The organism is Pseudomonas viridiflava (assembly GCF_003702045.1).
Taxonomy (GTDB): Bacteria; Pseudomonadota; Gammaproteobacteria; order Pseudomonadales; family Pseudomonadaceae; genus Aquipseudomonas; species Aquipseudomonas viridiflava_C.
The window spans coordinates 344,258-401,928 of sequence record NZ_RBTP01000076.1 but is presented as its reverse complement, the minus strand read 5'-3'; the positions used below and the strand labels follow the sequence as shown (position 1 = coordinate 401,928).

43 protein-coding genes and 3 pseudogenes (2 of these 46 running past the window's edge) are annotated in these 57,671 nt (G+C 59.8%); 23 read left to right on the top strand and 23 right to left on the bottom strand.

From position 1 onward, the window contains the following. The 3 genes and pseudogenes from ALP40_RS24670 to ALP40_RS24660 all read left to right on the top strand — a co-directional run. Nucleotides 1-533: the 3' portion of a sigma 54-interacting transcriptional regulator gene (locus ALP40_RS24670; RefSeq protein ID WP_122210735.1), read on the top strand. 418 nt of this gene lie to the left of the window's left edge; the window shows 533 of its 951 coding nt (coding positions 419-951); the start codon falls outside the window, past its left edge; the stop codon is at nt 531-533. A 198-nt stretch (nt 534-731) separates the two neighbouring features. Next, a complete protein-coding gene (locus ALP40_RS24665) occupies nt 732-1,514 on the top strand; it encodes a MetQ/NlpA family ABC transporter substrate-binding protein (protein ID WP_122210734.1) in 783 nt (260 codons plus the stop codon). 165 nt (nt 1,515-1,679) lie between these two features. Next, nucleotides 1,680-2,240 (top strand): annotated as a pseudogene (locus tag ALP40_RS24660) (REP-associated tyrosine transposase). A 320-nt stretch (nt 2,241-2,560) separates the two neighbouring features. Here the strand turns inward: ALP40_RS24660 and ALP40_RS24655 are convergent. Then, on the bottom strand, nt 2,561-5,629 hold the full coding sequence (locus ALP40_RS24655) for an autotransporter domain-containing protein (protein WP_409077541.1): 3,069 nt from the start codon (nt 5,627-5,629) through the stop codon (nt 2,561-2,563). Nucleotides 5,630-6,008: 379 nt separating this feature from the next. On the opposite strand from ALP40_RS24655, the gene ALP40_RS24650 reads away from it, so the two are divergent. The 9 genes and pseudogenes from ALP40_RS24650 (at nt 6,009) to ALP40_RS24610 (ending at nt 17,179) form a co-directional block, all read left to right on the top strand. Further along, nucleotides 6,009-6,905, top strand: a complete 897-nt coding sequence (locus ALP40_RS24650; RefSeq protein ID WP_122210732.1) for a TauD/TfdA family dioxygenase — start codon at nt 6,009-6,011, stop codon at nt 6,903-6,905. 13 nt (nt 6,906-6,918) lie between these two features. Further along, nucleotides 6,919-7,800, top strand: coding sequence for an ABC transporter ATP-binding protein (locus tag ALP40_RS24645; protein WP_122210731.1), 882 nt, complete (start codon nt 6,919-6,921; stop codon nt 7,798-7,800). A gap of 97 nt (nt 7,801-7,897) precedes the next feature. Continuing rightward, nucleotides 7,898-8,764 (top strand): ABC transporter permease, encoded by an 867-nt coding sequence (locus ALP40_RS24640; RefSeq protein ID WP_122210730.1) that lies wholly within the window; start codon nt 7,898-7,900, stop codon nt 8,762-8,764. A 45-nt stretch (nt 8,765-8,809) separates the two neighbouring features. Then, nucleotides 8,810-9,829 carry an ABC transporter substrate-binding protein gene (locus ALP40_RS24635; protein ID WP_122210729.1) on the top strand — a complete coding sequence of 340 codons (1,020 nt, stop codon included), beginning with the start codon at nt 8,810-8,812 and terminating at the stop codon, nt 9,827-9,829. Between the two features lie 561 nt (nt 9,830-10,390). Beyond that, nucleotides 10,391-10,608: pseudogene (locus tag ALP40_RS25915) on the top strand (DUF6124 family protein). A 109-nt stretch (nt 10,609-10,717) separates the two neighbouring features. After that, the gene (locus tag ALP40_RS24625) at nt 10,718-11,704 is read left to right on the top strand and encodes an RHS repeat-associated core domain-containing protein (protein ID WP_122210728.1); all 987 of its coding nucleotides are present in this window, start codon (nt 10,718-10,720) and stop codon (nt 11,702-11,704) included. A 185-nt stretch (nt 11,705-11,889) separates the two neighbouring features. After that, on the top strand, nt 11,890-13,008 hold the full coding sequence (locus ALP40_RS24620) for an efflux RND transporter periplasmic adaptor subunit (RefSeq protein ID WP_122210727.1): 1,119 nt from the start codon (nt 11,890-11,892) through the stop codon (nt 13,006-13,008). Further along, nucleotides 13,005-14,075 carry an efflux RND transporter periplasmic adaptor subunit gene (locus ALP40_RS24615; RefSeq protein ID WP_122210726.1) on the top strand — a complete coding sequence of 357 codons (1,071 nt, stop codon included), beginning with the start codon at nt 13,005-13,007 and terminating at the stop codon, nt 14,073-14,075. The genes ALP40_RS24620 and ALP40_RS24615 overlap by 4 nt, the downstream gene beginning before the upstream one ends. Continuing rightward, complete coding sequence (locus ALP40_RS24610) at nt 14,072-17,179, top strand: efflux RND transporter permease subunit (protein ID WP_122210725.1); 3,108 nt, start codon at nt 14,072-14,074, stop codon at nt 17,177-17,179. The genes ALP40_RS24615 and ALP40_RS24610 overlap by 4 nt, the downstream gene beginning before the upstream one ends. Before the next feature lie 128 nt (nt 17,180-17,307). Here the strand turns inward: ALP40_RS24610 and ALP40_RS24605 are convergent, their stop codons facing one another. The 12 genes from ALP40_RS24605 to ALP40_RS24550 form a co-directional block, all read right to left on the bottom strand. After that, on the bottom strand, nt 17,308-17,934 hold the full coding sequence (locus ALP40_RS24605; protein WP_122210724.1) for a bifunctional 2-polyprenyl-6-hydroxyphenol methylase/3-demethylubiquinol 3-O-methyltransferase UbiG: 627 nt from the start codon (nt 17,932-17,934) through the stop codon (nt 17,308-17,310). 45 nt (nt 17,935-17,979) lie between these two features. After that, nucleotides 17,980-18,624, bottom strand: coding sequence for a methionine ABC transporter permease (locus ALP40_RS24600; protein WP_122210723.1), 645 nt, complete (start codon nt 18,622-18,624; stop codon nt 17,980-17,982). Continuing rightward, complete coding sequence (locus tag ALP40_RS24595) at nt 18,614-19,744, bottom strand: methionine ABC transporter ATP-binding protein (RefSeq protein ID WP_122210722.1); 1,131 nt, start codon at nt 19,742-19,744, stop codon at nt 18,614-18,616. The genes ALP40_RS24600 and ALP40_RS24595 overlap by 11 nt, the downstream gene beginning before the upstream one ends. Beyond that, nucleotides 19,741-20,529, bottom strand: a complete 789-nt coding sequence (locus tag ALP40_RS24590; RefSeq protein ID WP_122210721.1) for a MetQ/NlpA family ABC transporter substrate-binding protein — start codon at nt 20,527-20,529, stop codon at nt 19,741-19,743. Before ALP40_RS24590 ends, ALP40_RS24595 begins: the two co-directional genes overlap by 4 nt. 99 nt (nt 20,530-20,628) lie before the next feature. Then, nucleotides 20,629-21,990, bottom strand: coding sequence for an LLM class flavin-dependent oxidoreductase (locus ALP40_RS24585; RefSeq protein ID WP_122210720.1), 1,362 nt, complete (start codon nt 21,988-21,990; stop codon nt 20,629-20,631). After that, nucleotides 21,990-23,195 (bottom strand): SfnB family sulfur acquisition oxidoreductase, encoded by a 1,206-nt coding sequence (locus ALP40_RS24580; protein WP_122210719.1) that lies wholly within the window; start codon nt 23,193-23,195, stop codon nt 21,990-21,992. The genes ALP40_RS24585 and ALP40_RS24580 overlap by 1 nt, the downstream gene beginning before the upstream one ends. Before the next feature lie 25 nt (nt 23,196-23,220). After that, entirely contained in the window at nt 23,221-24,393 is a 1,173-nt protein-coding gene (locus ALP40_RS24575) for an SfnB family sulfur acquisition oxidoreductase (protein ID WP_409077540.1), read from the bottom strand. 468 nt (nt 24,394-24,861) lie between these two features. Continuing rightward, nucleotides 24,862-25,587 carry a hypothetical protein gene (locus ALP40_RS24570; protein ID WP_122210718.1) on the bottom strand — a complete coding sequence of 242 codons (726 nt, stop codon included), beginning with the start codon at nt 25,585-25,587 and terminating at the stop codon, nt 24,862-24,864. A 575-nt stretch (nt 25,588-26,162) separates the two neighbouring features. Beyond that, entirely contained in the window at nt 26,163-26,906 is a 744-nt protein-coding gene (tcyN, locus tag ALP40_RS24565) for an L-cystine ABC transporter ATP-binding protein TcyN (RefSeq protein WP_122210717.1), read from the bottom strand. Between the two features lie 3 nt (nt 26,907-26,909). Next, nucleotides 26,910-27,578: a cystine ABC transporter permease gene (gene tcyL / locus ALP40_RS24560; protein WP_122210716.1), complete on the bottom strand. Its 669-nt coding sequence runs from the start codon at nt 27,576-27,578 to the stop codon at nt 26,910-26,912. Continuing rightward, nucleotides 27,575-28,375 (bottom strand): cystine ABC transporter substrate-binding protein, encoded by an 801-nt coding sequence (gene tcyJ / locus ALP40_RS24555; RefSeq protein WP_122210715.1) that lies wholly within the window; start codon nt 28,373-28,375, stop codon nt 27,575-27,577. Before tcyJ ends, tcyL begins: the two co-directional genes overlap by 4 nt. 204 nt (nt 28,376-28,579) lie before the next feature. Further along, nucleotides 28,580-29,578: a D-cysteine desulfhydrase gene (locus tag ALP40_RS24550; protein WP_122210714.1), complete on the bottom strand. Its 999-nt coding sequence runs from the start codon at nt 29,576-29,578 to the stop codon at nt 28,580-28,582. A 198-nt stretch (nt 29,579-29,776) separates the two neighbouring features. On the opposite strand from ALP40_RS24550, the gene epsC reads away from it, so the two are divergent. Together epsC and betT are read left to right on the top strand one after the other, a co-directional pair. Further along, nucleotides 29,777-30,727 (top strand): serine O-acetyltransferase EpsC, encoded by a 951-nt coding sequence (gene epsC, locus ALP40_RS24545; RefSeq protein ID WP_122210713.1) that lies wholly within the window; start codon nt 29,777-29,779, stop codon nt 30,725-30,727. A 464-nt stretch (nt 30,728-31,191) separates the two neighbouring features. Further along, a complete protein-coding gene (betT, locus tag ALP40_RS24540; RefSeq protein WP_183136087.1) occupies nt 31,192-33,147 on the top strand; it encodes a choline transporter BetT in 1,956 nt (651 codons plus the stop codon). A 123-nt stretch (nt 33,148-33,270) separates the two neighbouring features. Here betT and ALP40_RS24535 read toward each other — a convergent pair whose 3' ends face one another. Further along, nucleotides 33,271-34,317, bottom strand: coding sequence for a LacI family DNA-binding transcriptional regulator (locus ALP40_RS24535; protein ID WP_122210711.1), 1,047 nt, complete (start codon nt 34,315-34,317; stop codon nt 33,271-33,273). Between the two features lie 217 nt (nt 34,318-34,534). Between ALP40_RS24535 and ALP40_RS24530 the strand changes: the two genes are divergently transcribed. The 4 genes from ALP40_RS24530 to mgrA all read left to right on the top strand — a co-directional run bounded on the left by ALP40_RS24530 (nt 34,535) and on the right by mgrA (nt 40,270). Continuing rightward, on the top strand, nt 34,535-36,802 hold the full coding sequence (locus tag ALP40_RS24530; RefSeq protein WP_122210768.1) for a TonB-dependent receptor: 2,268 nt from the start codon (nt 34,535-34,537) through the stop codon (nt 36,800-36,802). Nucleotides 36,803-36,830: 28 nt separating this feature from the next. Further along, the gene (locus ALP40_RS24525) at nt 36,831-38,156 is read left to right on the top strand and encodes an LLM class flavin-dependent oxidoreductase (RefSeq protein ID WP_122210710.1); all 1,326 of its coding nucleotides are present in this window, start codon (nt 36,831-36,833) and stop codon (nt 38,154-38,156) included. Between the two features lie 114 nt (nt 38,157-38,270). Beyond that, a complete protein-coding gene (locus tag ALP40_RS24520) occupies nt 38,271-39,206 on the top strand; it encodes a sulfonate ABC transporter substrate-binding protein (RefSeq protein ID WP_122210709.1) in 936 nt (311 codons plus the stop codon). A 26-nt stretch (nt 39,207-39,232) separates the two neighbouring features. Next, entirely contained in the window at nt 39,233-40,270 is a 1,038-nt protein-coding gene (mgrA, locus tag ALP40_RS24515) for an L-glyceraldehyde 3-phosphate reductase (RefSeq protein ID WP_122210708.1), read from the top strand. A gap of 142 nt (nt 40,271-40,412) precedes the next feature. Here the strand turns inward: mgrA and ntrC are convergent, their stop codons facing one another. From ntrC to glnA, 6 genes are all read right to left on the bottom strand, one after another. Next, nucleotides 40,413-41,849 (bottom strand): nitrogen regulation protein NR(I), encoded by a 1,437-nt coding sequence (gene ntrC / locus ALP40_RS24505; protein ID WP_024686097.1) that lies wholly within the window; start codon nt 41,847-41,849, stop codon nt 40,413-40,415. Next, a complete protein-coding gene (gene glnL / locus ALP40_RS24500) occupies nt 41,846-42,931 on the bottom strand; it encodes a nitrogen regulation protein NR(II) (protein ID WP_004882729.1) in 1,086 nt (361 codons plus the stop codon). Before glnL ends, ntrC begins: the two co-directional genes overlap by 4 nt. A 592-nt stretch (nt 42,932-43,523) precedes the next feature. After that, the gene (locus ALP40_RS24495) at nt 43,524-44,147 is read right to left on the bottom strand and encodes a DUF4124 domain-containing protein (RefSeq protein ID WP_122210707.1); all 624 of its coding nucleotides are present in this window, start codon (nt 44,145-44,147) and stop codon (nt 43,524-43,526) included. Nucleotides 44,148-44,149: 2 nt separating this feature from the next. Then, nucleotides 44,150-44,683, bottom strand: coding sequence for a DUF4124 domain-containing protein (locus tag ALP40_RS24490; protein WP_122210706.1), 534 nt, complete (start codon nt 44,681-44,683; stop codon nt 44,150-44,152). Nucleotides 44,684-44,751: 68 nt separating this feature from the next. Beyond that, nucleotides 44,752-45,309: a chorismate mutase gene (locus ALP40_RS24485; protein ID WP_122210705.1), complete on the bottom strand. Its 558-nt coding sequence runs from the start codon at nt 45,307-45,309 to the stop codon at nt 44,752-44,754. A gap of 186 nt (nt 45,310-45,495) precedes the next feature. Then, nucleotides 45,496-46,902, bottom strand: a complete 1,407-nt coding sequence (glnA, locus tag ALP40_RS24480; RefSeq protein WP_122210704.1) for a glutamate--ammonia ligase — start codon at nt 46,900-46,902, stop codon at nt 45,496-45,498. Between the two features lie 334 nt (nt 46,903-47,236). Between glnA and thiI the strand changes: the two genes are divergently transcribed. Continuing rightward, on the top strand, nt 47,237-48,691 hold the full coding sequence (thiI, locus tag ALP40_RS24470) for a tRNA uracil 4-sulfurtransferase ThiI (RefSeq protein WP_122210703.1): 1,455 nt from the start codon (nt 47,237-47,239) through the stop codon (nt 48,689-48,691). A gap of 142 nt (nt 48,692-48,833) precedes the next feature. Beyond that, nucleotides 48,834-50,654, top strand: a complete 1,821-nt coding sequence (gene typA / locus ALP40_RS24465; RefSeq protein ID WP_122210702.1) for a translational GTPase TypA — start codon at nt 48,834-48,836, stop codon at nt 50,652-50,654. A 106-nt stretch (nt 50,655-50,760) separates the two neighbouring features. On the opposite strand, the gene ALP40_RS24460 is transcribed toward typA, so the two are convergent. Both ALP40_RS24460 and ALP40_RS24455 read right to left on the bottom strand, forming a co-directional pair. Next, complete coding sequence (locus ALP40_RS24460) at nt 50,761-52,149, bottom strand: GTPase/DUF3482 domain-containing protein (RefSeq protein WP_122210701.1); 1,389 nt, start codon at nt 52,147-52,149, stop codon at nt 50,761-50,763. Then, nucleotides 52,142-53,521, bottom strand: a complete 1,380-nt coding sequence (locus ALP40_RS24455; RefSeq protein ID WP_122210700.1) for a DUF2868 domain-containing protein — start codon at nt 53,519-53,521, stop codon at nt 52,142-52,144. Before ALP40_RS24455 ends, ALP40_RS24460 begins: the two co-directional genes overlap by 8 nt. A 109-nt stretch (nt 53,522-53,630) precedes the next feature. Here ALP40_RS24455 and ALP40_RS24450 point away from each other — a divergent pair, with 109 nt between their 5' ends. Then, on the top strand, nt 53,631-54,143 hold the full coding sequence (locus ALP40_RS24450) for a dihydrofolate reductase (RefSeq protein WP_122210699.1): 513 nt from the start codon (nt 53,631-53,633) through the stop codon (nt 54,141-54,143). A 181-nt stretch (nt 54,144-54,324) separates the two neighbouring features. Then, nucleotides 54,325-55,383, top strand: a complete 1,059-nt coding sequence (locus ALP40_RS24445; RefSeq protein ID WP_122210698.1) for a haloacid dehalogenase-like hydrolase — start codon at nt 54,325-54,327, stop codon at nt 55,381-55,383. 158 nt (nt 55,384-55,541) lie between these two features. On the opposite strand, the gene ilvD is transcribed toward ALP40_RS24445, so the two are convergent. Beyond that, nucleotides 55,542-57,389 carry a dihydroxy-acid dehydratase gene (gene ilvD, locus ALP40_RS24440; RefSeq protein WP_122210697.1) on the bottom strand — a complete coding sequence of 616 codons (1,848 nt, stop codon included), beginning with the start codon at nt 57,387-57,389 and terminating at the stop codon, nt 55,542-55,544. A 276-nt stretch (nt 57,390-57,665) separates the two neighbouring features. On the opposite strand from ilvD, the pseudogene ALP40_RS24435 reads away from it, so the two are divergent. After that, a pseudogene (locus ALP40_RS24435) lies at nt 57,666-57,671 on the top strand (REP-associated tyrosine transposase); it runs 452 nt beyond the window's last position.

Here is a 57,671-nt window from a genome sequence, read left to right as displayed (position 1 = left end):
TGCTGGCGGCGCTGGAGAATCACGAAGTCACGCGAGTAGGGGCGCAACAGCCCAGCCCGGTCGATGTGCGCCTGGTGGCCGCGACCAGCATTGATCTTGCCTTGGCAGTGGCAGCCGGCAAGTTCAACGAGCGGCTCTACCACTATCTGAGCGAAGGCAAGCTCGATCTGCCTGCACTGCGCGAGCAACCGGGCAATATTCTGCCTTTGGCCGAGTACTTCGTCGGCATCTACAGCCAGCGTTTGAACCTGCCCGTTCAATTGGTGAGCGAGGCCGCGCAAAAAACACTCGAGGCCCACAGCTGGCCGGGGAACACCCGTGAGCTGGAGAACGTGATTCATTTTGCGTTGCTGGTCAGCCGGGGTGATGAGATTCAAGCTGAAGACATTCACCTGCCGGAATTGGGCAGCCCTCTGGCGCAGATTGAGCATCAAGCCCAGCGGCTGTTGGCTGAAGAGGATCCGAAGCCGCTCGCAGCTCTCAAGCAGCTACTGGAAGCAGTCACTGAAAAGCTGAAGCGAACCACGGCGTAACCCTTGCGCTAGAGCCCCGCCAGAATCGCGCAGCCGGATAACGAGGAAAAAAGCATAAGCATTTACTTAAAAAGTATTTTCTCGGAATAAAAAATCTCGGTAATGTCCACATGATGTCGCAGCACGGGACAGCGCTGCGGCAAACCACTGAAAAGACGTCATTTTTTGTGACGCTCACGGATTCGCTAAGGACATTGCATGAAAAAGACGTTGTTGATGACCGCTCTGGCGGCTGTTTTCTCGATTGGCCTGGCGCATGCCGGTGAAAAACTGGTCGTGGGTGCCACGCCAGTGCCGCACGCGGAAATCCTGGAGCTGATCAAGCCGACCCTGGCCAAAGAAGGCGTGGACCTGGAAATCAAAGTCTTCACCGACTACGTTCAGCCGAACGTACAGTTGAGCGAGAAACGTCTGGACGCCAACTACTTCCAGACCAAGCCTTATCTGGACGGCTTCAACAAAGGCAAGGGCACCAACCTGGTGACCGGCGTTGGTGTACACGTCGAGCCGTTCGGCGGCTACTCGAAAAAGTACAAGAACATTGCCGATCTGCCTGAAGGCGCAACCGTCGCCATCCCTAACGAGGGCAGCAACGCCGGTCGCGCACTGCTTCTGTTGCAGAAGAACGGTCTGATCACCCTGAAAGACCCAACCAACGCCTTGGCGACGCCGAAAGACATCGCCACCAACCCAAAGAAACTGAAATTCCGCGAACTGGAATCGGCCGTACTGCCGCGTGCACTGGGTCAGGTTGACCTGGCGTTGATCAACACCAACTACGCGCTGGAAGCCAAGCTGAACCCGCAGAAAGACGCGCTTATCATCGAAGGTGCAGACTCGCCGTACGTGAACTTCCTGGTCACCCGCGAAGACAACGCCAACAGCGACGCCATCCAGAAACTGTCCAAGGCCCTGACCAGTCAGCAAGTCAAAGACTTCATCAACAAGAAGTACGAAGGCGCGGTACTGCCCGCGTTCTGATTGTTGATCGTGGGAACGATCAGTGTGCTTGAAACCCCTGATCGTTCCTCACGCTCCGCGTGGGAATGCCTCTCAGGACGCTCCGCGTCCCGGCGTAGCTCGAAGCTGAACAAAACCTCGGAACACCTTGCTCGTTCCCCTCTCGTGGAAATGGACGTTAGCCTTGTGTCGTCAGACTCCCCGTCTGCTTACTCAAGGACGAATCGATGGCCCGAAGCCGCTACGCCTGACAAACCTCATTTCCCTGACGTGCACGATTGTGGAGTGGCTGCCTTTATTCACTCGGCCTGAAATGGTGGCGATTGTGTTGGATGCATGGCGCTATCAGCAGAATGAACAGGAATGCAGCTTTTCGGGTATGTGGTTCTGGAGAACCATCTGCATTATGTGGCTCAAGCCCATGATCTGGGCGGATGCGTTCGCAGCTTCAAATCCTTCACCGCGAGACGGATCGTCGATCACTTCGATAGGAGCAACGCAGAGCGTGTGCTTGAGCGATTACGCTTTACGAAGCGTGCGTATAAGACAGACAGGGTTTATCAGGTCTGGCAGGAAGGCACCCACGCAGAGGTCATCTGGAGTGAGGACGTGATGCGGCAGAAACTCGACTACATCCACCACAACCCGGTCAAGCGGGGGTATGTAGATGTCGGTGAGCACTGGCGATACTCAAGTGCCCGGGATTATCAGGGGCAGGTTGGTTTGATTGACGTCCAGCGCTGGTAATAGACGCTATTCAAATTGTGCTCATGCTTGCATACATCCCGCAGAGGTTCTGCGGTGCCTCACGGCCGGACGCGGAGCGTCCTGGGAGGCGTTACCACGCAGAGCGTAGGAACGATCAGGGATCTCAAGTGAGCTGATCGTGCCCATGCTCCGCGTGGGTATGCAGCCCGGGACGCGCTGCGTCCTATTCTGGAACGGACGCAGAGCGCCTTGAGCGGCGTCCACGATGGAGCGTGGGAACGATCACACAGTCACAGACACGCCAACTGGAAAAACGCATCGCCGGCAGCCGCCTGCCACGGAATTGTGTTTAGCCTGACTCAAAACGCCAACGTCACCCGCGCATTCAGCGCCTGATCGGTCGTGTCGCTGCCGATCTGTCCGTTATAGCTAACGCCCACGCTCAGTCGCTCGCTCAACCCCAGATCCACGCCCGCTCCCAATACGGCTGCGTTGCGTGCAATCGGTGCGCCGGAGAGGGCGAAAGTGTCGCCGCCGCTGAAGGCTGCGCGGCTTTCGGGTGTCACGTCGCCGAACGCACGGCGCCAGCCGACGGTGGCGTTGGGTTTGACGTCGACGCTGCCCATGTTCAGGTGCGTCGCAGCCCTTAGTCCCAAGGTGCTGAACGTGACGTGGTTTTCCTCTGACTTGTTTCGCAGGCTGATGGCGTTGCTGTTTTCGTCGAAGCCATCGGTGTCCAGCCTGACATGCGCAAGGTTGGCGAAGGGTTCGAGTTGTGCGTTGCCCAGTTCGATGGCATAGCCGAGTTCACCGAATACCTGATTGGTGGCCGCCTGGTAATCCTGCTTGAAGCGCTCGGAAGAGCCTGGCAGTTCCAGCGTGCGCTTGGATGTCAGGTCGTGCCAGGTCCGCACGGCACCCAGACGCAGGCCCAGTTGGCCCCATTTCGCGCCGCCATAGACACCCAGGTGGTAGTTGTCACTGTCGCTTGAACCCGATGCATGGCGCAGGTCGAAACTGCTGCGGCTGAAGCCTGCGAGTGCGCCGACGCGCCATGTGTCGTTGACAGGAACGTCGGCACCGAACAGCAGGCCGCTGGTGTGGCTGTCCAGACCGGAAGCATCCGCTGAGCTGTCCGTCTTGCCGGTCGCGCCAATGGCTTGGGTCCAGACCAGGCCGCGTGACGCATCGCCTGCCAGGGTTTGCGAAGCACCGCCGGACGCCTGAGCAGACTGCGATTGCTGCAGGCGGTCAGTGATGGCGTTGCGCACCAGGCGGCTGTCTTCGATCAAGGCCGATTGAGTCGAGGCATGCAGTTCGTTCGACAGCGCATTGAAGGTGGCTTGTGCCGTTGCCGCATCGGCTTGTACGACGCTTCTCCACAGCGCGTTGCCTGCGCCTGCACTGTCCAGCCCCTGAGCGACTGCCTGAGCATTGCGGCCGGTGGCCAGGCTGGCAAAGCGTTGTGCATTGCGATCCAGCGTCAGGCCGACATCGCTCGCGGTGTAGTTGAGGGTGGGCGTCAGGAACGCGAAGTTCGATTGCACGCTGTTGAACGTGCCGCTGATACCGCCCGCTGCCGAAAGAATCGAATAGCGGCTCGCCGCCACCCAGTTGCCGCCCTCGACCAGTGAAACGGTGGCGTTGTTCAAGGTCGCGCGGCCTGTGGCAACGATGCGGTCGGCATTACCGGCGGCATCCGACTCGACCTGATAGACCGAACCCTGAGCGAAATTGACGTTGCCGTTGACGTTCAGTTGGCCCACCGAATTGCCCGGAGCGACCACGCCGCCGGACACGGCGTTGATGCCGCCTACCGAGCCGTTGCCGCCCAGCACGGCGCCTTGATTGACGGTCACGACTGAATTGCCGAGGTTGCCGTTCACCGCCAGACGCCCTGCCTGCACAGTGGTCGCGCCGGACAGGCTGCTGTTGCCCGTCAGGTTCAGCGAGCCTGCGCCTTGCTTGATCAGCGTGCCATTGCCTGCAATGGCGTTGCTGAAGGTGTCGTTGGTCGACTGATCGAGGACCAGCGTTGCGTTGTCGGTAATCGTCCCGCTGCCGAACGCTTGCGCGTGACCGGTCAGCACGCCGCCGTTGATCACCGTGCCGCCCGAGTAAGTGTTATTACCGGTCAGCATCAGGTTGCCAGTGCCGTTCTTGATCAGACCACCGGTGCCCGAGATGTCGTTGCGCCAGGCATCAATGGCGTTATAGCCGCCCAGGCTGGCGTTCATGTTGACCGTGACGTTGGAATTGAACGCGGCATAACCGTCGCCTGCGGCGTACAGGTTCAGGCGGCCGTAACCGTTGGACTGATCGATCACCGCGTAGCCTGAGGAAATCTCAGTGGTGCCCAGAATCTCCCGGCGCTGGCTGGCGTCCAGGTACGGGAATCGGGTTTCCAGCAGCACTTCAGCGTTGACCGGCACCACGGGCGCAAGGTTGGTCGGCCCGACCGGGCTGAACCCGTAGGTCATGCGTGAGGTGTACAGCGCCTTGTCCTGCGCGTGCTGGGAAGTGCGGTCGGTGGCCGGGTCAATCTTCGCCATGCAGTTATTGACGTCGCCGCCACACTGCGCGGTGAAGTAGGCCAGCGCTTGGGCACGGGCATCGGCGCGAAGTTGGGTATTGGCCGGGTTGGACAGGTTGTCGATGGCGAAATAAGTGGCCGTGATGCGCCCACCCATCACGTCGAAGGGCGAGTGCATGCCAGCTTCAATGCGGTTATCGCCAATGTCCGAGGCACGCAGCATCAGCTCGCTGTAGCGCTCGGGAATCGCGTAGGCCAAGGCAATGGACGACAGGTACGCGGCGTTGGTGTGGCCGCTTGGAAATCCTGCGTCGCTCGCCGGTGTGGTGCTTTTGGCAGGGCGCAGGGAAGGCTGCACCACGAACTCCAGATTCTGGCCGTCCAGCGTCTGCCGCCAAGGGCGCGGGTATTGGTAATGAGATTTGGCGGGTGTGGTAGACGCGTCGTTGCGCACTGCGCCGACCAGATCGACGACCTTGCCCAGCGCCGAGCTTGAACTGCCTGCGCCGTTGCCTTTGTCGTCGTACTTGACGGTCTTGTTGGTGTCGTCGAACTGGGTGATGGTGGTGAAAGCACCTGCCCCCGTTTTGTACGCATCGCTCAACGAACCCAAGCCGCTGATGGCGCTGTAGCTTTGGTCGCGCCGGTCATCGAAATACGCAGCGGTTTCCTGCGCGAGCGTGCGCGAGTTGGCGCGGTCGAGCACCAGTTGCAAGTTGCGCTTGAGCAACGTTTGACCCAGTGCAGTCGGCGTACCGGTGTCCCAGGTGGGGCCGGTGTTCCAGAGCGTGTTGAAGCCGGACAGCAGGTTAACGCCGTTGATGCGGTCATCCCCTGACCTGCCTGCTGCGTGTACCGAAACTGCAAGCAGCGAAAGTATCAATGTCGATACCATGACGTGGGCGGTGGGTTTGACGCTCGGCATATTGCTGTCCTGCACGCAGTTAAAAGAAGGCGCTGACGCTATCAAGCCGTTCTTACAGCTGGATGTATCGTTCGTGACACATTTGTGTGCGCTTCGCAGCAAGTGCTGGACGGTGGGAGGCGGCTTGCTGGCGATAGCGTCGGGTCAGTCACTGACACGTGTCTGAACGCATCGCCGGCAGGCCGCCTCCCACAAAGAGCTGTGCATGGCGAGTGAGACTTGCGCCCGGCAGCGAGTAAAAAACCGCTATCCCATTCCGCGCTATGCATATTCCCTAACGGTATTTAAATTACATTTCTTATAGCTATACAGTTCTCCTTCTCAGCCACATTCTGGAGTCGGAGTTCTCATGTCAGCAGCCTCCCTCGCTTCATCGCCCGCACTCGCTGCCTCGCAATCGTTCGACGTGCGCCCATTCGCCGAAAAGGTGGGCGCTGAAATCGTTGGGCTGGACCTGTCAAAACCCCTGAACGATGCCGACTTTGCGCGCGTTCATCAGGCGCATCTCGACTACCACGTCATCGTGTTTCGCGATCAGCACATCACGCCGCAGCAACAGATCGATTTCAGCCGCCGTTTCGGCGTGCTGCAGATTCACGTGCTCAAGCAGTTCCTGTTGGCCAACCACCCGGAAATCCTGATCGTCTCCAACATTGTCGAGAACGGTCAGCCGGTCGGCCTGGGCGATGCGGGCAAGTACTGGCACTCGGACCTGTCGTACAAAGAGCTGCCGAGTCTGGGCTCGATGTTGTACGCGCAGGAATTGCCCAGCGAGGGCGGCGATACCCTGTTCGCCAACCTGCATCAAGCCTGGGACACACTGCCGCAGCATCTGCGCGAGGCAGTTGAAGGTCGCTCTGCCGTCCATAGCTATACCGCGAGGTATTCCGAGGGTCATAACGCCGTCAACTGGCGCCCGACCCTGACCCCCGAGCAGTTGGCGCAGGTCGTCGAAGTGAGCCACCCCGTTGTGCGCACTCACCCTGAGAACGGGCGCAAGGCGTTGTTCGTCAGCGAAGGTTTCACCACGCGCATTCTGGGTCTGCCGGAAGACGAGAGCCGCCACATTCTCAGCGAAATCTACGCCCACAGTGTTCGCCCCGAGCACATCTATCGCCATCAGTGGCAGCCCAACGACATGGTGTTCTGGGACAACCGCTCGCTGATCCACCTTGCGGCAGGCTGCCCGGCGCACCTGCGACGCAAATTGCATCGCACGACCATTCAAGGCTCAGCGCCGTTCTGATGGAGAACCGTTCATGAATGCCGCTCTGCAAGGCCACACGGCCAGCCAGAACACCCCATCGCAGCAGGCTGCTCAGCACACCCCTGAAGCCTTGTTGCAGGTTCGTGGCGTCAGCCTCGAATACCGCACGCCCGAACGAGTGGTGCGGGCGACGCATCAGGTCAGTTTCGAGGTCGACCCGGCAGACCGTTTCGTGCTGCTTGGCCCGTCCGGTTGTGGCAAATCCACGCTGCTCAAAGCGGTGGCGGGTTTCATTCAGCCCAGCGAAGGCGAGATCCGGCTGGCAGGCAATCACGTGCGCGAGCCTGGCCCGGACCGCATCGTGGTGTTTCAGGAGTTCGACCAGTTGCCGCCGTGGAAAACCGTGATCGAGAACGTCATGTTTCCGCTGTTGGCCTCGCGCACTCTGAAGCGTCCCGAGGCGCTGGAACGTGCGCGTCATTACCTGGAGAAGGTCGGACTCAGTGCTTTTGCCGATGCTTATCCGCACACCTTGTCCGGCGGCATGAAAGCGCGTGTGGCCATCGCCCGGGCGCTGGCGATGCAGCCAAAAATTCTGTTGATGGACGAACCCTTCGCCGCGCTCGATGCGCTGACGCGTCGCAAGATGCAGGAAGAGCTGCTGGAGCTGTGGGACGAAGTGCGCTTCACCCTGCTGTTCGTCACCCACTCAATCGAAGAAGCGCTGGTGGTAGGCAATCGCATTCTGCTGCTGTCACCGCACCCGGGGCGCGTGCGTGCCGAGATCAACAGTCATCAATACGACCTGAAAAGCCTGGGCGGCGTCGGTTTCCAGCAGACCGCGCAACGTATTCACCGGTTGCTGTTCGACGAGGGCGAAGCGGGGCAGGTTGATGAAGAACTGCATTTTCAGGACATCCGGATCGCTTACTGACGTGCTGACCCTTGCGTAGCTCTGCGCCCAAGGCGGTGACGCGGAGCGTGGGCACGATCAATACCGCGCTCTACACACCATCAGGGAACCGAACACCATGAGCCTCGCACCTCCCGCTCGCGAAGAATACGAAGTCACGCTACAGCCTTTCACCCAGGAAGACCTGGCCCGCGACCTACCGTTCGCCCAGCGCATCTGGCAACTGGGTTGGGTGCGAAAAACCGTGATCATGATCGCATTGGCCGTGATTTGGGAACTCGCCGCGCGTCTTCAAAACAACGACCTGTTGCTGCCGAGTTTTCTGCAGACCGCCGCTGCTTTTTACGACGGCATTATCAGCGGTGAACTGCCGGGCAAGGTCTGGATTTCCCTGACCGTGTTGATCCAGGGCTACCTGATAGGCATCGTTCTGGCGTTCGGCCTGACCACGCTGGCGGTGTCCACCCAACTGGGGCGTGACCTGCTCGGCACCCTGACCGCGATGTTCAACCCGCTGCCTGCCATCGCATTGTTGCCACTGGCGTTGCTGTGGTTCGGGCTGGGGCAGAACAGCCTGATTTTCGTGCTGGTGCATTCGGTGCTGTGGGCGCTGGCGCTCAACACCTACGCAGGCTTTCTCGGTGTTTCCGAAACCCAGCGCATGGCCGGTCGCAACTACGGCCTCAAAGGTCTGCGCTTCGTTTGGCACATCCTCATTCCGGCCGCGCTGCCGTCGATTCTCGCGGGCCTGAAAATCGGTTGGGCGTTCGCCTGGCGCACGCTGATCGCTGCCGAGCTGGTGTTCGGCGCGTCTTCCGGCAAAGGCGGGCTGGGCTGGTACATCTTCCAGAACCGCAACGAGTTGTACACCGACAAGGTGTTTGCAGGGCTGGCGGCGGTGATCCTGATCGGCCTGCTGGTGGAGAACCTGCTGTTCGCCAACATCGAGCGCCTGACCGTCAAGCGCTGGGGCATGCAGCGCTGAATCAACCCCCATAACGACTATTCGAACGACTAAGGTGAGCACTTCATGGCAACCCCTTTCAAACGTCCGGCGCTGACTGCACTGGCAGCCACAATCGGACTGTTCGGCGCCCTGCTCGGCAGCGGCGCGCAGGCTGAAGGCAAGATCAGCATCGCGCAACAATTCGGCATCGGTTACCTGATTCTCGACGTGGTGCGTGATCAGAAACTGATCGAAAAGCACGGCAAAGAGCAGGGCCTGGACATCAAGGTCGACTGGAACAGCATTTCCGGCGCTACCGCCATGAACGAGGCGCTGCTGGCGGGCGCGCTGGACGTAGTGTCAGCTGGCGTGCCGCCGATGCTGACGGTCTGGGACCGCACCAAGGGCAAGCAGAACGTCAAGGCCATCGCCTCGCTGGGTTCAATGCCTAACTACCTGCTGACCAACAACCCTAATGTGAAGACGATCAAGGACTTCACCGACAAGGACCGTATCGCCGTGCCTGCGGCAGGCGTGGGCTTCCAGTCGCGCACCTTGCAGATCGAGACTGCGAAAATCTTCGGTGACGACAACTACAAGAAATTCGACAATATCTCCGTCAGCCTCGCGCACCCGGATGCGACGGCTGCGCTGATTGCCGGCGGGTCGGAAATTAACTCGCACTTCTCCAGTCCGCCATTCCAGTATCAGGCGCTGGAAAATCCGAACGTGCACAAGGTGCTCAGCTCTTACGACGTGTTGGGCGGTCAGGCTACGTTCAACGTGCTCTACACCACCGAGAAATTCCACGACGAGAACCCCAAAACGTACAAGGCGTTTTACGACGCGTTGGCCGAGGCCGAGAAGATCATCAAGGCCGACAAGCCCGCCGCGGCGCAGACGTACATCCGCGTCGAACAGTCGAAGCTGCCTCTTTCACTGGTAGAGAAGATCGTCTCTGACCCTGAAATCGACTTCACCATCACCCCGCAGCGCACCTTCATCTACGCAGAAAAGCTGCATGAGCTGGGTGTGTTGAAGAACAAGGCCGCGAGCTGGAAAGACTACTTCTTCGAGCAAGCGCAGGGTGGTGCGGGGAGTTGAGAAACGTGCCTGGTGACGCACCGTGTCACCTTGTTTATACACAAGCCTTTCCGAGTTCCGTGGGAGCGAGCTTGCTCGCGAAGAGGGCAGTGCAGCCTTGAAGATGGGGCGTCTGAACCCTAGCATTCGTGAGCAAGCTCACTCCCACGGTAAGCCTTCAGTCAGACACTTTTCGTTTTGGCCTCGCTTTGTGCATATGTCGGACTTGTGCCTAACGGTCAGTAACCTGAGCTAACGAAAATCTGCTTTTGAAGGACCATTCTTTCAGGTCTTTCCCTTTCGCAAGTACGAACTTTCCTAGAAAATCCGCAGCCCTTGTGCGCATGGATTCTGGACACTAGGCTGCGTCGGTCGCTGAGTTTCAGCGGTCGGGTTTAGCAGCCTGTCTATGGATAACAAGTGTCGCGAGTGTCGCGTTATGGCGGCTTTGCGTGGGGCACCTTCGGGTGCGCCGGTCAACATGCGCTTGTTCCTGCCGGTCTGCTAACCCGCGTCAAAGCCGCCACCCTTGTTCGTTTAGCAGCGGGTAATCGGTGGCTTCGTTAGCTAAAGGAATAAGCAATGATCAACTCAACCCCAGCTCCACCTCCACTCCACCCCCCCTCTAAGAAACCCTGATACAGGTCAGCGGCATCCTGCGCTGCGCCTCTGCAGCTGCGTATGAATCCGGCGATGCTCTCAACGGCGCGAAACGCGACCTGGCGTTCTCCGTGGTCCATTTGATCGATATCGCCAGAACCCGGCTCGATCGCTCGCTTGAAGACGTAGCCTGTCATTAAGCACGCCGGTCAACCTGTCAGTTCTGCGAGTAGCAGGTCCAAGCGTTAGCCGTGCAAGGTCGCAGGTGCAAGCGAGCAGAATCTCGCTCACCCCGATGGGAGACCTCAAATGGCCTGGAACACCGTTCTCTGTCGCTACCGCTACGATCCACTTGACCGGATTGCCTCCCGAACACCGCTGGCCGGACTCATCACGCAGGCGCTCTATCAGAGTGACGTTTTGGTCAATGAACTTCAGGGCGCCGAGCTGCGCCGCTTTTTTCAGCATGGCCGTTCATCACTGGCCTGCCAGACCCTGAGCGACCAGTCATCCAGCACGTTACTGACTGCCACCGATCATCGGCACAGCGTGCTCAATGCGTCGCGCCTTTCGCAGCGAGACGTGATGGCCTATACCCCTTATGGTCATAACGTAGCGAAAGACCACCTGCCCGGCTTCAACGGCGAACACCCCGATCCGGTCACGGGGCATTACCTGCTGGGCAACGGCTACCGCGCTTACAGCCCGGTGCTAATGCGCTTCAACAGCCCGGACAGTCTCAGTCCGTTTGGAAAGGGCGGGTTGAACGCCTATGCCTATTGCGAGGGAGATCCGGTCAATCGGTCTGATCCAAGCGGGCACGATATCCTCGACGATGTCCTGACAGCAGCCTACATCGGTGTGGGTCTGCTGACGGCTGGCATTGGTCTGGTGACAGCCCGCCCGGCGCTAAAGGCCGTAGTCAAAGGCGTGAAGGTTAAACCTGGCCTCCCCGGTTCTGCGGCACAGGGCGCTATGCAGACAAGACCTGCCAATACCGCTGAAAAGCTTTCAGCGGCTGTAGCCGTGGGGGCGGTGGCGGCCGGCAGTGCGTGGGCTGCTGCATTTGCTGTCAGAAAAGCAGATCCCGATTCGGCCGTGGCCCGTCCGCTGACAGTCGTCGCCCTGGCATTGGCCGTTCCGACGTTAAGCCTGCGTGGCTGGACGCTTGCTCGTTCCGAGCTGGCGAAACGAGCGATGAAGTCAGTGCCTGTGCTGGTTCGCCGCAGCAGCGTCAGGAGCCTGAATCAGAACGTTCGTTTACCCGCGCTGGATATCCGCGAAACTGCGCTCTGAGGACTTTATCCATTCGATGCATACCGCCAGCGGACAGTGACTTCGCAGAGACTGTCTCCAGGGGCATCCACAAACGCCTCTGATCCTGCTCCCGCAAGGAACCCTCCCGCCTGCGCACAGTCGCATGTTCACGCTGTTCTCCCGCAATCTCACGCTTGCACCCGGCATCCGCAAAAGGAGTCTGCATGCCTGCTCGTCTTTCAAGACTGTTTACCCTCGGCCTTGTCGCTACCGTGGCAATGCTGACGGGCTGTGGCGAGGAAAAACCGGCAGCGCCCGAGTTGCCTCGCGTCTATGTGCAGCCGGTGAAAACGGCCGAGTTCGCCGCCAGTGTGGCACTCACGGGCGATATCCAGGCACGGGTGCAGACGCAGCTCTCGTTTCGGGTCAACGGCAAGATCATTCAGCGCAGCGTGGACGTGGGTGACCGCGTGACGGCAAAGCAAGTGCTGGCGCGGCTCGATCCCAAGGATCTGCAGATCAACGTCGACTCGGCGCAGGCCTCGGTCGCTGCGGAGCAGGCTCGCGTCAACCAGACCCGCGCCGCGTTCGTGCGGCAACAGAAACTGTTGCCCAAGGGTTACACCAGCCAGAGCGAATACGACTCGGCCCAAGCGGCCTTGCGTGGCAGCGAAAGCTCCCTGAAAGCCGCGCAGGCACAACTGGCCAATGCCCGCGAACAACTGAGTTACACCGCATTGGTCGCCGATGCCTCGGGCGTCATCACTGCGCGTCAGGCGGAAGTCGGGCAAGTGGTGCAAGCCACGGTGCCGATTTTCAGTCTGGCCCGTGATGGCGAGCGCGATGCGGTGTTCAACGTTTACGAATCGCTGTTCGTCCAGCCCGCCAGCGACCAGCCGGTGCAAGTGACGCTGCTCGATAACCCGGCCATCAAGGTGCTCGGCAAAGTGCGTGAAGTGACGCCAGCGGTGTCGGCGCAAACCGGTACGCTTCAAGTCAAGATTGCACTGGAGCCTTTGCCTGAAGGCATGGACCTGGGTTCGGTGGTCAGCGTCGCGTTGAGCAAGCCGGCCAATGCCAGTGTCGAGTTGCCGTGGTCAGCCTTGACCAAGGACCTTGGCGAACATCTGGGCAAGCCCGCTGTGTGGGTCGTGGACGAGCAGGGCAAAGCCAACCTGCGTCGGGTCACCGTTGCGCGCTACCTGACCTCTCACGTGATTATCAGCGACGGTTTGAAGACGGGCGAAAACGTGGTGATCGCGGGCGGGCAGTTGTTGCACCCCGACATGCAGGTGGAAATCGCCGACCAACCCAAACCGCAAAATGCCCAGGTGCAACCATGAAGCGTTTGTCGTGGGCTGTATTGAGTGCCTTGCTGCTGGCAGGCTGTGGCAAGGATGAGGCACCTCCCGAGCCGGTACGGCCGGTGGTGTTCGTCGAGGCGCAGCCTGAGTCGGTACAGGGTTTCGGGCGTTTTGCCGGCAATATCGAGGCGCGTTATCAAAGCGTGCTGGGCTTTCGAGTGCCCGGCCGTATTGCTCGTCGTCATGTGGACGTGGGCAGTGAGGTGAAGAAGGGGGACTTGCTCGCCACGCTCGATCCGACCGATCAGCAGAACAACGTGCGCGGGCGTCAGGGGGATTTGGCCAATGTTCAGGCGCAGTGGATCAATGCCCAGGCCAATGCCCGTCGACAACAGGAGCTGTTCGACCGTGGCGTCGGCGCGCAAGCGCAGCTGGACGTTGCGCTGACCAACCTGAAAACCGCTCAGTCATCGCTGGATCAGGCAAAAGCCGCCGAGCAGCAGGCCCGCGATCAGTTGAGTTACAGCGAACTGCGCAGCGATCACGACGCGGTGGTCACTGAGTGGAAGGTCGAAGCCGGGCAGGTCGTCACGGCCGGTCAGGAGGTGGTCACGCTGGCGCGTCCCGATGTCAAGGAAGCGGTGATCGATCTGCCGGCCCAACTGGCTGACGAATTGCCTGCCGATGTGGTGTACACCGTGGCCAGTCAGTTGGACCCGGAAGTGAACACCACCGCCACGCTGCGTGAAATCGAACCTCAACCCGACCGCTCGACGCGTACTCGCCGGGCGCGTTTTTCGCTGACCCAAACGCCACCTGCGTTGCGTTTGGGCACCGCGATCAGCGTGACCCTCAGTTCGGCTATTGCGCCACGCATGCGCCTGCCGCTCAACGCGTTGCAGGAGGTCGATGGCAAGCGTCAGATCTGGGTCATCGACCCGCAGAATCAGACCGTCAACCCCCGTGTGGTCAATGTCGTGAGCCAGGACGCCAGCAGTTTTCTGCTGGCTGGCGGCGTGAACGCGGGCGAGAAAGTGGTCAGCGCGGGCATCAACAGCCTCAAGCCGGGGCAGAAAGTCAAAGTCGATGAGGAAAGCCCGCGATGAAAGGGAATTTCAATCTGTCAGAGTGGGCCATCAAACATCAGTCGTTTGTGTGGTATCTGATGTTCGTCGCGCTGCTGATGGGCGTGTTTTCCTACATGAAGCTGGGGCGTGAAGAAGACCCTTCCTTCACCATCAAGACGATGGTCATACAGACTCGCTGGCCCGGCGCGACGGTGGACGAAACGCTGGAACAGGTCACTGACCGCATCGAGAAAAAACTCGAAGAGCTGGACTCGCTGGACTACGTGAAAAGCTACACGCGTCCCGGCGAATCGACAGTGATGGTCTTCCTGCGCGACACCACCGATGCCAAGGCGATACCGGAAATCTGGTATCAGGTGCGCAAGAAGATTGATGACATTCGTGGGCAGTTTCCCCAAGGGATTCAAGGTCCGGCATTCAACGATGAGTTTGGCGACGTGTACGGGTCGATCTACGCGTTCACGGCGGACGGGTTTTCGATGCGGCAGCTGCGCGATTACGTCGAGAAGGTCCGCGTCGACATCCGCTCGGTGGAAGGGCTCGGCAAGGTCGAGATGGTCGGTCAGCAGGACGAAGTCATCTACCTGAATTTCTCGACCCGCAAACTGGCGGCTCTCGGGCTCGATCAGCGGCAGGTCGTGCAGAGCCTGCAATCGCAGAACGCCGTGACGCCTGCTGGCGTGATTGAAGCCGGGCCTGAACGGATTTCCGTGCGCACTTCGGGGCAGTTCGCGTCCGAGAAAGACTTGGCCGCCGTCAACCTGCGTCTCAATGATCGCTTCTATCGCTTGAGCGATATCGCCGAGATTACCCGCGGCTATACCGATCCGCCCAAGCCCCTGTTCCGCTACAACGGCAAGCCTGCCATCGGCCTGGCCATTGCGATGAAGAAGGGCGGCAATATCCAGGCGTTCGGCAAGGCGCTGCACGAGCGTATGGACGCCACGACCGCCGAGTTGCCGGTGGGTATCGGCGTGCACAAAGTGTCGGATCAGGCCGAAGTGGTCGACAAGGCGGTAGGCGGGTTTACCAGCGCCTTGTTCGAAGCCGTGATCATCGTGTTGGTGGTCAGCTTTATCAGCCTTGGGGTACGCGCCGGGCTGGTGGTGGCGTGTTCCATCCCCTTGGTACTGGCGATGGTGTTTGTGTTCATGGAATACAGCGGCATCACCATGCAGCGCATTTCCCTTGGGGCCTTGATCATCGCGCTGGGGCTTTTGGTGGACGACGCGATGATCACCGTCGAGATGATGGTCACGCGGCTGGAAATGGGCGAAACCAAGGAGCAGGCGGCGACCTACGCTTATACCTCGACCGCCTTCCCGATGCTGACCGGTACGCTGGTCACGGTGGCCGGGTTCGTGCCGATTGGCCTGAACGCCAGTTCGGCGGGGGAGTACACCTTCACGCTGTTTGCCGTGATCGCAGTGGCGATGCTGGTGTCGTGGGTGGTCGCTGTTTTGTTCGCGCCGGTGATCGGCGTTCACATTCTGAGCAGCAACATCAAGCCCAAGTCCGAAGAGCCGGGCCGCGTCGGTCGGGCGTTCAACGCCAGCATGATCTGGGCGATGCGTCATCGCTGGCTGGCGATTGGCATCACGCTGGCGCTGTTTGCCGCATCGCTGTTTTCGATGCAGTTCGTGCAGAGTCAGTTCTTCCCGTCTTCCGACCGGCCTGAGATTCTGGTTGACCTCAACTTGCCGCAAAACGCCTCGGTCAACGAGACGCGCAGGGTGGTCGATCGCTTCGAAGCGACCCTCAAGGATGACCCGGACATCGAACGCTGGAGCACTTATATCGGCCAAGGCGCGTTGCGCTTCTATTTGCCGCTGGACCAGCAACTGGAAAACCCGTTCTACGCTCAGTTGGTGATCGTCAGTAAGGGCCTTGAAGAGCGTGGCGCGCTGACGGCGCGTCTGCAAAAGCGTCTGCGTGACGAGTTTGTCGGCATCGGCTCCTACGTGCAGCCGCTGGAAATGGGACCTCCGGTGGGACGTCCGATCCAGTACCGCGTCAGCGGCGAGGACATCGACAAAGTGCGACAGCACGCCATCGAACTGGCCACGCTGCTGGACAAGAACTCGCATGTGGGCGAGGTGATCTACGACTGGAACGAGCCGGGCAAGGTCCTGCGCATCGACATCAATCAGGACAAGGCGCGGCAGTTGGGGTTGTCGTCCGAAGACGTCGCTAACCTGATGAACAGCGTGGTCAGTGGTTCCGCCGTGACGCAGGTGCGTGACGACATTTACCTGATCAACGTGGTCGGTCGCGCTGAAGACGCTGAGCGTGGTACGCCGGAAACCCTGCAGAACCTGCAGATCGTCACGCCGAGCGGGGCGTCCATCCCGTTACTGGCCTTCGCGACGGTGGGTTATGAGCTTGAACAGCCACTGGTGTGGCGTCGTGATCGCAAGCCGACCATCACCGTGAAAGGTGCGGTGCGCGACGAGATTCAACCGACGGATCTGGTCAAACAGTTGAAGCCTGAGATCGATAAATTCGCCTCGGGTCTGCCGGTAGGCTACAAGGTCGCCACGGGCGGCACCGTCGAAGAAAGCAGCAAGGCGCAGGGCCCTATTGCGAGCGTGGTGCCGCTGATGCTGTTCTTGATGGCAACGTTCCTGATGATTCAGCTGCACAGCGTGCAGAAGATGTTTCTGGTCGCCAGTGTCGCGCCACTGGGCCTGATTGGCGTGGTGCTGGCGTTGATCCCGACAGGAACGCCGCTGGGCTTCGTGGCGATTCTTGGCGTGCTGGCATTGATCGGTATCATCATCCGCAACTCGGTGATTCTGGTGACCCAGATCGATGCCTACGAGCGCAGCGGTTATCTGGCTTGGGATGCGGTGGTGGAAGCCACCGAGCACCGCCGTCGGCCGATCCTGCTGACGGCGGCGGCAGCGAGTCTGGGCATGATCCCGATTGCGCGTGAAGTGTTCTGGGGGCCGATGGCCTACGCGATGATCGGTGGCATCATCATCGCCACTCTGCTGACGCTGCTGTTCCTGCCCGCGTTGTACGTGGCCTGGTACAAGATCAAGGAGCCGACGGACAAGCAGCGCCGTGAGGCTGACGAAAAGAAGGATGATCAGGACGGCGAGCTGGCGACGGGGCACTGAGTGAGCTGCGCGCCGCCAGTGTGATCGGACGCGGAGCGTCCTGAGCGGCATTCCCACGCAGGAGCATGGGAACGATCAGTGGCTGACTTTGATCGTGCCTCACGCTCCGCGTCACATTGCGTACAGGCTTACACCCTGCGCCACACGCTTGCTAGCCACGGCTGCTGCTCTCGTGGCAGCCCGGCGGGGCGGTAGTAGTGATCCAGTTCGACGAATCCGGCTTCGGTCAGCAAGGCGCGCCATGACTCCAGGTCGTGGTAAGAGCCGTAGCGCTCGCCTTGCCAGCCTTCCTGATTCTCCCCGCGTGGGTTGGAGCTGAACAGCACACCGCCCGGCTTGAGCGTGGCGTGCAACTGGCGCAGCACGCGGGGCAGCTCCTGACGCGGAACGTGGAACAGCACGGCGTTGGCGAAGACGCCATCGAAGCGGGCGGGCGGTAGGTCGAGTTCAAGAAAGTTCTGCTGCAACACTTCGCAACCGGTTTCGGCACGGGCCATTTCAGCGAATCGCCCGGAGCCGTCCAGCCCCACCGCAACGAGCCCCATTGCCGTGAAGGTTTTCAGATCGCGTCCCGGCCCACAGCCGAAGTCCAGAATCTGCCACGGGGTCGGCCCTTCGATATGGCGGGTCAAGGCGTCGATGTTCTGGCTCACGTCGTGGTCCCGCGTGCCGTCGCGAAAGTCGTCGGCGACGCGGTTGTAGTTGTCCAGCGTGGTCGAGGTGATCTGGTCGAGGGTCTGGGGATCGAGTTTCATCAAAGGCGTTCCGGTCCGGGAAGGCCGCCAATATACCCCGGACCGTCAGCGCTTGTTGAAGCGGCGCGCCAATCGGTCTCCGCCCAACTGGACGAATGCCACCACCGCCACCAGCAATACGATGACCGTCAGCATCACTTGCGTGTCGAAACGCTGGTAGCCATAGCGGTAGGCAATGTCGCCCAGGCCGCCTGCACCGATCGCACCTGCCATCGCCGACGAGTTGATCATGGTCACCAGCGTAATAGTGAAACCACCGATAATTCCCGGCAGCGCCTCGGGCAGCAGCACGTGCCAGATGATGTGCCAGCGCCGACAGCCCATCGCCTGTGCGGCTTCGATCAGGCCGTGATCGACTTCCCGCAGGCTGACCTCGGCGATGCGTGCAAAGAACGGCGTGGCGGCGATGGTCAGCGGCACGATGGCGGCCCATACGCCGTAGGTGGTACCCACGATCAGCCGCGTGAACGGAATGAGCGCGACCATGAGGATCAGAAACGGGATCGAGCGGAACAGGTTCACGAAAGCGCCCAGCCCCCGATTGATCGCAGGCGCTTCATAAATCCCGCCCTTGGAGCTGGTGACCAGAATCACCGCCAGCGGAATGCCCAGCAGCAATGCGATGAGCGAAGACACGCCGACCATCAGGAGCGTGTCGAGGGTCCCTTGCAGCAAGCGATCAAACCACATAACCCAATACCTCCACGCGCGGTGCCTGTGTGCGGGCTCGCGCCAGCAATTCTTCTTGGCCATACGGCGAAGCAGTGACTGAAAGGATCAGGTGCCCGATGGCCCGATTCTGAATACGCTCGACTCCGCCTTGCAGCAGTTGCACCTTGCCACCCAGCGCGCCGAACAGTGCTGCCAGATCGGGCTCTTGTGCGCTGATACCGGTGAACTGCACGTCCAGCAAGAGAGCGGAATCGGGCTGTTGCGGTTCGGCGGTCAGACGCTCTAGCCATTCTTTCGGCAGGCCGAGCTGCAGCGGTGCCAGCAGGGTTTTACTGACTTCATGCTGAGGATCGCCAAATACTTGCCAAACCTGGCCTTGCTCGACCACCTGGCCCTGTTCCAGCACCACCACGCGATGGCAGATATCCCGAATTACGGCCATCTCATGGGTGATCAAGACGATGGTCAGGCCCAGGCGCTGATTGATCTCACCCAGCAGGCTGAGGATAGATTGGGTGGTTTCCGGGTCCAGCGCCGAAGTGGCTTCGTCGCAGAGCAGAATCGCCGGGTCATGCACCAGCGCGCGAGCAATACCCACTCGCTGTTTCTGGCCTCCGGACAACTGCGCCGGATAGGCGTTGTGCTTGTCCTGCAGACCTACCAGTTCCAGTAACTGCGCCACTTTCTGCTGGCGCTGCGCCTTGGGCACGCCTGCCACTTTGAGCGGCAGTTCGACGTTCTGCCACACGGTCTTGGCCGACATCAGGTTGAAGTGCTGGAAGATCATGCCGATGCGGCGGCGCAGTTCCACCAGCTTGTCTTCGTTGAACTCGCCGATGTCCACCTGATCGATCAGTACCCGGCCGCTGCTGGGTTGCTCGAGCCGATTGATGGTACGGATCAGCGAGGACTTGCCTGCACCGCTGCGGCCGATGATGCCGAAAATCTCTCCGCGCTGGATAGCCAGGTCGATGTTGCCCAGCGCCTGCACCGGGCCTTGTCGGCCCTGGTAGGTTTTGCCCAGATTGATGAAGCGCACGTGGGCGTTATTCAAGTCCGGGTGCAGCTCGGTCTGTTTAGCCGAGGCTTTGGCGGCAGGCGTTTGGGTGGGGTGTTGCTGTAGCGCGGTCGCCGTCATTCTTTCCACCCTACCTGATAGAGCTTGCCATTGACCTTGTCCAGCGCGGCGCGGACCACGGGGGAGTGCTGGTAGATGTCGACGAATTTCGCCAGACGCGGATCGTCCTTGCGCTCGGGCTTGATCACGAACTGGATGACGTATTCAGGGTGATCCATGCCGTCGAACAGGATCGCCGAGTCGGCCGGGAAGGTCTTGGCCAGGCGGATGTAGGCCGGGTAGCCCTGCAATAGATCGGCATCGTCGTAGGCGCGCACCAGTTGCACGGCTTCGACCTGAATGATCTTGAGCTTTTTCGGGTTGGCGGTGATGTCTTCCTCGGTCGCCTTGTAGCCGACGCCTTGCTTCAGGATGATCAGCCCGGCCTTGGCCAGCAGTTGCAGACCGCGCCCGCTGTTGATCGGGTCGTTGGCGATGGCCACAGTGGCGCCGCTTGGGAGCTCATTGAAGCTTTTGTACTTTTTCGAGTACAGCCCGACGTTATTGATGATCCCCGGCGCGTAGGGCACCAGGCCGAAACCGGCGGCCTCGTTGGCGTTGGTCAGGAACGGGATGTGCTGAAAGTAGTTCACGTCGATGTCACCTGCCGCGAGGGTCACGTTGGGTGCGATCCAGTCCGTGAACTCGACCAGCTCGACCTTCAGACCCTGCTTGCCGGCTTCTTCCACCGCCGCCTCAAGCGGAATGGCGAAGGCTGCGGTTGTGCCGACCTTTAGCGGCGCGTCGGCGGCATGAGCGGTCAGTGATAACAGGCCGAAGGCCAGGGCTACGAGGGTTTTGGTCATGGGGCATTCCGTTGTGGTGTCTGGTTATCGAGTTGATTGATGTGGATCGTTCTGGAGGCTGCGCGTCCTCAAAGAGCGCGACATGCTTGAACCGATCGTTCATCTTTGTTGCCGATACCCGGCGCCTGCATGCTGCGGCGGCAGGCGGTCGGTGCCTTGGGGAAACAGTTTTTTGCGCAGGCTGCCTTCTTCATAAGCGGTCTTGTACGACCCGCGGCGTTGCAGTTCCGGAATGACCAGATCGATAAAGTCCTCGTAGCTTTCCGGGGTGACGATGCGGGTCAGGTTGAAGCCGTCCAGGCCGGTTTCCGCAATCCACGATTCCAGCTCGTCGGCGACCTGTTCAGGCGAGCCGATCACCGTGATGTAGCGGCCGCCCAACGCATGCTGATCAAGCAGTTTCTGCCGCGTCCAGTCGTTGTTCTTGAGGTTCTTGGTTGCCGACTGGATGGCATTGTTCTTCACGTACTGAATCGGCTCGTCCAGTTCGTACTGCGCAAAATCAATCCCGGTGGACGCGGCAAAGTGCGCCACGCCTGCTTCGGCGCTCGCATGCTGGCGGTATTCGGCATGCTTTTCCTGCGCCAAGGCCTCGGTCGCGGCAACGATCACGTTCAGGCCCATGAACACCTTGATGTCGTCAGGGTTGCGTCCGGCCTGCACGGCGCTGGCGCGGACCTTGTCTACCTGCTCGCGGGTCGAGGCCTTGTTCTGCCCGCTGATGAATACGCACTCGGCGTTTTGCCCGGCAAACTGCAAGCCACGCTCCGAACTGCCCGCCTGAAACAGCACCGGCGTGCGTTGTGGCGATGGTTCGCACAGGTGATAACCCTCCACCTGATAGAACTCGCCTTCATGCTGAATTTTATGGACCTTGCCTGGCTGGGCGTAGACACGCCGCTCGCGGTCATTGATCACCGCATCGTCCTCCCAGCTGCCTTCCCAGAGCTTGTACAGCACCTGCAGGTACTCGTCGGCCTGGTCGTAGCGACGGTCGTGTTCCACCTGCTCGCTCAAGCCCATCGCACGGGCCGCGCTGTCCAGATAGCCGGTGACAATGTTCCAGCCAACCCTGCCGCGGCTCAGGTGATCGAGCGTCGACATGCGCCGGGCAAACAGGTACGGCGCGTCGTAGGTCAGGTTGGCGGTCAAGCCGAAACCCAGATGTTTTGTGACACCGGCCATTGCTGACACCAGCAACAGAGGGTCGTTGACTGGCAGCTGGATTGCCTCCTTGAGGGTGACGTCCACCGAGTTCCGGTAAACGTCGTACACGCCCACAATGTCGGCGATGAACAGCCCGTCGAACAGGCCCCGCTCCAGCAGCCTAGCCAGATCGGTCCAGTATTCCAAGCGGTTGAACTGCGTGGACGTATCACGCGGGTGCGTCCACAAACCGTGATTGATGTGGCCGATGCAGTTCATGTTGAAAGCGTTGAGCAGGATCTTCTTGCGCGCCATCAGATCGTCCCTCGCAGCGGAGGGTTGGTGTCGTTGAGGTAGTAATTGCCAATGGCGTGAAATTTCCAGCGCACCGGATCGTGCAGCGTGTGAACGCGGGCGTTGCGCCAGTGACGATCCAGACTGTGTTCGGCGAGCGTCGACTGGCTGCCCGCCAGTTCGAACAGCGTGCTGCCAGCCGCCAGGGAAATCTCGGTGCTGATGGCGCGGGCCTCGGCCACTGCGATGGAAGCGGCGGCCACGGTGTCGGCGTTGCTGTCGGCCTGGGCGAGGTCCAGATACTCACCGGCGCGCTCCAGCAAGGCTTCGGCGGCGTGCAGGCGAATGCCCAAGCGTCCGAAACTGTGCAGCGTCAACGGGTCATCCACGGCCTTTTCGATGCCTGAATCGATCCACGGTCGGGTGCGGGTGCGCACGAACGTCAGCGCATCTTCGAACGCGGCGCGAGCGATGCCGGTGTCGATGGCGGCGTGAAGAATCTGCGCCAGTGGGCCCACCGTAGTGGGGCGTTCGAAGGCGCTCTGGAACGGCACCACGTCGCGGTGATCGACGTACACGTTGTTGAACACCACCGAACCGCTGCCGGTGGTGCGCTGGCCGAAACCGCTCCAGTCGTCGATGACCGTCAGGCCCGCGCTGTCATGCGGCATGAACGCCAGTTGCTGAATGCCGTCGTCGTCAATGACCGAGGTGGGAATGCGCTGCGCATACAGCGCGCCGGTGGCGTAGAACTTACGTCCATTGATGCGGTAACCGCTGCCTTCGCGCTTAAGACGTGTGGTGCGGTCGTGGGCTGTCTTGGTGCCCAGTTCGGCCAGCGCATTGCCGAAACGTTGACCGGCCTGCGCTTCGGCGTACAAGCGCTCTTGCTGCTGCGGGTTGCCGTTCACGCGCAGCACTTCGAGGGCGTAGAAATGGTTTTGCGGAATCTGTCCCAGCGAGCCATCGGCTTCGGAAATCAGCGCAATGACCTTGGCCAGGGTGACCGATGAAACACCCGCGCCGCCGAAGGCTTTCGGTACGGTGATGCCCCAGAGCCCGGACTGACTGAACAGCTCCAGTTCGGCGTGTGGCAAGCGGCGCTCGCGGTCGCGTACCGCACTTTCAGTCTTGAAAAGGTCAGCCAGTTCGCGGGCAATGGTCAGCGCCTGGGCGTCACTGCTGATCAGCGCTGCGTGGTCGCGCGCCTGTGGATTGAAACTCATGAAAAGTGTGCTCCAGTGGTCTGGTTCAGATCCAGGAATGGCGGGCGGGCAGGGTGCCGTTCAGGTGCCAGGTGCCGACGGCGTGGTATTTCCAGCGCACCGGGTCGTGAAGGGTGTGAACCCGTGCGTTGCGCCAGTGACGATCAAGATTGAATTCGGCGAGCGTGGCGCGACTGCCCGCCAGCTCAAACAGCTTTTCACTGGCCAGCAGCGAGATCTCGGTGGTCAGCACTTTGGCCCGCGCCACAGCGATGGAGGCCAGGGCGGCGGACTGTTCATCGATGGGTGTTGCACTGACCTCGTCCAGCACTTGGCCCGCCTTGCGCAACAGCGCTTCGGCGGCGTGCAGGTCGAGTTTCAGCTTGCCGATATCAGCGATCACATACAGGTCGTCGCTGGCGCGTTCGACCTTGGCGTCGATCCACGGTCGAGCGCGATCCCGGACGAAGGCAATGGCATCGTCGATGGCCCCGCGAGCGATCCCCGCGTCAATGGCGGCCTGAATCAATTGCGACACCGCGCCCTGAATGTTGGGGGTCAGCGACAGGCGCCAGTTGGCGACCACGTGCTCGGCCTCGACCGGTACGTTGTCCAGCAACACCGTTCCGCTGGCCGTGGTGCGCTGGCCAAAGCCCGACCAGTCATCGACGATGCGCAGGCCCGGAGTGCCGCGTTTGACGAAGGCCATGACCTGGCGGCCTTCATCATCCAGCGCTTTGACTGCAACCCAGTGCGCAAACAGCGCGCCGGTGGAGTAGAACTTCTGGCCATTGATCACGAAACGATCACCGTCAGCGGTGATTCGTGCTTTTAGATCCAGAGTGTTTTTGGTGCCGCGTTCGGGCCCGGCGTTGCCGATGCGCCAGCCTTCAAGCACGCTCTGAAACAGCGCCGTCTTCTGCGCTTCTGTGGCGGTGCCTTGCAGCAAGTGGAGGATGCCGAACTGATTCTGCGGGATCTGGCCGAGCGCCGGATCTGCAGTCGAGATGATCCGGAACACTTCGGCAATCGTCACGAACGAGACTTGCGGGCCACCGTAGGCACGGGGGATGGAAATACTGCCCAGCCCGCTGCGGGTGAAGTGTTCGATCTGCGTCCAGGGCAACGCCCGTTCCTGATCGCGTCGAGCCGCCTGCACACGCGCCTGCGCTGCCAGTTCATGGGCAGCTGCAATGGCTTCTGCGTCGTCGTGCAGCACCTTGGCCGGCAGTAAATGAGGGGCGACGTCCGGCTCTTGTGGAGCCTTGATCGCCCTGGTGTTATCCACAGGGGTGGTTGTGAAAGAGACCATCGAAACCTCGTAGCGGTAGGCCGCAAGCGTTGCGGCTGAAAACATCACGATGTCCGGTGGTCCGGTGTATATACCCTAAGCGTGCATAAAAAAATTTAAAACGTTCTTTTTGGAATAAGCATAGATTGGCGTTGATCGATGGCGCCCTACGCGGCTGCCGTCATTCAGCTAAATATCAGGTGCCGATCACTCGAATGAAAATGTTTACGCGTTTCGGATAATGCGCCTCTGGGTGCCATATGCCTAAACTAAGGGCGTGGGTGTTAATTAATTATTGAGCGTGCTGCATGAATTAATTCATTAAGTGCCCGGGCAGGCTTTAAATCGAGTCGTTGTTTTCGATGTGCGGGCCGGGTGTCCAAAGTATGACCCGTCTCACAATGCCGTATCACCCAGTGTCGGGATGATTATTTCGCGTGGCGGTGCCCATGAAGAGTTGTTTCCCACTCTGTCGATAATGCAATACGTCACTTCAAGTTGTGGGTCACCGGCTTCTTTAATCAAGTCCGGGGGCACGATCAGATCGATGGGCTCGCCCACGTCTTCTTGTCGCAAGGGTGGCAGGTCCATGCGCAGATCTCCCCAGCGCACGGTTATCTCGTCGTGGACGGCCATATTCAGATACGGCTCGATCGCCATCGGCAAGCCTCCCTCCAAATGCCTTTTGGTCAAGCCTCGGCGTAGCACCGAAGGTGCTACGCCGAGCGGCGCGAGGCCCTGATTCTCTTCCTGGTTGGGACTGAGCAAACGTCCCCCAGGCGGATTCAGCTTCACCCAGAGTTTGCGGCAGGCTGATATGGTCGGTAGTCCGCCGACTTTCATGACCTTGTAGTCGGTGCGCGCCTTGCCGTTTTGAAGAAAGCTTTCTGGCACGCGTAGGACAGCGGTGGTGCCGATGTCGGACGCCGTTAATATTTTTGACGCCACGTAACAGCCGTCCCAAAACAATTCGATCAGATCGCCCTCGTCCATATCGGCATAGGGTTCGATGTGGACGTTGAGGCAGGAGGCTGCTCTGACGCCTATGCCATGCCGGCTGGCCTGCGGCACAGAAGGGGCGCAGAGTTTGACGAGTTCGTTTTTACACACGTTCTGGTTCATGTGGAGTACTCCAGGAATTCAAGGGTTCACGTAAAAATGAGTCACATGTGTTCATGTTTAATTAAAATAATGATCAAAACAGGCGAGTTGATAAGTACCGCAAAATTCCAAGGGTTGGCAAACATTACAAAGTGTCGAAGTTAGAGGCTTGAAAGTTTGTGGGATTATCGAGCGGCTTGTTGGGGTTGAGCTAATTAGCTTTGCGCGCAGGTGTCAATATGCGGTCGCTGTTTAGTTGATCTTTTGTGGAAAATTAGATGCTTCCTACACACAATATTCTGAACTGTTTACTTGAGAGGCGTCAGCTGTCCTACCACAAGAAATCGATGAGGCGAGGGTGTGGTCACATCACGTTTATTAACGTGAGCGGGTATGTCAGGCGGGCTGGGAGCAGACGCAATGCGTGGACGTCTACATCACGGAGTGTCGCCCGGAAACTCTCATGATTTAGATGGTATGCAGCGCAATGGCAGGCTGGAATTAGCGAAGAACTTGATGGGACAAACTTTTTTCAAATGTAAAATAAAAAAAGGCAGCCCTCGAAAGGTGCTGCCTTTTGGAATCGGGCTGTAGGATTAATGCCTTGTTCGTTCCAGAAACTGCCTCGTCCGCTCGTGTTTCGGGTTGGCAAAAAGGTCTTTGGCGTCGCCCTGTTCCACGATCACGCCCTTGTCGATAAAGACCACCCGATTGGCGACTTCACGCGCAAAGCTCATTTCGTGGGTGACGATTACCATCGTGCGGTTCTCTTCGGCCAAGGCGCGAATGGTGGTCAGCACTTCGCCAACCAATTCCGGGTCCAGGGCCGACGTCGGTTCGTCGAACAGAATCACCTGCGGCTCCATCGCCAGTGCCCGGGCGATGGCCACGCGCTGTTGTTGGCCTCCCGACAACCTGCGAGGGTAGGCGTCTTCCTTACCCGCCAACCCCACCTTGGCCAGCAGATTGCGGCCCAGCGCCAAGGCGCTTTCACGATCCACCTTCTTGACCACTACCGGGCCTTCGATGACGTTCTCAAGCGCGGTGCGGTGCGGAAACAGATTGAAGTTCTGGAACACGAACCCGACCTGCTGGCGCAGCTGACGAATCAGGCCCTGCTGCTGGTTCATGGAGCGTGTGCCATCAATCTTGATATCGGCGACCTGGATGCTGCCGCTGGTGGGCGTCTCCAGCAGATTCAGGCAGCGCAGCAGTGTGGTCTTGCCCGAGCCGCTAGGCCCGATGATGGCGACCACTTCGCCAGCTTCGACGCGCAGGTCGATGCCTTTGAGCACTTGATTGCCCTTGAATTCCTTGGTGAGTTTTTCAACCACGATCATGCGTCAAGACTCCAGATCATGCCGGTTAACCCGCGCTTCCAGCTTGTTTTGCAGGTGCGAAAGCACCGTGGCAAGGATCCAGTAGATCAGTGCAGCGGCCAGGTACATGGTGAAAATTTCGAAGGTGCGTGCAGTGATCAACTGCGCCTGGCGGAACAGTTCCGGCACCTGAATGGTGGCGGCCAGCGCCGTGTCCTTGACCAGCGAAATGAAGCTGTTGCCCAGTGGCGGCAAGGCCGTGCGCGCCGCTTGTGGCAGGATCGCCCGGCGCAGGGTCTGCCAGCGGGTCATGCCAATGCTGGCCGCCGCTTCCCATTGGCCTCGTTCGACTGCGCCGATGGCCGAGCGCAGGATTTCGCAGGCGTAGGCGCCCATGTTCAGGGAAAAGCCGATCAGCGCTGCGGTCAGCGGTTCCAGTTCGATACCCAGTTCCGGCAGGCCGTAATAAATCATGAACAACTGCACCAGCAACGGTGTGCCCCGGAAAAACGACACGTAGATGCGCGCAATCCAGCTCAACGGCTTGAAGCGCGACAAACGCATCAGTGCCAGGCCGAAGCCCAGCACCAATCCGAAGAACATGCCACCCAGGCTGAGGATGACCGTGTAATACGCGCCCTTGAGCAGAAAGGGCGCGGAGTCCAGTGCGAGCTTTAGGCTCTCTTCAATCATTTGGTCACGTCAGCGTTGAAATACTTCTGCGACAGTTTGGTGAGCGTGCCGTCGGCGCGCATCTTGTCGATGGCCTTGTTGATAGCGGCCACCAGCTCCGGCTCGCCCTTGCGCATCGCGACGCCCGATTCCTGACGAGAGAAGGGTTCGCCGGTCACTGCCAGGGTGTCCTTGGTCTTGGCGACCAGTTCCAGGGCTGCCAGGCGATCAACCAGAATGGCGTCGATACGGCCTACGCGCAGGTCTTGATATTTGGTCGGATCATCGTCGTAGGTCTTGACGATCGCAGTCGGCACATTGGCTTTGAGCCATTGCTCGTAGTTGGTGCCCAGACCGACGCCGACTTTCTTGCCGCTCAGGTCTTGCGCGGTCTTGATCGCGTCTTTGGTCTTGTCCTTGTTGATCAGCGCCTGAATGCCGGAAACGGTGTAGGGTTCAGAGAAATCGTACTTCTTCTTGCGCTCGTCCGAGATCGTGACCTGGTTGATCACCACGTCCAGCCGCTTGGATTCCAGTGCTGCCAGAATGCCGTCCCACTTGGTGGTCTGCACTTTGGCCTTCACGCCCAGTTCCTTGGCGAGCGCTTCGGAAAACTCGACTTCGAAACCGGTCAGCTTGCCGTCCTGATCCACGAAACTGAAGGGCGGGTAAGTGCCTTCAAGGCCCACATTCAACGTGCCGCTGTCCTTGATTTTCTGCAGTTGTTCACCGGCGACGGCTTGTCCGGCAATACCGGCTCCGAGCACCAGGCTCAGTGCCGAGAAAAGAAACGTGCGACGAATGGCGGAAATGTTCATGCGAGCCTCTTGTTGGGTGAAGTGTCGGCCTCTTCAGACCGGACGGACGCGTCTTTGTGCTGGGAATTCAGCACGTTTTCAGTGGTTTACACCGACGTGTGAACTCGCCGGGGCGCCACTATAGGGCCATCTGGTTATGAACAAAAATAACTAAAAAAGCGCTCGGCTTTCATTTTGGGCATAACTTTGATCTTTGCTACAGAATCAGGTCAAGAATAGGTCCGGATAGGCGAATAGCGCAGGGGCGCCACCGGTGTGCAGAAAGATCAGCGGACCATCGTTGAAGCGCTGACGCCCGATGCCATCCAGCAAACCTGCCATTGCCTTGCCGGTGTAGACCGGATCCAGTAACAGACCCTCGTGACCCGCAACAAGTTTGATCGCCGAGAGTGTGCCGGCGTTCGGCTCACCGTAGCGTGGGGCGAAATATTCGTCCCACAACTCAACCTTGAAGCCTTGCGGCAGCGGGATTTCCAGCAGCTCGGCGGTGCGTTCTGCCAGGTTTTGAACCTTGGGTAATTGGGCTTCTTCACTGCGTGAAACCGTCACGCCGATGACCGGAAGCGTCGGCAGTTCGCTGGCCAGCGCCAGCGCCAGGCCGCTGTGGGTGCCCGCGCTGCCCGAGGCCAAGATCACGGCGGCAAAATCGACGCCGGTCTGTTTGATCTGTTCGGCCAGTTCAAGCCCTGCGCGTACATAACCCAATGCGCCGACCGGGCTTGAACCACCGATGGGCACGATATAAGGCTTCTTGCCGCTGCTGCGTAGACGGGCGGCCAGCGCGTGCAGTTGTTCGTCGGCATTGTCGAGGTTTTCAACCCGCTCGACTTTGGCATCGAACAGCTCCAGCAGCAGGCGATTGCCGTTGTGCAGGTAGTTGTTGTCGTCGGTGCCGATGGGGTTTTCCAGCAACGCCACGCAGCCCAGACCCAGACGAGCGGCCAGGGCCGCGGTCTGTCGGACGTGGTTGGACTGGATCGCGCCTGCGGTGATCAACGTATCTGCGCCCTGTGCCAGCGCATCGGCTGCCAGGTATTCCAGCTTGCGGACCTTGTTGCCGCCCAGCGCCAGGGTCGTGGTGTCATCGCGCTTGACGTAGATGTCGCGGCCAGCCCAGATCGACAGGCGGTCGAGCTTTTCCAGCGCCGTGGGCGCGCTGATCAAGTCCAGACGATTGAAGCGGGCGAGCTGATTTTTGATCATGGTGATAAGTGAGCCGTGTAGAGAGTCAGCGGACTATAGGCAGACGTTTCCTGCACGGCAACCCATCGATGTTTATGCTCCGCTCAGCCGTTTCGTACAGAAATTGTTATTTTTTCCTCCTGAATGTTTGCCGTAGAGTGCAAGCAGCAGCGCCCGATATGATCGGGTCGTCCCCCTTACGATCAAGGAGAGTTCAGCGTGAGCGATATTCCAGAAGCCGCCGACGGCCGCTCCAGCCATTGGCAGTTGCAACGTATCGTCAGCCAGCTACGCACGGCGCGTGAGGATTGGCGTACACGCAACCGTCGTGTGAGCGGCGAGCATGGCGGCCGCGAGTTGCCGTCGCGTGCGGCAATGGGCGAGATTCTCGAAGCCCTGAGCGGGGCGCTGTTCCCGATGCGTCTGGGGCCTGTGGATCTGCGTGAGGAAAGCGAGGACTTCTACGTCGGTCACACGCTGGACGTAGCGCTCAATGCGCTGTTGGCCCAGGCCCGTTTGGAGTTGCGTTATGTGGCCCATCAACAGGGTAAAGCGCTGGCCGGGATCGATGAGCATGCATTGGTGCTGATCCAGGATTTCGCCACAGCCCTGCCGGGCATTCGCCGGCTGCTCGACACCGATGTGCTGGCGGCGTATCACGGCGACCCGGCGGCGCGCAGTGTCGACGAAGTGCTGCTCTGCTATCCGGGCATTCTGGCGGTGATTCATCATCGACTGGCCCACCATCTGTATCGGGCGGGCTTGCCGTTGCTGGCGCGCATCAGCTCCGAGCTTGCCCACTCGGCCACCGGCATCGACATCCACCCTGGCGCGCAGATCGGCCCCAGTTTCTTCATCGACCACGGAACGGGCGTGGTGATTGGCGAAACGGCCATTATCGGCGAGCGGGTGCGGATCTATCAGGCCGTGACCCTGGGTGCCAAGCGTTTCCCCGCAGACGAAGACGGCCAGTTGCAGAAAGGCCATGCGCGGCATCCGATCGTGGAAGACGACGTGGTGATCTACGCCGGGGCGACCATTCTGGGGCGTATCACCATCGGCCAGGGCTCGACCATTGGCGGTAATGTCTGGCTGACCCGCAGCGTCCCGGCAGGCTGCAACCTGACGCAGGCCAACCTGTTGCAGCAGGATGACGGGACGCAGAAATAGGGTTTTTAGCGCGTCCGAGAGCGGACGCGCAGCGTCGTAACGATCAAGTCCTACTGAATGAACACAGACCCAAAAGTGGTAGGGGATCGGGCGGCGTTCGGTTTGTCCGCGAATGCTCTGTTTCGGTCGATACCTCTTCATCGGCTGCACCGACATTTCGCGGACAAGTCCGCTCTCACAGCCCAATACATCGCACCCGACATACGAATCCCGCACCCGGGAACGAACGCTCTCACGCACACGTCATACCCAGGTCTGAGCCAGCAATCACAGCCCCGCGATTCGTAATCACGGGGCCTTTCGTGTTTAAATTGAACGTTCATTCAAGTTAAACCGGTGGTTCGCTGCCCGCTCACAACAGGAGGCTTACCCTTGCCGTATGCGTTTTTTGCAGTTGTTTCAATCAGTCCGGAGGCATGCAGTCGATGAGCACTCCGAGTACGCAACCTAGCGGTATGGTCCGCATGAACGCTCCAGTGTTCTACTTCGCTGCGAGCTTCATCCTGATCTTCGGCCTCACGGTGATCGCCTTCCCTCAAGCCGCAGGTGCCTGGCTGCTGGCCGCACAGAACTGGGCGGCCAATACGGTCGGCTGGTACTACATGCTGGTCATGACGCTCTATTTGGTCTTCGTGGTGGTCACCGCGCTATCTGGCTACGGCAAGATCAAGCTCGGTGCCGACCACGACGAGCCCGAATTCAGTTACCTGTCCTGGGCCGGAATGCTGTTCGCGGCCGGGATCAGTATCACGCTGTTCTTCTTTTGCGTTTCAGAGCCCCTGACTCATCTGTTGCAGCCCCCGCAAGGCGAGGGCGGCACGACCGAGGCGGCGCGGCATGGCATGCAGTTGCTGTTTCTGCACTGGGGCCTGCACGGCTGGGGCGTGTTTGCCTTCGTCGGCATGGCACTGGCTTATTTCGCCTATCGCCACAACCTGCCGTTGGCATTGCGTTCGGCGCTGTACCCGCTGATCGGTAAGCGCATCAATGGTCCGATCGGTTACGCGGTGGACGGCTTCGGCATCATCGCGACCATTTTTGGTCTGGGTGCCGACATGGGCTTTGGGGTGCTGCACCTCAATTCAGGTCTGGATTACCTGTTCGGCGTGGCACACACCCACTGGATTCAGGTGGGCCTGATCACCCTGATGATGGGCGCCGCCATTCTGGTCGCCATCGCGGGCGTGGACAAAGGCGTGCGCCTCATGTCCGACATCAACATGCTGCTGGCCTGTGCGTTGTTGCTGTTCGTGCTGTTCGCCGGTCCTACGCAGTACCTGCTCAATACGTTGGTGCAAAACATCGGTGACTATTTGGGCGCGTTGCCGACCAAGAGTTTCGACGTTTATGCCTACAACGAGCCAAGCGACTGGCTGGGCGGCTGGACCGTGTTCTACTGGGCCTGGTGGATTGCCTGGTCGCCGTTCGTGGGCCTGTTCATCGCACGCATTTCCCGTGGCCGAACCATCCGCGAATTCGTCTTCGGCGTGTTGCTGATCCCGCTGGGTTTCACCCTGGCCTGGATGTCGATCTTCGGCAACAGCGCGATTGATCAGGTGTTGCACCACGGCATGACTGCGCTGGGCCAATCGGCCATTGATGATCCATCAATGACGCTCTACCTGCTGCTGGAAACGTACCCGTGGAGCAAGACCGTGATTGCCGTTACGGTGTTTATCAGCTTCGTGTTTTTCGTGACCTCCGCCGACTCGGGCACCGTAGTGCTGTCGACCCTGTCGGCCAAGGGCGGCAACCCGGACGAAGACGGCCCGAAATGGCTGCGGGTCTTCTGGGGTGTAGCGACGGCGCTGATCACCAGCGGGCTGTTGTTCTCGGGCAGTATCGATGCGCTGAAATCGGCGGTGGTGCTGACATCGTTGCCGTTCTCGCTGATTCTGCTGTTGATGATGTGGGGGCTGCACAAGGCGTTCTTCATGGAGTCCCAGCGTCAGATCGCACAGCTTTACTCGCTGGCCCCGGTATCGGGTTCGCGACGTGGCGGCTGGCGTCAGCGCTTGAGCCAGGCCGTGCATTATCCGTCGCGAGACGAGGTGTACCGGTTCCTTGACCAGACCGTGCGCCCGGCCATCGACGACGTCACGGCGGTGTTCGTGGAGAAGGGCTTGAGCGTGGTTAACGTGCCCGATCCGTCCAACGATTCGGTGACCCTGGAAATCGGCCACGGCGAAGAGCGTCCGTTCATCTATCAAGTGCAGATGAAAGGCTTCTTTACGCCGTCGTTCGCCCGAGGCGGCATGGGCTCCAAGCAGTTGAACAACCGCCGCTACTATCGCGCCGAGGTTCACCTGAGTGAGGGCAGCCAGGATTACGACCTGGTTGGCTACACCAAGGACCAAGTGATCAACGACGTGCTCGACCAGTACGAGCGGCACATGCAGTTCCTGCATCTGGTGCGTTGATCGAGCGGGCCTGACTATGATGCGCAGCGTGGGGACGATCAAACCAGTCGGATGATCTCCCATGCTCCGCGTCCGCATCTCGAATGTGATGCCTACCCATGCCGAGCGATGGGCATGATCAAATCAAGTGCTTTCCCGCTCAACCAACTCGCACTCCAGCAGATTCAGCCGCTGAATTTCGCCCTCTGTCGGCAACACCCCCAGGCTCTCCAGCACGCGCTGCGCAGCGAGCACGCCGATCTGCAGGGCGGGCGGTTTGATGGTGGTCAGGCTGGGTATCATCATTTTGGCGAACGCGTAATCGCCAAAGCCCATCACCGCGCAATCCCGCGGCGTTTGCAGGCCGATGCGCTGGCTGGTCAACAGCCCGCCGGCTGCCAGATTGTCGTTGGCGAAGAAAATGGCGTCAGGGCGGGGATGGTTGTCCATCAACGTATCCATCGCCTGCTTGCCCGCCTCAAACGGCGCAAGCCCCGCCTCCGGCACGAATACCCACGGCTTCAGGCCCAATGTTTTCAACGTCGCGATACAACCGTCGCGACGCTCTTGCGCGCTGAAGTCGCCGGGAACGCTGTTCTCCACGAAGGCAATACGACGGTAGCCTTTGCCGTGCAGGTAGCGCGCTGCCGTAACGCCGACCTCGTAATGGGAAAAACCGATCTGGATCGGGCTACGTTCCGGCTGATGGTCCCAGGTTTCAATCACCGGGATGTCGGCCTGCTCGATCATTTTTTCCGTGGCTTCGCTGTGAAAGCGACTGGTCAACACCAGTGCTGCGGGCGACCAGCCTAAAAAAGCGCGCACGGCACTTTCTTCCTGTTCCACCGAGAAATAGCTTGAGGCCAGCAGCAGCTGAAATCCGTGCTGGCTCAAGGTGTCGCTGAAGCCTTGAATCGTATTGGCAAAGATGGGGCCTGAGATGTTCGGGATCACCATCGCCACCACTCGGCTACGCGCTGACGCCAAACCGCCTGCCACCAGATTGGGCACGTAGCCCAGCGCATCGACCGCCGCCGCAATGCGTTCGCGCAATGGCGGGGAAACCTGTTCCGGCTGGTTGAAGTAGCGCGAAACGGTGATGGCCGACACGCCTGCCTGTTTGGCCACGGCGTTGATCGTCACCCGGCCTGCGCCTCGGCGTTTACGTGTCACGGGTGTTTTTTCAGCCATGCTGATGCGCTTCTTTTAAAATTAAAAAGCATATAAAACTAATTTTTAAGTATTGGACGATCTATCTGTCATTTCCTGATACTGGTGATGTTAGCGCTAACAAAGATGGTTGTCTGCTACTCGCCACCGCGAATGCCCGGACCCGGTTTAGTCGTAATCAAAGGCGTCAGTGCCCGAGGCACTGTCGGATCAGGGCATATTTCAGGCAGGCACGCAGATGTACACAACACGCGGGGACGGGGTCAAACACACACGACTGGCGCAGGCCATCGATCAGGTTCACACGGCGCGGGGGCGTCGTTGCGGCTGGTTGCTAATGGGGCTGACGGCATTGCCGATGGTTCCGGTCATGGCGGCTGAAGCCGTCGAGCAGGCTGCCGAGACACCAACACTCGAATCGGTCACCGTAACCGCCACGCGTCGCGAAGAGTCGCTGCAAAACGTGCCGGTTGCGGTGTCGGTGATTCAAGGCGAACAACTGGAACGTGACAACCGCAACGGCGTCGCCAGTATTGTGCAGCAGGTGCCGTCGCTGAATTTTAGGACCGGCGCGTCAAACAAGGACACCTCGCTGTTCGTGCGGGGCGTGGGCACCGTCTCCACGTCGCCAGGCGTTGAGCCGACCGTGGCCACCGTCATCGACGGCGTGGTCTACGCACGGCCTGGCCAGGCCACGCTCGATCTGCTGGACCTGGAGCGCATCGAAGTGCTGCGCGGTCCACAAGGCACGCTGTTCGGCAAGAATGCGTCGGCCGGTGTGCTCAACGTCACCACCAAGGCGCCGACCGAAGAGACTCACGGCTATATCGATCAGTCCTACTACAGCGGCAACGAAAGTCGCACGCGCTTCGGCATCGGCGGCAGCCTGATCCCGGACACGCTTAAAGGATCGATCACCACGTTGTTCGGCAGTTACGACGGCAACGTCGACAACACGCTCAACGGCCATGAGGTCAACGGCTACAACCGCAAAGGCGCGCGGGGCAAGCTGGAGTTCACGCCCAACGACGACATCACGTTCACGCTGGCGGCGGACTACATGCAGTCCCACGACGACGCGCCCAATGGCGTGGTGGCCAAGTCGCTCACCCCGGCATTCACCAGCGCGCTGTCGCCGGTGCGTGCCGACAGCGACAACCGCAACGTGATCAGCGATTACCGCAGCCATGTCGAAGACACCAACAAAGGTCTGTCCGGGCAACTGGACTGGCAACTGGGTGACTACACCCTGACCTCGATCACCGCCTGGCGCGGCTGGGACAACACGCAGTATCAGGACGGCGACCGCCTCGGCACGATCACGGCGGCGTTCCCCGGTACCGAAGACAAAGGTGATCTTGAGTTCAACCAGTACTCGCAAGAGCTGCGTCTGGCCTCGCCAAAAGGCCAGTTCATCGAGTACGTCGGTGGACTGTTTTATATGCACGGCAAGAGTGACGAGGCGTACCAGCGTACGCTGATCACACAGACGCAACGGGATCAGGGGGTTGCCGATTACACCACCACCAATGAAAGCTATTCGGTGTTCGGCGAGACCACGTTCAATTTCACCCCGGATTTTCGTGCGATTGCCGGGCTGCGCTGGACACACGACGACCTTGAATACGACCACCGCCGCGTCTCGACTTCCGCTACCACGGTCAGCGGCATTCAGCCCGCGACCAGCAGTTCCGGTTCGGTGGATGAAGAGGGCAAGTCAGGGCGTTTGGGTCTGCAATACGACCTGAGCGACAGCGTGACCAGCTACATCACCTACTCGCGAGGCTACAAAGGCCCGGCCTACAACGTGTTTTTCAACATGCAGCCGCGTGACACAGAAGCCTTGAAACCCGAGACTTCCAATACGTGGGAAGTCGGCATCAAGGCCACCACCTGGAACAATCGCCTGACCACCAACCTGGCGGTGTTCCACAGTGATTACGACAACTATCAGGCCAACTTTTTCGACAGCGTGGCCGGGCAGGTGGTGACGCGGCTGGTCAACGCCGGCAGCGTGAGCACCGAGGGCGTCGAACTCGATTACGCCTTGCAAGCTACGCAGAATCTGAAGTTCTCCGGTGCGCTGTCCTACACCCGTGCACGCATCGACAGTTTCGCTTGCCCAGCCGGTGCTGCCGCGTCGTGCAATGTCGACGGCAAGACCCTGCCGTACAGCCCGGACTGGAAAAGCTACGTTCGCGCTGACTACACCCTCCCGCTGGACAACGGCCTGGATATCGAACTGGGCACTGATTACAGCTGGCAAAGCGAAGTGCAGTACGACATCAGCCAGAACCCGGACACCAAACAGGGCGCCTACGGCCTCTGGAACGCCAGCGTCGCGCTGGCCGATTACAACAGCGGCTGGCGTGTGGCGCTGCTGGGCAAGAACCTCGCGGATAAATCCTATTCGCCGATGCTCGCCACGGGTGGCAACTACGTGTATCGCTCGGTGCCGCGTGACGACGAGCGTTATTTCGGCGTGCAGGTACGCAAGGATTTCTAGGCGGCAACCGCAATGAAAGGAGACAGGTATGCGCGCAACGGCTCGACAGATGAAACTGGGGGCTTTTCTGATGGCCACCGGGCACCACGTAGCGGCCTGGCGACACCCGGATGTGCCTGCTGATGCAGGGCTGGATTTCAAGCATTACCGGCATTTGGCCCACGTGGCGGAAGCTGCGAAATTCGATGCGCTGTTCGTGGCCGACAGTGTCGCTGCCGCCACGGGCGACATTGCCAGCCGCATGGCGCGCTCCGATCATTTCGAGCCACTGACGCTGCTGTCGGCGCTGAGCGCGGTGACGGATCACATCGGTCTGATTGCGACCGCGACCACCACCTACAACGAGCCCTATCACGTGGCCCGCAAGTTCGCCTCGCTGGATCATCTGTCCGGTGGGCGAGCAGGGTGGAATCTGGTGACGTCGGATGCGGCGGCCGAAGCGCAGAACTTCGGGCGCAGTGAACACGTCGGGCATGCGGAACGCTACAGCCGTGCCCGGGAGTTTCATCAGGTGGTGACCGGATTGTGGAACAGTTGGGCAGACGATGCGTTCACCCGCGACAAGGCCAGTGGTCAGTATTACGCCCCGGCCAAAATGCAGGTGCTGAATCATCAGGGCGAACACTTCCGCGTAAAAGGCCCGCTCAACGTGGCGCGCTCGCCGCAGGGTCAGCCAGTCGTGGTGCAGGCGGGCTCTTCGGAAGTCGGTCGCGATCTGGCGGCGCAAACGGCTGAGGTGGTGTTCACTGCCCAGACCTCACTGGCCAGCGCGCAGGCGTTCTATGCCGACATCAAGAGGCGTCTGGAAGCCTATGGGCGCAGTGCCGACTCGCTGAAAATCATGCCCGGCGTGTTGATCGTCGTGGCCGAAACCGAGGCGTTGGCCCAAGAAAAATTCGAGTCGTTTCAGGACCTGGTAAAGCCCGAGGTGGGTATCGCGCTGTTGGGCCGTATGTTGGGTAATTTCGACCTGTCCGGTTATCCGCAGGACGGACCGTTGCCGGTGTTGCCGCTCACAGACAGCGGCCAGCGCAGCCGTCAGAAACTGCTCACCGAACTGGCCGAGCGGGAACACCTCAACCTCGCACAACTGGGCCGTCGCATTGCGGGTGGGCGAGGCCATTACAGCCTGATCGGCACGCCTGACCAGGTCGCTGATGAACTGCAGCTCTGGTTCGAACAAGGCGCTGCGGATGGCTTCAACGTGCTGGTGCCACATCTGCCTGGCGGTCTTGAAGACGTTGCTCGGTTACTGGTGCCCGAGTTGCAGCGTCGCGGCCTGTTCCGCACGGAATACGAAGGCACCACCTTGCGCGAAAACCTCGGCTTGCAGCGCCCGGCAGATGGTTTTTGATGATTGTTCCCGAATGCATCTCACGTCGCTCCGCGTCGCAAGCGGGACGCAGAGCGTCCCAGGCGGTGTTACCACGCAGAGCGTGGAAACAATCATCGGTAAAGGAAAAATCTCATGAAACCATTTGCACTCATTGCCGCCATTCTCGCGTTCAGCGGTCTGTTAAACACGGCTTCAGCCAGCGAACCGGATAGCCTGCGCATCGGCTTTCAGAAGGGCTCGATCAACCTTGTCCTCGCCAAGGAACACGGGCTGCTGGAGAAACGTTTCCCGCACACGCAGATCAAGTGGATCGAGTTTCCGGCCGGGCCGCAGATGCTGGAAGCTTTGAACATCGGCAGTCTGGATATTGCCTCGACCGGTGACATTCCGCCGATCTTTGCCCAAGTGGCAGGTGCTGACCTGGTCTACATCGGCGCCGAACCCGCCAAGCCGCAGGCCGAAACCATTCTGGTGCGCAACGAGAGTCCGTTGCACAAGGTGGCCGATCTGAAAGGGCGCAAGGTCGCGTTTCAAAAAGGCTCCAGCGCACACAATGTGGTATTGCGCGTACTGAACAAGGCAGGGCTGACGTTCAAGGACATTCAGCCAATCTACCTGACCCCGGCCGATGCCCGTGCGGCGTTTGAAAACGGCAGTGTCGATGCCTGGGCCATCTGGGATCCGTACTATTCCGTCGCCCTCAACGAAGGCCACAGTCGCTTGTTGGCGAATGGTGAGGGGCTTGGGTTGTCTGGCCCGCTCTACACCGCGCGCCGCGGTTTTGCTGACAGCAACGCGGCTTTCGTGCAGAGCGTACTCGACGAACTGACCGCAGCCGATGCGCTGACCCGCTCGCAACGTGCCGAGAGCATTCAGATTCTGGCGCGCAGCATGGGGTTGTCCGAAGCGGTCATCACTCAGTATCTTGATCACCGCCCGGCATCCCCGAGCCTGCCGATCACGCCAGAAATCGTTCGCGCACAGCAGGCGACCGCCGATCTGTTTTACGACAACCACTTGGTGCCCAAGCGGGTCGATATCCAGCAGGCCGTGTGGAACAGGCCTTGAGTATCCCCCTGACAAGAGAGGATTCAATGACGTATATCGCTGCCGAACATCGCTACAACGACATGCCTTATCGCCGTACCGGTCGCAGCGGGCTGGTCCTGCCAGCGCTGTCGCTGGGGCTGTGGCACAACTTCGGTGACAGCACGCCCATCGACACCCAGCGCGCCATGTTGCGCACGGCGTTCGATCTGGGCATCAACCATTTCGACCTGGCCAATAACTACGGCCCTCCTTACGGCAGCGCCGAAATCAACTTCGGTCGTCTGCTGCGCGAAGACTTCAAGCAGTACCGCGACGAGCTGATCATCTCCAGCAAAGCGGGCTGGGACATGTGGCCCGGGCCTTACGGGCAGGGCGGCGGTTCTCGCAAATACGTGCTGGCCAGCCTCGATCAAAGCCTGCAGCGGATGGGGCTGGATTACGTCGACATTTTCTATTCGCACCGCTTCGACCCGGAGACGCCGCTGGAAGAAACCGCCAGCGCACTGGCCACTGCCGTGCAGCAGGGCAAGGCGTTGTACATCGGTATTTCGTCCTACTCCGGGGCCAAGACCCGAGAGATGGCCGCACTGCTCAAAGAGTGGAAGGTGCCACTGCTGATTCACCAACCGGCCTATAACCTGCTCAATCGTTGGGTCGAGAAAGACCTGCTCGATGCGACCGAGGAGTTGGGCGCTGGCGTGATTGCCTTCACTGCGCTGGCGCAGGGGCTGCTGTCGGACAAGTACCTGAACGGCGTGCCCAAGGATGCGCGGGTCAACCGTCCGGGTGGCGGTTCGTTGCAGGCGTCGCACTTGTCTGAGCAGAACATCGCCCACGTGCGGGCTCTGAATGAAATCGCCCAGCGTCGCGGCCAAAGCCTGGCGCAAATGGCCCTGGCCTGGACACTGCGTGATCCACGCGTGACATCAGCACTGATTGGCGCCAGCCGTCCCGAGCAGATCATCGAAAACGTTGGTGCTTTGAAGAACCTGTCGTTCAGTCAGGAAGAACTGACTGAGATCGACAGCTTCGCGGTGGAAGGCGGAATCAACCTGTGGGAAAAACCGTCGCTGGCTGAGTGATCACGCAACTGATCGTTACCACGCCCCAGCAGGGCAATGTGCCGCCCATGAAGCTCCGCGTCCGCATCTGGATGCGACGCAGAGCGTCACGGGCGGCATGCCCACGCGGAGCATTGGTACGATCAGTGTTGAGGTAGGCCGTTCAGCCTTCCTCACCCTCGTCGTCATCCCCGCCATCAACTTTCATGCCAAGTTCCTTGATCTTGCGGGTCAAGGTGTTGCGGCCCCAGCCCAGCAACACGGCGGCGTCGCGTCGGCGGCCTGCGGTGTGTTTGAGGGCTGTTTCGATCATGATGCGTTCGAAGGTCGGCACAGCACTGTCCAGCAGACTCGACTGCCCGCGTGACAGCGCCTGATCGGCCCACTGACGCAGTGCCTGTTCCCAGTTGGTTACGGGCGCAGCATCCTGCGGCAGGCTGAGCAGCTCTGGCGGCAGGTCGCTGATGTGCACTTCACGACCCGAGGCCATGACCGTGATCCAGCGGCAGGTGTTTTCCAGCTGACGCACGTTGCCCGGCCAAGGCAGGTGCTTGAGGTATTCCTCTGTTTCGGCCTTGAGCAGCTTCGGCTCGACCGCCAGTTCCTGCGCGGCACGGCTCAAGAAGTGACGAGCCAGGGTCGGGATGTCTTCGCGACGGTCAGACATGCGCGGGATGTGAATGCGGATCACATTCAGGCGGTGGAACAAGTCCTCACGGAATTTACCGGCCTGCACGAGGGTTTCCAGGTTCTGGTGGGTCGCGGCAATGATGCGTACATCAACCTTGACCGGCGTATGACCGCCGACCCGATAGAACTCGCCGTCCGCCAGAACACGCAGCAAGCGGGTCTGGGTGTCGGCCGGCATGTCGCCGATTTCGTCGAGAAACAGCGTGCCGCCGTCAGCCTGCTCGAAGCGGCCGCGACGCAGGTTGGCGGCGCCGGTGAATGCGCCTTTCTCATGACCGAACAGCTCGGATTCCATCAGATCCTTGGGGATCGCTGCCATGTTCAGCGCAATGAATGGCGACGCCGAACGCGGGCTGTGGCGGTGCAAGGCGTGAGCGACCAGTTCTTTACCAGTGCCCGACTCACCATTGATCAACACGGTGATGTTGGAATGGCTCAAACGCCCGATGGCGCGAAACACTTCCTGCATCGCTGGCGCTTCACCGATGATCTCGGGCGTGCGGGTCAGGGTGGGTGCGACATCCAGACCTTGCTGCTCCTGAGCGTGCTGGTTGGCACGCTTGACCAACGAGACGGCCTCATCGACGTCGAACGGCTTGGGCAGGTATTCGAACGCACCGCCTTGATACGACGCGACGGCGCTGTCCAGGTCGGAATGAGCGGTCATGATGATGACCGGGAGGCGTGGATGCTGTTCGCGAATCCGTGCCAACAAGTCCAGGCCGCTGGCACCCGGCATGCGGATGTCGGAAATGATCACATCCGGCTGCTGACGGGCCAGGCGACTCATCACCCCATCGGCGCTGTCGAAGCTCTGCGTGGTCATGCCTTCCTGCTGCAAGGCCTTTTCCAGTACCCAGCGAATGGAACGATCGTCGTCTACGATCCAGACAGTTTCACTACGGCTCATGTCGAAGCTGCTCCTTGTTCCAGTGGCAGGAAGATCGAGAACGTGGTGTGGCCGGGATGGCTGTCACACTCGATCAGACCCTGATGCTGGCTGATGATGTTCTGGGTAATGGCCAGACCGAGCCCCGTGCCATCCGGGCGGCCGCTGACCATCGGGTAGAAAATGGTTTCCTGAAGCTCGGCCGGGATGCCCGGGCCGTTGTCGATGATCTCGATCTTGCTCACCAGCCGATGACGCACGTGGCCAATGGTGAACTGGCGCATGGCGCGGGTGCGCAGAGTGATGCGACCCAGGCGCAATTCGTTCTGGCCGCTGATGGCCTGCATGGCGTTGCGCACGATATTGAGCACAGCCTGGATCATCTGCTCGCGGTCGATCAGAACATCCGGGATGCTTGGATCATAGTCGCGCACCAGCGTGATGCAGCCCTGGCTTTCGGCTTCGACCAGGCTGCACACCCGTTCGAGCACTTCATGCACATTGGTCATGGCCAGCGAAGGCAGTTTGTTGGAGCCCAGCATCCGATCGACGAGGTTACGCAGGCGGTCGGCCTCTTCGATGATGACGTTGGTGTAGTCCTTGAGGCTTTCTTCGGGCAGTTCGCGCGCCAGCAATTGCGCTGCACCGCGAATTCCGCCCAGCGGATTCTTTATTTCATGGGCCAGGCCACGCACCAGCATCTTGGTGGTTTCCTGCTTCGACAGCTGAGCCTCTTCCTTGGTGATGCGCAACAGGCGGTCACGGGGGTGGACTTCAAGCAGCAGCAGGGTTTCGCCCTTGCTCAGGATCGGGGTCACGGCGTAGTCGACGGTCAGGGTCTGACCGGTCAGCGCGGTGAGCATCGCTTCACGTTTGGTAAACGGGTGCGCTTGCTCGACGGCTTGGCGCAGCGAACTCAGCGCCTCTGCCGATTCGGTGAACAGCTCGCTGATGAATTGCCCGTGGCTGCGCTGCCCGCTTATGGCAAGCAGCATCTCCGCCGCCGGGTTCATGTACTCAAGGCGCAGGTCGGCATTGAGCAGAATAGTGGCAGTGGTCAGGTTATCCAGTAACAGTCTGTGCAGCGCATCGCTGATAGTCATGAATCGTGTTGACCTCTTTTGGCACATCGCAATCGCGCAAGGCGGGTGCTGGCAGATCCTTGTCAGCAGCAGCAATGTCACCCTTTGGGTGCATGACGGGGTGCTGTGTCCGAGAAGTTGCAAAAACCAAACCAAGGCTCCGAAAAGAAGCGCTTTAATCGCAAAACAGGCGCTTTTTTTGTACCTGTGCCCGCATACGGCGCTACCCGAGGGTGATTTCTGAACCAAAGTGGGCTGTATTGTTGCGTGGATGTTCGATATGCGCACCAAAAAGGTGCCTAGACAAATCTGCTTCTGCCTAGAGGACGTAGAAGCTCACGGAGGTTACGACGGCAGCGATGGGCTGCGTAGCAGTCCTTAGAAATCGTATGCGCAGTTAGTTCGTGGGCAGCCTCTTGTCAAACAACGCATAAACTACTGAGGAAACATGATTTTGTGGGAGCAGACTTGTCCGCGAAGGGGTGTTGCAGCCCCTGAAGGTTCGGAGGCTGAAATGCAGCATTCGCGGACAGGTCCGCTCCCACGGCCCGGTGATTGCTGCGCGACAGCGCTGATCGAAAACGTGGGGAGGTTTCTTGCGTGGAGGATCGCTTCAGAGGAACGGCAGGATGCTGCTTTCCGGTTCGGGCTTGTCCTTGAGTGGACACTCCGGGCGAACGCCGTATTCCTCGGCCTTGCAGGGATTGACCGCGCGCTTCTGGGCCAAAGAAATGCGCTGCAGGTGAAAGGGTTGGTTGGGCGTCTTTTCCAGCACCCGTCCCATTAGATCGAATATCTCGACCGAGATCTGATGCGTGCCCCTGTCCAGGTTGCTGAGCGGGAACACCGGGCTGCGTCCCGGCTGGCCGACCGCGATCCCATCCAGCAGCAGCCGATAACGGTGACCGGGCTGCAGCACCGGGTCGCTGGTCACCGTCACAATCAGGTCACCGCTCGGGCTGCTGATGGCTGCATCCGGCTCGGGCACGAGGACGCGCAATAACTGATAGTGAAACATCACGGGCGGCGCGCTCGGCGTCTGCGCAGGATTGGCCTTCAAGGTCCGGGTCGGCGGCGTCCCCGTCATGTTGTTGCTCGGCGGGATGTCGACACGCTTGGCATTCTTGCGTGGCTGGTCGGTGAAAACCCGATTTCCGTTGGCGTCTATATAGGTGTAGACGTCTGCCAGCGCGGGCACTGTGTACAGTAAAAACACTACCAGCAGCAGGCTACGCATCTTCAAGGCTTGCCGAGATGAACGCGTTGCACGGTCAGGGTAATCGTCTCGCTTTGCTGGATGATGCGCTCGCCATCCTTCACCACCACCGCGAAGCTGTGTTCGCCGCGATCGATATTCATCACCTGGAACCGAGGCAGGTTGGTGGTCTGGCCATACAGGTTGCCGTCCAGCAGCAGTTGCAGGCTATGGGCTTTTTGCAGGCGCGGCTGGATGTTCACGCCGATGATGAACGAGCCATTGTTGGCACGCAGCGCTTCATCGGTGGGCAGGTCGGTGAGCTCCAGGGTGCTGTAAGCGTTTTGAGGCTGTGTCTGTGTTTGAGGCTCGACCGCTGACGGCGCGTTGTTGAGGACCGGCCTGGAAGGGCGGGATTCCACGCTGTTGAGCGGCGGCAGTTCGACGATTTCGGTCTTCACGCCATTGGGCGGCTCATTGCTGAACGCCGTGTTGCCATTCGCATCGGTGTACTTATAGATCTGCGCCACGGCAGGCAGGCTGATCAATAGCAGCAGGCAGATGAGGCTTTGACGCATGAGGCTCTCGACAGCAAAGGGCAAAGGTCACCAGCATAGAACACTTCGCCCCGTGTCGTGCATTGGTCTTACAGTGGTGCCGGGCACAAATCTGCGGTGGCAAGCACCAGGGCCTGGTCGTGAATGGCATCGCTCTGGTGGCGCTTGAGCGCTGCGCTCAGCAACGCCTGGCAGTCTTTGGCGTCACGTATCGGCTGGAAGTCGGCGTAAGCGCGCAGCAGTTCAGTCTGCAAGCGATCCAGCTTCGGGCGAATGTCGTCAACCAGGCTCAGGCGTTTCGTGTCCGGTGCCTTGCCTGCCGCATGCCATTGTTCGAGCAGGGCGTTCTGTACACGTTTGTTGGCTTCGATCTGGGCGCGGAACAGGCGTTGAACATCATCCGGGTTCAGCTTGAACTCCGCTGCACGGGCCTGAGCGGCACTGATGACCTGTTGCTCACGAGGCGGGTCTTCGACGGCCTTGCCACTGTCCCACTTGCTCAAGGCCACCTGATCGGCAATGGTCAGACGTTCGGTGATGGCCTGTAACAGCGGTTCCAGCGCAGACGGTTTCTGCTCGGCGGCGAAGGTAAAGCCTGAAGACAGGCAGGTCAGGGTCAGTAACGAACTGGCGAGAAGCAGACGCATGGGGCGCTCCGTAGTGGGGAAAGGATGAAGAGTTAACGCCAGCTTGCGATTCACGGCCAGTGGCGGCGCGTGAATAAACATTCATGCATTGTTCGACAATCGATCCGGCGCAAATGAAAAGACCTCCCGAAGGAGGTCTTTTCATGACGTCGTCACCGTTGCGCCATCAACGATGGCGCAGCTGGATCAGCAGCTGTAGTACAGCTCGTATTCCAGTGGGTGTACGAAGGTGCGTACTTTGATTTCTTCTTCGCTTTTCAACTCGATGTAGGCATCGATGAAGTCGTCGCTGAATACGCCGCCCTTGGTCAGGAACGCACGGCCCTTGTCCAGCTCTTCCAGGGCTTCTTTCAGGCTGCCACACACTTGTGGAATCTCTTTGGCCTCTTCAGGTGGCAGGTCGTAGAGGTTCTTGTCAGCGGCGTCGCCAGGGTGGATCTTGTTCTGGATGCCGTCCAGGCCAGCCATCAACAGTGCAGCGAACGCCAGGTACGGGTTGGCCGCTGGGTCCGGGAAGCGTGCTTCGATACGACGGCCGCGTGGGCTGGAGACGTAAGGAATGCGGATGGACGCCGAACGGTTGCGCGCCGAGTAGGCCAGCATGACCGGAGCTTCGAAACCTGGGACCAGACGCTTGTAGGAGTTGGTCGACGGGTTGGTGAAGCCGTTCAGTGCCTTACCGTGCTTGATGATACCGCCGATGAAGAACAGGGCCGTGTCGGACAGGCCGGCATAGCCTTCGCCTGCGAAGGTGTTCTTGCCATCTTTGGAGATGGACATGTGCACGTGCATACCCGAACCGTTATCGCCATACAGAGGCTTAGGCATGAAGGTCGCGGTGCGGCCGTAGGCATCGGCAACGTTGTGTACGCAGTACTTCAGGGTCTGAACTTCGTCAGCCTTCTTGACCAGCGTGTTGAACTTCACGCCGATTTCGTTCTGGCCAGCGGTAGCCACTTCGTGGTGGTGAACTTCCACGACCTGGCCCATTTCTTCCAGGGCGTTGCACATTGCGGTACGGATTTCATGGTCATGGTCGACCGGTGGCAGTGGGAAATAGCCGCCTTTGACGCCCGGACGGTGGCCTTTGTTGCCGCCGTCGATGTCGCCGTCAGTCATCCAGGAAGCCTGTTCGGAGAAGATCTTGAACATGGAACCGGAGATGTCGGACTTGAATTTCACTTCGTCGAATACGAAGAATTCTGGCTCCGGGCCTACGAATACGGTGTCGCCGATACCGGTGGACTTCAGGTATTCCTCTGCACGGTGAGCGATGGCGCGTGGGTCGCGATCGTAGCCTTGCATGGTCGACGGTTCGATGATGTCGCAGACCAGGATCAGGGTCGGCTCTTCGGTGAACGGATCCAGAACGGCCGTTTCGTCGTCCGGCAGCAGGATCATGTCGGAGGCTTCAATGCCTTTCCAGCCAGCAATGGAGGAACCGTCGAACATTTTGCCGACTTCAAAGAAGTCGTCTTCCAGCGCATCGCGCGCAGGCATCGTGACGTGCTGCTGCTTGCCCTTGGTGTCCGTGAAGCGCAGATCAATCCACTTAATGTCATGATCTTTGATGAGTTGAACCGACTTCGACATGGTGTCCTCCGGGTGGCTAGGGACCGCATTATAGTTTTGGGCCCCTTAAATTTGGGTGATGCCGGCGCGAATACTCTGCCAAGGCAACCTGCCTCACAAGGGAGCAATTTGCATGCCAGTGCCCCGAGTTGGGTTTTTTGCCTCAATCCGAGGCTCTCTGGGCGTCAAACGGGATTTTTGAGAAAAAATGCGCACCTTTATGGCGCTGCCAAATGTCGGCGCGACCCTTTTTGGTGCGCCGGTGATTGCGTGTACGATAACTGGTTAAACCTTGAGCAATTTCCGCTATAATCCGCGCCCCCCTTTTTTGGTCGGCACCTCACGCACCGTTTCCATGAAACTAATCGTTAAAGTTTTCCCAGAAATCACCATCAAAAGCCCGCCGGTTCGCAAGAAGTTCATCCGGCAACTGGGCAAGAACATTCGTACCGTGCTCCGGGAACTGGACGCGGACATTGTGGTGGGTGGCGTATGGGACAACCTTGAGGTGGAGACCCGGCTGACCGACCCCAAAGTACTGCACGGCATCACTGAGCGGTTGAGTTGCATGCCGGGCATCGCCAACTTTTTACAGGTGGCCGAGTACCCGCTGGGCGACATGGATGACATCGTTGCCAAGTGCAAGGCGCACTATGCCGACCTGTTGCCGGGCAAGATGTTTGCGGTGCGTTGCAAGCGCGCCGGGCGACACGATTTCAGCTCGATGGATGTCGAGAAGTACGTCGGTAGCCAGTTGCGCCAGCAGTGCGGCGCGGCCGGAATCGAGCTGAAAAAGCCCGATCTGGTGGTCAGAATGGAAATTCGCGACCAACGGTTGTTTGTTGTGCATGACCAGCATAAAGGCCTGGGCGGTTATCCGCTTGGCGCGCTGGAGCAGACGCTGGTCTTGATGTCAGGCGGTTTCGATTCGACCGTTGCGGCTTATCAGATCATGCGCCGCGGGCTTATGGCGCATTTCTGCTTCTTCAACCTGGGCGGTCGTGCCCACGAACTGGGCGTGATGGAAGTCGCTCATTTCATCTGGAAGAAGTACGGCAGCTCCCAGCGAGTGCTGTTCGTGAGCGTGCCTTTCGAGGAAGTTCTCGGAGAAATTCTGCAGAAAGTCGATAACAGTCATATGGGTGTAGTTTTGAAGCGTATGATGTTACGCGCTGCTTCATCCGTGGCCGACCGTCTCGAAATCGATGTGCTGGTCACCGGCGAGGCAATTTCACAGGTGTCCAGCCAGACGCTGCCCAACCTGTCGCTGATCGACTCGGCGACCGACAAGCTGGTCTTGCGGCCTCTAGTGACTAGCCACAAGCAGGACATTGTGGATCAGGCGACTGAAATCGGTACGGCCGACTTCGCCCGCCACATGCCTGAATATTGCGGGGTGATTTCGGTCAACCCCAAGACCAACGCCAAGCGAAATCGCGTTGAGTACGAAGAAAAACAGTTCGACATGGCGATTCTCGAGCAGGCGCTCGAGCGCGCGAAGCTGGTTTCGATTGATCGGGTCATCGACGATCTGAGCCGCAATGTCGATATAGAAGAAGTCAGCCAGGCACTGGCCGGTCAGGTCGTCATCGACATCCGTCACCCGGATGCCCAGGAAGACCAGCCGTTACAGGTGCCGGGCATTGAAGTACAAACGCTGCCGTTCTATGCACTGAACAGCCGTTTCAAGGAACTGGATAACACGCGCCAGTACCTGTTGTATTGCGACAAAGGCGTCATGAGTCGCCTGCATGCTCACCATTTGCTCAGTGAGGGGCATGCCAATGTGCGCGTTTATCGACCGAGCTAAGTGCCCGGGGCTGTTTGCCTGTGGCTTGCGTCACCGGCCCCCCGACACCAGTCGCCAAGCCGTAACGGCTTTTGCCGACTAGTAACTGTAATCGCCGGCGTTAAACCGTCAGCAGACCGAATCCTCTGATCGAGATACACAAGTGATCGAAAATCTACGCAACATCGCCATCATCGCCCACGTTGACCACGGTAAGACCACCCTGGTAGACAAACTCCTGCGTCAATCCGGCACTCTGGAGCGCAACGAGCTCAACGACGAGCGCGTGATGGACTCCAACGACCAGGAAAAAGAGCGCGGTATTACCATTCTCGCGAAGAACACCGCGATCAACTGGAATGGCTTCCACATCAACATCGTGGACACCCCGGGCCACGCCGACTTCGGCGGTGAAGTAGAGCGCGTGATGTCGATGGTCGACTCCGTGCTGCTTCTGGTCGACGCTCAGGACGGCCCTATGCCGCAGACCCGTTTCGTGACCAAGAAGGCTTTCGAAGCCGGCCTGCGTCCAATCGTGGTCATCAACAAGGTTGACCGTCCAGGCGCGCGTCCGGACTGGGTTCTGGATCAGATCTTCGACCTGTTCGACAACTTGGGTGCTACCGAAGAACAGCTGGACTTCAAAGTCGTCTACGCCTCGGCCCTGAACGGCATTGCCGGTCTGGACCACACCGACATGGCTGAAGACATGACCCCGCTGTACCAGTCGATCGTCGACAACGTACCGGCTCCAAAGGTTGACCGTGACGGCCCGTTCCAGATGCAAATCTCGGCACTGGACTACAACAGCTTCCTGGGTGTCATCGGCGTTGGCCGTATCGCTCGTGGCAGCGTCAAGCCGAACACTCCGGTCATTGCCATCGGTGCTGACGGCAAGAAGCGTAACGGTCGTATCCTGAAACTGATGGGTCACCACGGTCTGCACCGTATCGACGTTGAAGAAGCGTTTGCCGGCGACATCGTATGCGTGAGCGGCATGGACTCGTTGTTCATCTCCGACACCCTGTGCCAGCCGGATAACGTCGAGGCGATGAAGCCTCTGACTGTCGACGAGCCAACCGTTTCCATGACCTTCCAGGTAAACGATTCGCCGTTCTGCGGTAAAGAAGGCAAGTTCGTGACCTCCCGTAACATCAAGGAGCGTCTGGACAAAGAGCTGCTGTACAACGTTGCCCTGCGCGTTGAAGAAGGCGACTCGGCCGACAAGTTCAAGGTTTCCGGCCGTGGTGAGCTGCACCTCTCGGTACTGATCGAAACCATGCGTCGCGAAGGCTTCGAAATGGGCGTTGGTCGTCCTGAAGTGATCATCCGCGTCGTCGACGGCAACAAGCAGGAACCGTTCGAGAACGTCACCATCGACACCCCTGAAGAATCTCAGGGCAAGGTCATGGAAGAGATGGGTCTGCGTAAAGGCGACCTGACCAACATGGTGCCGGATGGTAAAGGCCGTGTGCGTCTGGAATACAACATCCCTGCTCGTGGTCTGATCGGTTTCCGTAACCAGTTCCTGACCCTGACCAACGGTGCTGGCATCCTGACCTCGATCTTCGATCGCTACGACACCATGAAGTCCGGCCAGATGTCCGGCCGTCAGAACGGTGTTCTGGTTTCGGTTGAAACCGGCAAGGCGCTGACCTACTCCCTGGAAACCCTCCAGGCGCGTGGCAAGCTGTTCGTTGAGCACGGTCAAGAGATCTACAACGGTCAGATCGTTGGTCTGAACAGCCGTGACACCGACATGGGCGTCAACCCAACCAAAGGCAAGAAGCTCGACAACATGCGTGCTTCGGGTAAAGACGAAACCATCGCGCTGGTTCCACCTGTTCGCTTCACCCTGGAACAGGCTCTGGAATTCATCCAGGACGACGAGCTGTGCGAAGTTACGCCCAAGTCGATCCGTCTTCGCAAGAAGATCCTGGACGAAGGCGAGCGTACCCGCGCTGCCAAGAAAGCCAAGGCTTGATACTTAGCCCTCGCTGAATAAAAACGCCCCCGGTCGAAAGGCCGGGGGCGTTTTTGTTTGTGGGACATTCATAAGACTCGATCATGGCGCGAGCGCTGACGAAGGCTCACCCGCGCAAAATGACCTCGGCCAACCCGTCAATCGCCTCATGCCGTTCTGCCTGGTTCAATCGTGCGTGCGGGTTGAGCGATGACCATTGCGGGTGGGCACGTGAGCGTGACAACGGTTCGGGCAGTTTGCCTTTGCGCCAAGTCGTGTCCTGCGGTGTGGTCAGCTCGATGCTTTGCATGGCAGCGTGGCCCCTGACGCCCAGCGCCAGCAGCAGGTGCCCTTGCCGCAGCGCGAGCAAGCGCAGCACGGCGTCGTCGACGGTCAGTTCCCGATGCCCCTTGAGTTTGCCCAGCAAGCGGCCACCGTAGCTGCGTGCGGTCAACAGGGCGCCGCCAGCGATCGCGCCCACCAACGCGGCAGCGCCCAGCGTGACGCCGCCGACCATCAAATCCACGCCTGCTCCGGCGGCGGCACCTGCGGCCACGCCTCCGCCGACGCGTACGCCCATCAGCTTCAACGTCTCTGGATTGAACAGGTCATCGCCCCAGCGGCCATCCATGAGCGGCAGGTCACTGGCCGTCACGTCTTCCTTACGAAACGCATGCAGCTTGAGCAGTGCCTCGACACACTGCTGTTCACGCTGCCGCACCGCCTGACGCAACGCGTCGATAGCCTGTTTCTCCTGATCGGGCGTGGTTTCGACACTGCGTCGACAGGCTGCGCAGTCGATCAGCATTTCAGCGATCAGGCGCGCCGCACTGTGTCGTTTGGCCTGCCGCTGTTTTTCCTGATCGCCAATCAAACGTTCCAGCGATGGACGAGCGCTTTCGAGCATGAGCGCCAGACTTTCGTACAGACGCCGCCCGCCATCTTCGGGTGGGGCAACGCTGTCGAAACGCACCAGTGCATGCAGACCGAGGCGCGAAAGCGCTTCGCGCCACTCCGGTTCGCGGTGCTGCTGTGCGCTCACAAAGTTAAGGACCGGCAGCAGCGGTTTGCCACAACTGGCCAGTACCGCCAGCTCGTCGCGGTATTTGGACAGCACTGGCTCGCGTGCATCGATCACATACAGGCCCGCATTCGAATCGAGCAACTGTCGTAATACCTTGGCTTCCTGCTCGAAGCGTTGTCGCGCCTCGCTGCCCTCCAGAAAGCGGGCCAGCCGTGCCGGGCCATCCAGCCGTTCGCCGGGACGGTCGAGACGCTCCAGATAGTCGAGCAGGGCGATGGCATCTTCCAGGCCGGGCGTGTCGTAGAGCTCGACGATGGCCTGGCCTTCCACCGACAGGCGTGCGCCTTCCACGTGGCGGGTGGTGCTGGGGCGGTGAGACACTTCGCCGAAGCTCACATCACCGGTAAGGGTACGCAGCAGTGAGGTCTTGCCCACATTGGTATGGCCAACCACGGCCAGCTTGATAGCGCCAGGTTTGCGGGCATCACTCATGGCCTGTCTCCAGCCAACTCATGGGCAGGCTGTCGGCCCACGGCAGTTGCAATTGATCCAGCGCAACGTGCCAGTCGTCCACGCGCTCAGGGTCCAGCGTTTGCCCGGCGGGTGCAGGCAGCAGCCAGATGCGCGTCGCGCCAGCGCAGCGCGTCAGTTCTGCGATCAGCGCAAGGCTGCCGCGGTCCGGGGAGCGTCGTGGGTCGCAGGCGATCAGCAAGCGGGCAGGCGGGTAGTGAGTCAGTTGTTCCAGCAGTTTTTGTCGCGACTCGCGGCTGTCCAGTACCCCTGCGTTGGCGATGCCTGCGGGCAGGTGCGGCGGCCAGACCTGTTGATCGTCCAGCTCGATGGCCACCAGCAATGCGCCCTCGCTTTTAGCGGTGCCTGCGTCACGCTGCACCTGATGCAGCAAGTCAGGTTCAGCATCGTTGACGCCCAGGCGTTCGCTGCTGGGCATCAACCGTTCGCGCAGTTCCAGGTAATCAGGTTGTTCAAGATCGAGGCGCAGTGCAGCGCGGCCATGCTTCCAGCGCCACAAGCAGAACCCTGCCAGCGTCAGACGCGGCAGGATGCCATACACCAGCAGCACACCCACCAGCCATGCTGCCCAGGCTTGGCGAGCGTTTTCGATAATCAGCGCGCCGTTGCCGCTTGCACGGATCATGGACTCGTCCGGCACACTGAAGCCGATCCAGGCCGGAATCGTGCCCAGGGTCTGCGTCAGGCTGACGAAGGTGTCGCTGCTCAGGATGGTGGTTTCCCAGACAAAACCATACCGGCGTGTCGACATCAGCAACAACAGCACCACCAGCGCACTGATCAGCGCGATCAGCCACAGGCTGTTGACCACCAGACCCAGCGCCCAGCGATTCAGGCATTTGCGTTGCAGCAGCAGAACCAGCGCCGGCGCCAGTTGCGCGGCCTGGGCATCGCGGGCGAGCTTTTCGCTCAGCCACAGCCAGAGGCGGCCAAGCCCGGAGGGATTGCGTCCGGCGAACACCAGCCCCAAGCCCCAACTGACCAGCAGAATCAGGTTCAGCCCCAGCAGGCTGCCCAGCGCCCAGAACACATTGACCGGTGTCTGTCCGTCGCCCATTGCCGCGAAGGCCAGTCCCGAGCCGCTGAGTACCGCCAGCACGGCCAGTGCGATCAGGGCCAGGCGCGCGCCCTGTTTCCAGTGGTGCAGGGCCGCGATCATGCCGTCGCGTTCTGCCAGCCATAAAGCACGATGGGTAATTCGGGTCGTCAGGTCGCCCTCGGCAGCGCGGGCACGGCGGTTGGCTTCCTGATCCTCCAGCGTGCCCGCCTGGCGTTCACGCAGGCGCACAGCTTCGGTCAGCCAGAGGGTATCGAGTGGTGTCAGCGCAGTCACACGGCGTCTCTTCAATGAATTCAGCGGTGAGCATAACCGCTGTCATGGGACTGAGCACGGCATGTAACAGTTCAGTGGCGCGCGGGGCGGGCTCTGATATCCTCGCACCATGACTACTCATCTTCCTCTCAGCCTGATTGCCGCCCTTGGTGAAAACCGAGTGATCGGCGTCGACAATTCCATGCCCTGGCATTTGCCGGGAGACTTCAAATACTTCAAGGCGACGACCCTCGGCAAGCCGATCATCATGGGTCGCAAGACCTGGGATTCGCTGGGTCGGCCGCTGCCCGGCCGCCTGAACCTGGTGGTCAGTCGCCAGGAAAATCTGCAACTCGACGGTGCAGAGGTGTTTGCTTCGCTCGACGCTGCCGTGAAACGCGCCGAAGCGTGGGCGGCTGAACAGGGCGTCGATGAAGTCATGCTGATTGGTGGCGCGCAGCTCTACGCTCAGGGCCTGGCTCAGGCTGACCGGCTGTACCTGACACGCGTGGCGTTGAGCCCGGAAGGCGATGCCTGGTTTCCGGAGTTCGATCTGGCCCAGTGGACGCTAGTGTCCAACACCGAGAACGCCCCGGTTGACGACAAGCCCGCTTATACCTTTGAGGTGTGGGAGCGCCGCTGATTCACTGCGGGCAAGGCAGCAAAAATAAAAAAGTCATCAAAGTGTCGTTTTTTGTTTTTGCTGTCGTGAACAGTGGAAAAAATGACGTCTTCTGGCGTCCGAAAGGTCGCTCATGCACTGTGACGTTCATAATATTTTGTTACGGTCTGCCCCTTCGTTTTTAGAGAAGGGGACTTCGCCCATGAAATTCGCGCCAAAAATGCTTTTTGCAGCTGTCTGTGTCGGGCTTGCCAGTCAGGCTTTCGCCGCCACTGAGTTGAAGCACTGGCCCGAACCTGCCGCGAAAGCACTTGATGCCATGATCGCCGCGAATGCCAACAAGGGTAATTACGCTGTCTTTGACATGGATAACACCAGCTACCGCTTCGACCTCGAAGAGTCGCTGCTGCCGTACATGGAAAACAAAGGCCTGATCACGCGTGAAAAGCTCGACCCTTCCCTGAAACTAATCCCCTTCAAAGACACCGCAGAGCACAAGGAAAGCCTGTTCAGTTACTACTATCGTCTTTGCGAAATTGACGACATGGTCTGCTACCCGTGGGTGGCTCAGGTGTTTTCCGGCTTTACGCTGCAAGCGCTCAAAGGCTACGTTGACGAGCTGATGGCGCTCGGCAAACCAATCCCAGCGACGTATTACGAAGGCGATGCAGTCAAGCAGATCAATATCGAGCCGCCGCGCGTGTTTACCGGGCAGACCGAGCTGTACAACAAGCTGATGGAAAACGGTATCCAGGTGTACGTGGTGACTGCCGCCTCCGAAGAGCTGGTGCGGATGGTCGCCTCCGATCCCAAGTATGGCTACAACGTCAAACCGGAAAACGTGATTGGCGTGTCGATGCTGCTCAAGGACCGGAAAACCGGTGACCTGACGACGGCACGCAAACAGATCACTGGGGGCAAGTACGACGCGAAAAGCAACATGGGCCTTGAGTTGACACCTTACCTGTGGACGCCAGCCACCTGGATGGCCGGCAAGCAGGCCGCCATCGAAACCTATATCGATGAATGGAAAAAGCCCGTGCTGGTGGGCGGCGACACGCCGACGAGCGACGGCTATATGCTGTTTCATAGCGTCGACGTCAGCAAAGGTGGCGTGCATTTGTGGATCAATCGCAAGGACAAGTATATGACCCAACTCAACGGCATGATGACTAAACATGCCGAAGCTCAGGCCAAGGAAGGGCTGGCGGTCACTGCCGACAAGAACTGGGTGATCGTCAAGCCGGAAGAGATCCAGTGAGTGGAAAGGTCTGACTGAAGGCCTCCCACAGTTCGTTTGATCGTTCCTACGCTCTGCGTGGTAATGCCGCCCGGGACGCTCCGCGTTCGCTTTTGATGGCGCATGCCCAACAAAAAGCCCGGCATCTCTGCCGGGCTTTTTGCGTTAACCAATGTTGCTTACGGCACCAGCTTGTCCAGCAATGCCTTGTCACGCACAGCGCCTTTGTCGGCGCTGGTGGCCAGCAGGGCGTAGGCCTTGAGGGCAGTGGTGACCTTGCGTGGACGTGTTTCGACCGGTTTCCAGCCTTTCTTATCCTGCTCGGCACGGCGTTTGACCATTTCCGCATCGTCGATCAGCAGATTGATTGAGCGGTTTGGAATGTCGATCAGCACCTTGTCGCCGTCGCGCACCAGACCGATTGCACCACCAGCAGCCGCTTCAGGCGAAGCGTGGCCAATGGACAGACCCGAAGTGCCACCCGAGAAACGACCGTCGGTGAGCAGCGCACAATCCTTGCCCAGACCTTTGGATTTCAGGTACGAGGTCGGGTAGAGCATTTCCTGCATACCCGGACCGCCTTTCGGCCCTTCGTAACGGATGATCACAATGTCGCCCGCTTTCACTTCGTCGGCCAAGATCCCGCGCACAGCGCTGTCCTGGCTTTCGAAGATCTTGGCGTTACCTTCGAATACATGGATCGACTCGTCGACGCCTGCGGTTTTCACCACGCAGCCATCCAGTGCGATATTGCCGTACAGCACGGCCAGGCCGCCTTCCTGCGAGTAGGCGTGCTCGACGCTGCGGATGCAGCCGTTTTCACGGTCATCATCCAGGCTTTCCCAGCGGGTCGACTGGCTGAACGCGGTCTGCGTCGGGATGCCGGCGGGGCCTGCCTTGAAGAAGGTGTGAACCGCCTCGTCGGTGGTCTGGGTGATGTCCCATTTGGCAATGCCTTCGGCCAGGGTCTTGCTGTGGACGGTCGGCAAGTCGGTGTGCAATAGACCGCCGCGCGCCAGTTCGCCAAGGATGCTGAAGATCCCGCCTGCACGGTGCACGTCTTCCATGTGGTATTTCTGGATGTTCGGCGCAACCTTGCACAGTTGCGGCACCTTGCGGGACAGTCGGTCAATATGGCGCAGGTCGAAGTCGATTTCGGCTTCCTGCGCAGCGGCCAGCAAGTGCAGGATGGTGTTGGTCGATCCGCCCATCGCGATGTCCAGCGTCATGGCATTCTCGAATGCCTTGAAGTTGGCGATGTTGCGCGGCAGGACCGAGTCGTCGTTGTTGCTGTAATACTGCCTGCACAGATCGACGATGGTGCGGCCCGCCTGCAGGAACAGTTGCTCGCGATCGCTGTGGGTGGCGAGCGCTGAACCGTTACCCGGCAGTGCCAGGCCCAGTGCTTCGGTCAGGCAGTTCATCGAGTTGGCGGTGAACATGCCCGAGCAGGACCCGCACGTTGGGCAGGCGCTGCGCTCGTATTCGGCGACTTTTTCATCGCTGGCGGTCGAGTCGGCGGCGATCACCATCGCATCGACCAGGTCCAGACCGTGACTGGCCAGCTTGGTCTTGCCAGCTTCCATCGGCCCACCGGAAACGAAAATCACCGGAATATTGAGGCGCAACGACGCCATCAGCATGCCGGGGGTGATCTTGTCGCAGTTGGAAATGCAGACAATGGCGTCCGCGCAGTGAGCGTTGACCATGTATTCCACGGAGTCTGCAATGATCTCGCGGCTGGGCAGCGAATACAGCATGCCGTCATGGCCCATTGCGATGCCGTCATCCACCGCGATGGTGTTGAATTCCTTGGCCACGCCACCGGCGCGCTCGACTTCGCGAGCGACCAACTGACCCATGTCTTTCAAGTGGACATGGCCCGGTACGAACTGGGTGAACGAGTTGGCGATGGCAATGATCGGTTTCTTGAAGTCTTCATCCTTCATGCCCGTGGCGCGCCAAAGAGCACGGGCGCCGGCCATGTTGCGGCCGTGGGTGGACGTTTTCGAGCGGTAATCAGGCATTGGAGCACTCCGGCAAAATAAGGCTGAACAGGAAGGGAGTGAGCTTCTATTGACGTCGCTCGCAAGCGGCAGTGACCGGATGCAGCGAAGAAACCGAAAACCACGGGATCACCGTGTACTCGGCCTGAGCTCATAAACCCGCCGGGGGATGACTGGCGATGAATAGGGGCGATTCTACACCGCTGGGTGTCTGTCGGACACATCAGGAACAGGTAATCAGAATTGTGGCGCTCAGGCCTTCACTAAGCTGTTGATCTTAGTGAGAGGAGGGCAGGGATGCCG

What these genes read in the sequence shown, in the direction of transcription:
- ALP40_RS24665 (WP_122210734.1), top strand. Translation starts at nt 732, where the DNA reads ATGAAAAAGACGTTGTTGATGACCGCTCTGGCGGCTGTTTTCTCGATT.
- ALP40_RS24655 (WP_409077541.1), bottom strand. Translation starts at nt 5,629, where the DNA reads ATGGTATCGACATTGATACTTTCGCTGCTTGCAGTTTCGGTACACGCA.
- ALP40_RS24650 (WP_122210732.1), top strand. Translation starts at nt 6,009, where the DNA reads ATGTCAGCAGCCTCCCTCGCTTCATCGCCCGCACTCGCTGCCTCGCAA.
- ALP40_RS24645 (WP_122210731.1), top strand. Translation starts at nt 6,919, where the DNA reads ATGAATGCCGCTCTGCAAGGCCACACGGCCAGCCAGAACACCCCATCG.
- ALP40_RS24640 (WP_122210730.1), top strand. Translation starts at nt 7,898, where the DNA reads ATGAGCCTCGCACCTCCCGCTCGCGAAGAATACGAAGTCACGCTACAG.
- ALP40_RS24635 (WP_122210729.1), top strand. Translation starts at nt 8,810, where the DNA reads ATGGCAACCCCTTTCAAACGTCCGGCGCTGACTGCACTGGCAGCCACA.
- ALP40_RS24625 (WP_122210728.1), top strand. Translation starts at nt 10,718, where the DNA reads ATGGCCTGGAACACCGTTCTCTGTCGCTACCGCTACGATCCACTTGAC.
- ALP40_RS24620 (WP_122210727.1), top strand. Translation starts at nt 11,890, where the DNA reads ATGCCTGCTCGTCTTTCAAGACTGTTTACCCTCGGCCTTGTCGCTACC.
- ALP40_RS24615 (WP_122210726.1), top strand. Translation starts at nt 13,005, where the DNA reads ATGAAGCGTTTGTCGTGGGCTGTATTGAGTGCCTTGCTGCTGGCAGGC.
- ALP40_RS24610 (WP_122210725.1), top strand. Translation starts at nt 14,072, where the DNA reads ATGAAAGGGAATTTCAATCTGTCAGAGTGGGCCATCAAACATCAGTCG.
- ALP40_RS24605 (WP_122210724.1), bottom strand. Translation starts at nt 17,934, where the DNA reads ATGAAACTCGATCCCCAGACCCTCGACCAGATCACCTCGACCACGCTG.
- ALP40_RS24600 (WP_122210723.1), bottom strand. Translation starts at nt 18,624, where the DNA reads ATGTGGTTTGATCGCTTGCTGCAAGGGACCCTCGACACGCTCCTGATG.
- ALP40_RS24595 (WP_122210722.1), bottom strand. Translation starts at nt 19,744, where the DNA reads ATGACGGCGACCGCGCTACAGCAACACCCCACCCAAACGCCTGCCGCC.
- ALP40_RS24590 (WP_122210721.1), bottom strand. Translation starts at nt 20,529, where the DNA reads ATGACCAAAACCCTCGTAGCCCTGGCCTTCGGCCTGTTATCACTGACC.
- ALP40_RS24585 (WP_122210720.1), bottom strand. Translation starts at nt 21,990, where the DNA reads ATGGCGCGCAAGAAGATCCTGCTCAACGCTTTCAACATGAACTGCATC.
- ALP40_RS24580 (WP_122210719.1), bottom strand. Translation starts at nt 23,195, where the DNA reads ATGAGTTTCAATCCACAGGCGCGCGACCACGCAGCGCTGATCAGCAGT.
- ALP40_RS24570 (WP_122210718.1), bottom strand. Translation starts at nt 25,587, where the DNA reads ATGAACCAGAACGTGTGTAAAAACGAACTCGTCAAACTCTGCGCCCCT.
- tcyN (WP_122210717.1), bottom strand. Translation starts at nt 26,906, where the DNA reads ATGATCGTGGTTGAAAAACTCACCAAGGAATTCAAGGGCAATCAAGTG.
- tcyL (WP_122210716.1), bottom strand. Translation starts at nt 27,578, where the DNA reads ATGATTGAAGAGAGCCTAAAGCTCGCACTGGACTCCGCGCCCTTTCTG.
- tcyJ (WP_122210715.1), bottom strand. Translation starts at nt 28,375, where the DNA reads ATGAACATTTCCGCCATTCGTCGCACGTTTCTTTTCTCGGCACTGAGC.
- ALP40_RS24550 (WP_122210714.1), bottom strand. Translation starts at nt 29,578, where the DNA reads ATGATCAAAAATCAGCTCGCCCGCTTCAATCGTCTGGACTTGATCAGC.
- betT (WP_183136087.1), top strand. Translation starts at nt 31,192, where the DNA reads ATGAACGCTCCAGTGTTCTACTTCGCTGCGAGCTTCATCCTGATCTTC.
- ALP40_RS24535 (WP_122210711.1), bottom strand. Translation starts at nt 34,317, where the DNA reads ATGGCTGAAAAAACACCCGTGACACGTAAACGCCGAGGCGCAGGCCGG.
- ALP40_RS24530 (WP_122210768.1), top strand. Translation starts at nt 34,535, where the DNA reads ATGTACACAACACGCGGGGACGGGGTCAAACACACACGACTGGCGCAG.
- ALP40_RS24525 (WP_122210710.1), top strand. Translation starts at nt 36,831, where the DNA reads ATGCGCGCAACGGCTCGACAGATGAAACTGGGGGCTTTTCTGATGGCC.
- ALP40_RS24520 (WP_122210709.1), top strand. Translation starts at nt 38,271, where the DNA reads ATGAAACCATTTGCACTCATTGCCGCCATTCTCGCGTTCAGCGGTCTG.
- mgrA (WP_122210708.1), top strand. Translation starts at nt 39,233, where the DNA reads ATGACGTATATCGCTGCCGAACATCGCTACAACGACATGCCTTATCGC.
- ntrC (WP_024686097.1), bottom strand. Translation starts at nt 41,849, where the DNA reads ATGAGCCGTAGTGAAACTGTCTGGATCGTAGACGACGATCGTTCCATT.
- glnL (WP_004882729.1), bottom strand. Translation starts at nt 42,931, where the DNA reads ATGACTATCAGCGATGCGCTGCACAGACTGTTACTGGATAACCTGACC.
- ALP40_RS24495 (WP_122210707.1), bottom strand. Translation starts at nt 44,147, where the DNA reads ATGCGTAGCCTGCTGCTGGTAGTGTTTTTACTGTACACAGTGCCCGCG.
- ALP40_RS24490 (WP_122210706.1), bottom strand. Translation starts at nt 44,683, where the DNA reads ATGCGTCAAAGCCTCATCTGCCTGCTGCTATTGATCAGCCTGCCTGCC.
- ALP40_RS24485 (WP_122210705.1), bottom strand. Translation starts at nt 45,309, where the DNA reads ATGCGTCTGCTTCTCGCCAGTTCGTTACTGACCCTGACCTGCCTGTCT.
- glnA (WP_122210704.1), bottom strand. Translation starts at nt 46,902, where the DNA reads ATGTCGAAGTCGGTTCAACTCATCAAAGATCATGACATTAAGTGGATT.
- thiI (WP_122210703.1), top strand. Translation starts at nt 47,237, where the DNA reads ATGAAACTAATCGTTAAAGTTTTCCCAGAAATCACCATCAAAAGCCCG.
- ALP40_RS24460 (WP_122210701.1), bottom strand. Translation starts at nt 52,149, where the DNA reads ATGAGTGATGCCCGCAAACCTGGCGCTATCAAGCTGGCCGTGGTTGGC.
- ALP40_RS24450 (WP_122210699.1), top strand. Translation starts at nt 53,631, where the DNA reads ATGACTACTCATCTTCCTCTCAGCCTGATTGCCGCCCTTGGTGAAAAC.
- ALP40_RS24445 (WP_122210698.1), top strand. Translation starts at nt 54,325, where the DNA reads ATGAAATTCGCGCCAAAAATGCTTTTTGCAGCTGTCTGTGTCGGGCTT.
- ilvD (WP_122210697.1), bottom strand. Translation starts at nt 57,389, where the DNA reads ATGCCTGATTACCGCTCGAAAACGTCCACCCACGGCCGCAACATGGCC.